61 protein-coding genes, 1 pseudogene and 1 riboswitch (2 of these 63 only partly in view) are annotated in these 54,084 nt (G+C 74.9%); of the genes and pseudogenes, 35 read left to right on the top strand and 27 right to left on the bottom strand.

Annotation, left to right across the window (positions count from 1 at the left end):
- A protein-coding gene (locus tag ACQP6G_RS17605; protein ID WP_429766188.1) for an SDR family NAD(P)-dependent oxidoreductase crosses the window boundary here: on the top strand, positions 1-36 show its end. The gene continues 1,002 nt to the left of window position 1, outside the view; 36 of the gene's 1,038 nt are visible here — the last part of the coding sequence; its start codon lies off the left edge, out of view; the stop codon is at positions 34-36.
- Positions 37-96: 60 nt separating this feature from the next.
- Here the strand turns inward: ACQP6G_RS17605 and ACQP6G_RS17600 are convergent, their stop codons facing one another.
- Entirely contained in the window at positions 97-1,422 is a 1,326-nt protein-coding gene (locus tag ACQP6G_RS17600; RefSeq protein WP_429766186.1) for an MFS transporter, read from the bottom strand.
- An 83-nt stretch (positions 1,423-1,505) separates the two neighbouring features.
- Here ACQP6G_RS17600 and ACQP6G_RS17595 point away from each other — a divergent pair, with 83 nt between their 5' ends.
- Positions 1,506-2,081, top strand: a complete 576-nt coding sequence (locus ACQP6G_RS17595) for an ArsR/SmtB family transcription factor (protein WP_429766184.1) — start codon at positions 1,506-1,508, stop codon at positions 2,079-2,081.
- A gap of 24 nt (positions 2,082-2,105) precedes the next feature.
- Here the strand turns inward: ACQP6G_RS17595 and purN are convergent, their stop codons facing one another.
- The 4 genes from purN to sucC all read right to left on the bottom strand — a co-directional run bounded on the left by purN (position 2,106) and on the right by sucC (position 6,293).
- The gene (gene purN / locus ACQP6G_RS17590; protein ID WP_429766183.1) at positions 2,106-2,762 is read right to left on the bottom strand and encodes a phosphoribosylglycinamide formyltransferase; all 657 of its coding nucleotides are present in this window, start codon (positions 2,760-2,762) and stop codon (positions 2,106-2,108) included.
- Positions 2,763-2,819: 57 nt separating this feature from the next.
- On the bottom strand, positions 2,820-4,073 hold the full coding sequence (locus ACQP6G_RS17585) for a cell division protein PerM (protein WP_429766181.1): 1,254 nt from the start codon (positions 4,071-4,073) through the stop codon (positions 2,820-2,822).
- Positions 4,074-4,189: 116 nt separating this feature from the next.
- Positions 4,190-5,086 carry a succinate--CoA ligase subunit alpha gene (gene sucD / locus ACQP6G_RS17580; protein WP_429766179.1) on the bottom strand — a complete coding sequence of 299 codons (897 nt, stop codon included), beginning with the start codon at positions 5,084-5,086 and terminating at the stop codon, positions 4,190-4,192.
- Between the two features lie 37 nt (positions 5,087-5,123).
- Positions 5,124-6,293: an ADP-forming succinate--CoA ligase subunit beta gene (gene sucC / locus ACQP6G_RS17575; protein ID WP_429766177.1), complete on the bottom strand. Its 1,170-nt coding sequence runs from the start codon at positions 6,291-6,293 to the stop codon at positions 5,124-5,126.
- Positions 6,294-6,515: 222 nt separating this feature from the next.
- Between sucC and ACQP6G_RS17570 the strand changes: the two genes are divergently transcribed.
- Together ACQP6G_RS17570 and ACQP6G_RS17565 are read left to right on the top strand one after the other, a co-directional pair.
- The gene (locus tag ACQP6G_RS17570) at positions 6,516-6,725 is read left to right on the top strand and encodes an RNA polymerase subunit sigma-70 (protein ID WP_429727962.1); all 210 of its coding nucleotides are present in this window, start codon (positions 6,516-6,518) and stop codon (positions 6,723-6,725) included.
- Positions 6,725-7,279: a Clp protease N-terminal domain-containing protein gene (locus ACQP6G_RS17565; protein WP_429766175.1), complete on the top strand. Its 555-nt coding sequence runs from the start codon at positions 6,725-6,727 to the stop codon at positions 7,277-7,279. Before ACQP6G_RS17570 ends, ACQP6G_RS17565 begins: the two co-directional genes overlap by 1 nt.
- Positions 7,280-7,292: 13 nt before the next feature.
- On the opposite strand, the gene ACQP6G_RS17560 is transcribed toward ACQP6G_RS17565, so the two are convergent.
- Together ACQP6G_RS17560 and ACQP6G_RS17555 are read right to left on the bottom strand one after the other, a co-directional pair.
- Positions 7,293-7,895 carry a hypothetical protein gene (locus ACQP6G_RS17560; protein ID WP_429766174.1) on the bottom strand — a complete coding sequence of 201 codons (603 nt, stop codon included), beginning with the start codon at positions 7,893-7,895 and terminating at the stop codon, positions 7,293-7,295.
- Between the two features lie 54 nt (positions 7,896-7,949).
- Positions 7,950-10,658 carry a UvrD-helicase domain-containing protein gene (locus ACQP6G_RS17555; RefSeq protein ID WP_429766172.1) on the bottom strand — a complete coding sequence of 903 codons (2,709 nt, stop codon included), beginning with the start codon at positions 10,656-10,658 and terminating at the stop codon, positions 7,950-7,952.
- Between the two features lie 148 nt (positions 10,659-10,806).
- Between ACQP6G_RS17555 and ACQP6G_RS17550 the strand changes: the two are divergent.
- Together ACQP6G_RS17550 and ACQP6G_RS17545 are read left to right on the top strand one after the other, a co-directional pair.
- Positions 10,807-11,712, top strand: a pseudogene (locus tag ACQP6G_RS17550) (FAD-dependent monooxygenase); the annotation flags it as partial.
- 149 nt (positions 11,713-11,861) lie between these two features.
- The gene (locus ACQP6G_RS17545; protein WP_429766171.1) at positions 11,862-12,239 is read left to right on the top strand and encodes an aromatic-ring hydroxylase C-terminal domain-containing protein; all 378 of its coding nucleotides are present in this window, start codon (positions 11,862-11,864) and stop codon (positions 12,237-12,239) included.
- Here ACQP6G_RS17545 and ACQP6G_RS17540 read toward each other — a convergent pair.
- The gene (locus tag ACQP6G_RS17540) at positions 12,155-12,643 is read right to left on the bottom strand and encodes a GNAT family N-acetyltransferase (protein WP_429766169.1); all 489 of its coding nucleotides are present in this window, start codon (positions 12,641-12,643) and stop codon (positions 12,155-12,157) included. The two genes, ACQP6G_RS17545 and ACQP6G_RS17540, sit on opposite strands and share 85 nt — an antisense overlap.
- Positions 12,644-12,777: 134 nt before the next feature.
- Between ACQP6G_RS17540 and ACQP6G_RS17535 the strand changes: the two genes are divergently transcribed.
- Complete coding sequence (locus ACQP6G_RS17535) at positions 12,778-13,161, top strand: VOC family protein (protein WP_429766167.1); 384 nt, start codon at positions 12,778-12,780, stop codon at positions 13,159-13,161.
- 48 nt (positions 13,162-13,209) lie between these two features.
- Positions 13,210-13,551: a YnfA family protein gene (locus tag ACQP6G_RS17530; RefSeq protein ID WP_429766165.1), complete on the top strand. Its 342-nt coding sequence runs from the start codon at positions 13,210-13,212 to the stop codon at positions 13,549-13,551.
- A 40-nt stretch (positions 13,552-13,591) separates the two neighbouring features.
- On the opposite strand, the gene ACQP6G_RS17525 is transcribed toward ACQP6G_RS17530, so the two are convergent.
- Together ACQP6G_RS17525 and ACQP6G_RS17520 are read right to left on the bottom strand one after the other, a co-directional pair.
- Positions 13,592-14,074, bottom strand: a complete 483-nt coding sequence (locus ACQP6G_RS17525; protein ID WP_429766164.1) for a DUF456 domain-containing protein — start codon at positions 14,072-14,074, stop codon at positions 13,592-13,594.
- A gap of 28 nt (positions 14,075-14,102) precedes the next feature.
- Positions 14,103-14,474 carry a hypothetical protein gene (locus tag ACQP6G_RS17520; protein WP_429766163.1) on the bottom strand — a complete coding sequence of 124 codons (372 nt, stop codon included), beginning with the start codon at positions 14,472-14,474 and terminating at the stop codon, positions 14,103-14,105.
- Positions 14,475-14,878: 404 nt separating this feature from the next.
- Between ACQP6G_RS17520 and ACQP6G_RS17515 the strand changes: the two genes are divergently transcribed.
- Genes ACQP6G_RS17515 through ACQP6G_RS17500 form a run of 4 tightly spaced genes read left to right on the top strand, consistent with a single transcriptional unit; the run spans position 14,879 to position 19,623 of the window.
- Positions 14,879-16,609, top strand: a complete 1,731-nt coding sequence (locus ACQP6G_RS17515) for a nitrite/sulfite reductase (RefSeq protein WP_429766162.1) — start codon at positions 14,879-14,881, stop codon at positions 16,607-16,609.
- A complete protein-coding gene (locus ACQP6G_RS17510) occupies positions 16,606-17,457 on the top strand; it encodes a phosphoadenylyl-sulfate reductase (protein ID WP_429766160.1) in 852 nt (283 codons plus the stop codon). Before ACQP6G_RS17515 ends, ACQP6G_RS17510 begins: the two co-directional genes overlap by 4 nt.
- A complete protein-coding gene (cobA, locus tag ACQP6G_RS17505; protein WP_429766159.1) occupies positions 17,454-18,812 on the top strand; it encodes a uroporphyrinogen-III C-methyltransferase in 1,359 nt (452 codons plus the stop codon). Before ACQP6G_RS17510 ends, cobA begins: the two co-directional genes overlap by 4 nt.
- Before the next feature lie 55 nt (positions 18,813-18,867).
- A complete protein-coding gene (locus ACQP6G_RS17500; RefSeq protein ID WP_429766157.1) occupies positions 18,868-19,623 on the top strand; it encodes a sirohydrochlorin chelatase in 756 nt (251 codons plus the stop codon).
- Here ACQP6G_RS17500 and ACQP6G_RS17495 read toward each other — a convergent pair.
- Both ACQP6G_RS17495 and ACQP6G_RS17490 read right to left on the bottom strand, forming a co-directional pair.
- The gene (locus tag ACQP6G_RS17495) at positions 19,589-20,203 is read right to left on the bottom strand and encodes a LuxR C-terminal-related transcriptional regulator (RefSeq protein ID WP_429766298.1); all 615 of its coding nucleotides are present in this window, start codon (positions 20,201-20,203) and stop codon (positions 19,589-19,591) included. The two genes, ACQP6G_RS17500 and ACQP6G_RS17495, sit on opposite strands and share 35 nt — an antisense overlap.
- A 68-nt stretch (positions 20,204-20,271) precedes the next feature.
- A complete protein-coding gene (locus ACQP6G_RS17490; protein WP_429766156.1) occupies positions 20,272-21,636 on the bottom strand; it encodes a sensor histidine kinase in 1,365 nt (454 codons plus the stop codon).
- A 137-nt stretch (positions 21,637-21,773) separates the two neighbouring features.
- Here ACQP6G_RS17490 and ACQP6G_RS17485 point away from each other — a divergent pair, with 137 nt between their 5' ends.
- Both ACQP6G_RS17485 and ACQP6G_RS17480 read left to right on the top strand, forming a co-directional pair.
- Positions 21,774-23,279 (top strand): PspC domain-containing protein, encoded by a 1,506-nt coding sequence (locus ACQP6G_RS17485; protein WP_429766155.1) that lies wholly within the window; start codon positions 21,774-21,776, stop codon positions 23,277-23,279.
- Positions 23,279-23,896: a hypothetical protein gene (locus ACQP6G_RS17480; protein ID WP_429766154.1), complete on the top strand. Its 618-nt coding sequence runs from the start codon at positions 23,279-23,281 to the stop codon at positions 23,894-23,896. Before ACQP6G_RS17485 ends, ACQP6G_RS17480 begins: the two co-directional genes overlap by 1 nt.
- Before the next feature lie 61 nt (positions 23,897-23,957).
- Here ACQP6G_RS17480 and ACQP6G_RS17475 read toward each other — a convergent pair whose 3' ends face one another.
- Complete coding sequence (locus tag ACQP6G_RS17475; RefSeq protein WP_429766153.1) at positions 23,958-24,659, bottom strand: hypothetical protein; 702 nt, start codon at positions 24,657-24,659, stop codon at positions 23,958-23,960.
- Positions 24,660-24,793: 134 nt separating this feature from the next.
- Between ACQP6G_RS17475 and ACQP6G_RS17470 the strand changes: the two genes are divergently transcribed.
- Both ACQP6G_RS17470 and ACQP6G_RS17465 read left to right on the top strand, forming a co-directional pair.
- On the top strand, positions 24,794-25,966 hold the full coding sequence (locus tag ACQP6G_RS17470) for a glycosyltransferase family 4 protein (protein WP_429766152.1): 1,173 nt from the start codon (positions 24,794-24,796) through the stop codon (positions 25,964-25,966).
- A gap of 125 nt (positions 25,967-26,091) precedes the next feature.
- Positions 26,092-26,652 (top strand): hypothetical protein, encoded by a 561-nt coding sequence (locus tag ACQP6G_RS17465; RefSeq protein WP_429766150.1) that lies wholly within the window; start codon positions 26,092-26,094, stop codon positions 26,650-26,652.
- Positions 26,653-26,787: 135 nt separating this feature from the next.
- Here the strand turns inward: ACQP6G_RS17465 and guaA are convergent, their stop codons facing one another.
- From guaA to thiE, 4 genes are all read right to left on the bottom strand, one after another.
- Positions 26,788-28,395, bottom strand: a complete 1,608-nt coding sequence (gene guaA, locus ACQP6G_RS17460; protein WP_429766148.1) for a glutamine-hydrolyzing GMP synthase — start codon at positions 28,393-28,395, stop codon at positions 26,788-26,790.
- Between the two features lie 50 nt (positions 28,396-28,445).
- Positions 28,446-29,135: an OmpA family protein gene (locus ACQP6G_RS17455; RefSeq protein ID WP_429766147.1), complete on the bottom strand. Its 690-nt coding sequence runs from the start codon at positions 29,133-29,135 to the stop codon at positions 28,446-28,448.
- Complete coding sequence (locus ACQP6G_RS17450) at positions 29,132-29,800, bottom strand: hypothetical protein (RefSeq protein ID WP_429766145.1); 669 nt, start codon at positions 29,798-29,800, stop codon at positions 29,132-29,134. The genes ACQP6G_RS17455 and ACQP6G_RS17450 overlap by 4 nt, the downstream gene beginning before the upstream one ends.
- Positions 29,801-29,943: 143 nt before the next feature.
- Positions 29,944-30,627 (bottom strand): thiamine phosphate synthase, encoded by a 684-nt coding sequence (gene thiE, locus ACQP6G_RS17445; protein WP_429766144.1) that lies wholly within the window; start codon positions 30,625-30,627, stop codon positions 29,944-29,946.
- A 31-nt stretch (positions 30,628-30,658) separates the two neighbouring features.
- Positions 30,659-30,761: riboswitch (TPP riboswitch) on the top strand.
- On the opposite strand from thiE, the gene thiO reads away from it, so the two are divergent.
- From thiO to ACQP6G_RS17430, 3 genes are all read left to right on the top strand, one after another.
- Complete coding sequence (thiO, locus tag ACQP6G_RS17440; protein WP_429766142.1) at positions 30,751-32,004, top strand: glycine oxidase ThiO; 1,254 nt, start codon at positions 30,751-30,753, stop codon at positions 32,002-32,004. Its footprint overlaps the riboswitch before it by 11 nt.
- A complete protein-coding gene (thiS, locus tag ACQP6G_RS17435; RefSeq protein WP_429766141.1) occupies positions 32,001-32,246 on the top strand; it encodes a sulfur carrier protein ThiS in 246 nt (81 codons plus the stop codon). Before thiO ends, thiS begins: the two co-directional genes overlap by 4 nt.
- A 33-nt stretch (positions 32,247-32,279) precedes the next feature.
- Positions 32,280-33,122 (top strand): thiazole synthase, encoded by an 843-nt coding sequence (locus ACQP6G_RS17430; RefSeq protein WP_429766139.1) that lies wholly within the window; start codon positions 32,280-32,282, stop codon positions 33,120-33,122.
- A gap of 113 nt (positions 33,123-33,235) precedes the next feature.
- Here the strand turns inward: ACQP6G_RS17430 and ACQP6G_RS17425 are convergent, their stop codons facing one another.
- The 5 genes from ACQP6G_RS17425 to ACQP6G_RS17405 form a co-directional block, all read right to left on the bottom strand.
- Positions 33,236-34,072, bottom strand: a complete 837-nt coding sequence (locus ACQP6G_RS17425; protein ID WP_429766137.1) for a C40 family peptidase — start codon at positions 34,070-34,072, stop codon at positions 33,236-33,238.
- 451 nt (positions 34,073-34,523) lie between these two features.
- A complete protein-coding gene (locus ACQP6G_RS17420; RefSeq protein ID WP_429766136.1) occupies positions 34,524-35,255 on the bottom strand; it encodes a septum formation family protein in 732 nt (243 codons plus the stop codon).
- A 15-nt stretch (positions 35,256-35,270) separates the two neighbouring features.
- The gene (locus ACQP6G_RS17415) at positions 35,271-36,152 is read right to left on the bottom strand and encodes an exodeoxyribonuclease III (protein ID WP_429766134.1); all 882 of its coding nucleotides are present in this window, start codon (positions 36,150-36,152) and stop codon (positions 35,271-35,273) included.
- Positions 36,153-36,192: 40 nt separating this feature from the next.
- Entirely contained in the window at positions 36,193-36,984 is a 792-nt protein-coding gene (locus ACQP6G_RS17410; protein WP_429766132.1) for a MerR family transcriptional regulator, read from the bottom strand.
- Positions 36,985-37,066: 82 nt separating this feature from the next.
- The gene (locus ACQP6G_RS17405) at positions 37,067-37,588 is read right to left on the bottom strand and encodes a VOC family protein (RefSeq protein WP_429766130.1); all 522 of its coding nucleotides are present in this window, start codon (positions 37,586-37,588) and stop codon (positions 37,067-37,069) included.
- Positions 37,589-37,656: 68 nt separating this feature from the next.
- Between ACQP6G_RS17405 and ACQP6G_RS17400 the strand changes: the two genes are divergently transcribed.
- From ACQP6G_RS17400 to ACQP6G_RS17390, 3 genes are read left to right on the top strand one after another with little or no spacing between them, the layout of a single operon-like run.
- Complete coding sequence (locus ACQP6G_RS17400) at positions 37,657-38,430, top strand: SDR family NAD(P)-dependent oxidoreductase (RefSeq protein WP_429766128.1); 774 nt, start codon at positions 37,657-37,659, stop codon at positions 38,428-38,430.
- A gap of 17 nt (positions 38,431-38,447) precedes the next feature.
- Positions 38,448-39,032: an orotate phosphoribosyltransferase gene (gene pyrE / locus ACQP6G_RS17395; protein ID WP_429766127.1), complete on the top strand. Its 585-nt coding sequence runs from the start codon at positions 38,448-38,450 to the stop codon at positions 39,030-39,032.
- Complete coding sequence (locus ACQP6G_RS17390; protein ID WP_429766125.1) at positions 39,029-39,826, top strand: hypothetical protein; 798 nt, start codon at positions 39,029-39,031, stop codon at positions 39,824-39,826. The genes pyrE and ACQP6G_RS17390 overlap by 4 nt, the downstream gene beginning before the upstream one ends.
- A 10-nt stretch (positions 39,827-39,836) precedes the next feature.
- Here ACQP6G_RS17390 and ACQP6G_RS17385 read toward each other — a convergent pair whose 3' ends face one another.
- On the bottom strand, positions 39,837-40,052 hold the full coding sequence (locus ACQP6G_RS17385) for a hypothetical protein (protein WP_429766124.1): 216 nt from the start codon (positions 40,050-40,052) through the stop codon (positions 39,837-39,839).
- Between the two features lie 64 nt (positions 40,053-40,116).
- Positions 40,117-40,857, bottom strand: a complete 741-nt coding sequence (locus tag ACQP6G_RS17380) for an HAD-IIA family hydrolase (protein WP_429766296.1) — start codon at positions 40,855-40,857, stop codon at positions 40,117-40,119.
- An 88-nt stretch (positions 40,858-40,945) separates the two neighbouring features.
- Between ACQP6G_RS17380 and ACQP6G_RS17375 the strand changes: the two genes are divergently transcribed.
- The 3 genes from ACQP6G_RS17375 to fbaA all read left to right on the top strand — a co-directional run bounded on the left by ACQP6G_RS17375 (position 40,946) and on the right by fbaA (position 43,607).
- A complete protein-coding gene (locus ACQP6G_RS17375) occupies positions 40,946-41,782 on the top strand; it encodes an SDR family oxidoreductase (RefSeq protein ID WP_429766122.1) in 837 nt (278 codons plus the stop codon).
- A complete protein-coding gene (locus tag ACQP6G_RS17370) occupies positions 41,779-42,477 on the top strand; it encodes a TrmH family RNA methyltransferase (protein ID WP_429766121.1) in 699 nt (232 codons plus the stop codon). Before ACQP6G_RS17375 ends, ACQP6G_RS17370 begins: the two co-directional genes overlap by 4 nt.
- Before the next feature lie 110 nt (positions 42,478-42,587).
- Positions 42,588-43,607, top strand: coding sequence for a class II fructose-bisphosphate aldolase (fbaA, locus tag ACQP6G_RS17365; protein ID WP_429766120.1), 1,020 nt, complete (start codon positions 42,588-42,590; stop codon positions 43,605-43,607).
- Between the two features lie 105 nt (positions 43,608-43,712).
- On the opposite strand, the gene ACQP6G_RS17360 is transcribed toward fbaA, so the two are convergent.
- Positions 43,713-44,066 (bottom strand): STAS domain-containing protein, encoded by a 354-nt coding sequence (locus ACQP6G_RS17360; protein ID WP_429766118.1) that lies wholly within the window; start codon positions 44,064-44,066, stop codon positions 43,713-43,715.
- A 180-nt stretch (positions 44,067-44,246) separates the two neighbouring features.
- Here ACQP6G_RS17360 and ACQP6G_RS17355 point away from each other — a divergent pair, with 180 nt between their 5' ends.
- On the top strand, positions 44,247-46,445 hold the full coding sequence (locus ACQP6G_RS17355) for an ATP-binding SpoIIE family protein phosphatase (RefSeq protein ID WP_429766116.1): 2,199 nt from the start codon (positions 44,247-44,249) through the stop codon (positions 46,443-46,445).
- A 49-nt stretch (positions 46,446-46,494) separates the two neighbouring features.
- Here the strand turns inward: ACQP6G_RS17355 and ACQP6G_RS17350 are convergent, their stop codons facing one another.
- Entirely contained in the window at positions 46,495-46,944 is a 450-nt protein-coding gene (locus ACQP6G_RS17350) for a DUF3151 domain-containing protein (RefSeq protein ID WP_429766115.1), read from the bottom strand.
- An 86-nt stretch (positions 46,945-47,030) separates the two neighbouring features.
- Between ACQP6G_RS17350 and ACQP6G_RS17345 the strand changes: the two genes are divergently transcribed.
- From ACQP6G_RS17345 to ACQP6G_RS17315, 7 genes are all read left to right on the top strand, one after another.
- On the top strand, positions 47,031-47,393 hold the full coding sequence (locus tag ACQP6G_RS17345) for an STAS domain-containing protein (RefSeq protein WP_429735554.1): 363 nt from the start codon (positions 47,031-47,033) through the stop codon (positions 47,391-47,393).
- A gap of 121 nt (positions 47,394-47,514) precedes the next feature.
- Complete coding sequence (locus tag ACQP6G_RS17340) at positions 47,515-48,810, top strand: adenylosuccinate synthase (RefSeq protein ID WP_429766113.1); 1,296 nt, start codon at positions 47,515-47,517, stop codon at positions 48,808-48,810.
- Positions 48,807-49,187 (top strand): transporter substrate-binding domain-containing protein, encoded by a 381-nt coding sequence (locus ACQP6G_RS17335; RefSeq protein ID WP_429766111.1) that lies wholly within the window; start codon positions 48,807-48,809, stop codon positions 49,185-49,187. Before ACQP6G_RS17340 ends, ACQP6G_RS17335 begins: the two co-directional genes overlap by 4 nt.
- Entirely contained in the window at positions 49,112-49,531 is a 420-nt protein-coding gene (locus tag ACQP6G_RS17330; RefSeq protein ID WP_429766109.1) for a type 2 periplasmic-binding domain-containing protein, read from the top strand. The genes ACQP6G_RS17335 and ACQP6G_RS17330 overlap by 76 nt, the downstream gene beginning before the upstream one ends.
- 19 nt (positions 49,532-49,550) lie before the next feature.
- The gene (locus ACQP6G_RS17325) at positions 49,551-50,015 is read left to right on the top strand and encodes a PPOX class F420-dependent oxidoreductase (RefSeq protein WP_429766107.1); all 465 of its coding nucleotides are present in this window, start codon (positions 49,551-49,553) and stop codon (positions 50,013-50,015) included.
- An 80-nt stretch (positions 50,016-50,095) separates the two neighbouring features.
- Complete coding sequence (gene purD, locus ACQP6G_RS17320) at positions 50,096-51,376, top strand: phosphoribosylamine--glycine ligase (RefSeq protein ID WP_429766105.1); 1,281 nt, start codon at positions 50,096-50,098, stop codon at positions 51,374-51,376.
- 139 nt (positions 51,377-51,515) lie between these two features.
- Complete coding sequence (locus tag ACQP6G_RS17315; RefSeq protein WP_429766294.1) at positions 51,516-52,430, top strand: phosphoribosylaminoimidazolesuccinocarboxamide synthase; 915 nt, start codon at positions 51,516-51,518, stop codon at positions 52,428-52,430.
- A gap of 22 nt (positions 52,431-52,452) precedes the next feature.
- On the opposite strand, the gene ACQP6G_RS17310 is transcribed toward ACQP6G_RS17315, so the two are convergent.
- Complete coding sequence (locus ACQP6G_RS17310; protein WP_429766103.1) at positions 52,453-53,313, bottom strand: DUF4190 domain-containing protein; 861 nt, start codon at positions 53,311-53,313, stop codon at positions 52,453-52,455.
- A gap of 232 nt (positions 53,314-53,545) precedes the next feature.
- Here ACQP6G_RS17310 and purS point away from each other — a divergent pair, with 232 nt between their 5' ends.
- Positions 53,546-53,833 (top strand): phosphoribosylformylglycinamidine synthase subunit PurS, encoded by a 288-nt coding sequence (gene purS, locus ACQP6G_RS17305; protein ID WP_429766102.1) that lies wholly within the window; start codon positions 53,546-53,548, stop codon positions 53,831-53,833.
- Positions 53,833-54,084: the beginning of a phosphoribosylformylglycinamidine synthase subunit PurQ gene (purQ, locus tag ACQP6G_RS17300; protein ID WP_429766101.1), read on the top strand. 468 nt of this gene lie beyond the right edge of the window; 252 of the gene's 720 nt are visible here — the first part of the coding sequence; it begins with the start codon at positions 53,833-53,835; the stop codon falls past the right edge of the window. The genes purS and purQ overlap by 1 nt, the downstream gene beginning before the upstream one ends.

Here is a 54,084-nt window from a genome sequence, read left to right as displayed (position 1 = left end):
ATCCTCGCGTCGGACGGCGGCTGGTCCGCCGTCTGACCCCGACCCGTCAGAGCCACGCGGATACCGGTACCCACGTGGCCCTGACGGCCCTCGAGGTCACTCGGCGGGCATCGGGAGGACGTCGTCGGCCCAGGTGTCGGGGGTGCCGACCCGCCACAGCGACCGCACCAGGGCCAGCCCGACGACGGTCGCGGCGAGCAGCGCCACCAGCGTCCACAGCACGACGCCGATGCCACCGGCCTCGAGCAGGGTGCCGCCGACCAGCGGGGCGAGCGGCATCGCCGCCACCCCGCTGAGCCCGAGCACGGACGCGAGGCGACCCTGCATCCGGTCGGGGGTGATCGCGGCCGTGTAGCCCGCCATGGCCGAGTTCACCGCGGGGACCAGGAGCATCCCGATCCCGACCAGCACCACGTACGCGACGTAGGTCTGGAGCAGAGCCATGCCCACGAAGGCGAGCACGACCGGGACGAGCGCCAGCACCGTGAGGACGCCGAGGCGCAGCCGCGCGACCAGGGCCGGGGCCGCGAGAGCGCCCAGCAGCATCGAGCCGGCGGCCACGGTGCCGACGACGCCGATGAGGACCGGGGGCGTGCCCGTGCGCGCGAGCTCGAGGTTGATCCCGACGAGCATCCCGTTGACGGCGACGTTCACCGCGACGAACAGGCCGAGGCTCGCCCGGAACAGCGGCACCGCCCAGACGTACCTCAGCCCCTCGCGCAGCGCGGCGAGCGGCCGGGTCGCACGCGCCTCGGTCACGTCGTCGTTCAGCGGGGCGCGCACGAACCACGCGCACAGGGCCGTCGCGGCGTGCCCGACCACCGCGCCCACCAGCGGCAGCGCCGCCGCGACGCCGTAGAGCAGGCCGCCGACCGGGCCGCCGGCGATCCCCGCGACGGCGTCGCGGCCCTGGGCCGTCGCGTAGGCGGTCGGCAGCTGTGCGGTCGGCACCACCGCCCGGAACGCGCCGCTGATCGCCGGGTCGAGGAAGGCCGCCGCGACGGCGGACCCGCACAGGACCGCCGCGAGGTGCCACGCCGTCAGGCCGCCGAGGGCCGCGGCGACGACCGCGGACGCCCACAGCACGGCCGCCACCGAGGCAGCGGCGACGACCAGCCGACGACGGTCCGTCCGGTCCGCGACGACCCCCGCCGGCAGCGTGGCGAGGAGCGCACCGGCCTGGCCCACCGCGGCGATCGTGCCCGCGGCAGCCGCCGAGCCGGTGAGCCCGAGCGCGAGCAGCGGCACGGCGAACCGGGCGACGCTGCCGCCGAGCGACTGGGTCGTGAGGCCGGACATCAGCAGGACGTACGGGCGTCTGCGGCGCAGCGGCGCCGGACCCTCGGCGGCGCCGGCCGCGGTTCCGACGTGGGGCGTCTCACTCGAGGGAAGCGGCTCCGCGGCCGCCGTGGTCTGCGTCATGGGCACGACCGTAATCCCGCAACATCTATTGCGCAATAGTCATTGCGCACTGAATCCTGCGGGATCTTGCTAGGCTCGCGCACGTGCAGGAGACGATGGAGATCACCGAGCCGGAGGCGCTCCGCGCTCTCGCCCACCCCGTGCGGCAGCGGATCCTCATGCAGCTCTCGGTGCTCGAGCACGCCCGCGCCGCCGACCTCGCCGAGGCGATCGGGCAGCCCGCCAACTCGGTGAGCTTCCACCTCCGCGTGCTCGCCAAGGCCGGGATGATCGTCGAGGCGCCCGAGCACGCGCGCGACAAGCGCGACCGGGTCTGGACCAACGTGGCGCAGAGCTACCGCGTGAAGTCGGACTCCCCCGGCGCCGGGGAGGCGATCGTCCGCCCCGCGCTGCAGTGGACCGCCGACGTCTTCGCGCACCACGACGGCGACGACGACGACGCCAAGCGGCAGTTCATGCTCCTGACCATGCTGCTCACGAAGGAGCAGGCCGACCAGATGGCGCTCGAGGTCGCCGAGCTGCTGAGCCGCTGGGCCGACCGGAGCCACCAGGAGGCGCGCGACGAGCCCGGCGTCGCCCGGGAGGTCTACCAGGTACTGAGCGCCTTCGGCCCGCGCGACGACGTCAGCGGCGAGACCGCCCGCGAGCCGACCGTCTGACGTCCCCGCGGTCGACGGCCGTCGTCAGCCGACGAGCGCGCGGCGCCCGTCGACGCGCAGCCCCTCGCGGGCGACGCGACCGACGGTCTCGACGAGCAGCGCACGCTCCGCGACCTTGATCCGCTCGTGCAGGGCGGACTCGTCGTCGCCGTCGAGCACGGGGACGACGGCCTGCGCCAGGATCGGCCCGGTGTCGACGCCGGCGTCGACGACGTGCACGGTGCAGCCGGTGACCTTCACGCCGTAGGCGAGGGCGTCCCGCACGCCGTGCGCGCCGGGGAACGACGGCAGCAGCGCGGGGTGGGTGTTGACGATCCGCCCCGCGAAGCGCTCGACGAACGAGGGCGCGAGGATCCGCATGAACCCGGCGAGCACCACGTAGTCGGGCCGGAAGACGGCGACGGCCTCGGCCACGCCGACGTTCCACGCGGGGCGGTCGTCGAAGTCCTGCGGGGCGACGACGACGGACGCCACGCCGGCGTCGCGGGCCAGGTCGAGCGCCCCGGCACCGGGCTTGTCGGAGACGACGCCGACGACGCGGGCGCCGTAGGCCGGGTCGTCGTGGGCGGCGAGCAGCGCCGCGAGGTTGGAGCCGCCGCCGGAGGCCAGGACCACGAGCCTGGCCTGGGCCGTGCCCTGGGCGGACGTGGACGCGACGGGGTGGCCGGACGGGGTCTGCACGACGTCACCCTACCCGCGCGTCCCCGCCGTCCGTCGCGCCCGGAAGGAGGCCGCGGCCTACTCCCGCCGCAGCCGCGCACCGACCTGCAGGTGCGCGCACGCCAGCACGACCGCCGCCCCGACGCCGACCTCGACGGCCACCATCGCGCCGGTGAGCAGGGGGTCCGCGCCCACGTGCGCCAGGCGTCCGGCACCGACCGCTCCCCCGGCCCAGTGCTGCAGCAGCCCGGTCGTGACGCCCGCGAGCAGCACCACGCCCGCGAGCACCTGGGCCAGGTCGGCCCAGCGGACCCGCTCGGGGTCGAGCCGCCGCCACGCGAACCAGCCCGCGAGCGCGCCGCATGCCACGACGGCGAGCGGGCCGGCGACCGCGGCCGTCGGGCCGGACCAGTCGGGGCCGGGCAGCGCGCCGAGCAGGGGCACGGCCGGCAGCGGGCCCGCCTCGGTCCCGCCCGGGGCGAACACGGTGTCCTGCCCGACGGCGAACCCCGGCCCGGCCAGCCACGACGTCGCCCACAGCACCAGGTTGGGCAGCAGCGCGAGCTGCGCGACGGCGAACACGATGCCGCCGATCCAGCCCGGGTCGAGGCCGGTCACCACGTCCTCCGACGTCGCCCGCCCCGCCACGACCCACACGAGGGTGAGCGCGGCCCCCAGCCCGGTCAGCGCGGCGAGCGCGACCGTGCCCGCCCGCAGGCCGAGCCGCGCGACGTCGGGCACCGCGCGGTCGAGCAGACCGCCGGGGACGACGACCTCGGGCCGGTCCGGCGGGACGAGGATGCCGAGCGCGGCGCCCGCCCCGCCCACGACGGCGCCGCCGAGCGCCGCGAGGCCGAGCCGGGGGGCGGCGGCCGCGAGCCCCTCGCCACCCGCCACACCGGCGGTCGCGGCCGCGAGGGCGACGGTCGCCGCCGCGTAGGTCACGGTCGCCGCGACCCAGGCGGACGGCATGGGCAGCGCAGAGCGCTTGACGGACACGTAGGTCGTGAACACGGCGAGGGCGCCGATGCCGAGCGGCACGAGCGTGATCACGCCGCCGCCCGCGTCGATCGGCACGCCGTGCCCCAGCAGCCACAGCCCCGTGGCGACGCCGACCGCCCCGGTCCAGGCGGAGTCCGGCGACCCGCCGAGCACCCCGACGACCGCGAGCAGCACGACGACCGCTCCGGACAGCACGACGCCCTGCACGGTGGCCCACGCGCCCGAGGTGGCCGCGGCGAAGCGCTCGCCCCCGCGGCCGAGGCGCCGCGCGGGGCCGTCGCCGTCGACGGTCCGGGCGGTGCGGGGTCGGGTGCCGGGTGGTGCGCTCACCGGCCCATCGTCACCCGCGCGCCGGGCAGAACCCGGCAGACACACAGACGGCGCCCGCCCCGGTGGGGGGACGGGCGCCGTCTGTGTGTCGTGCGCGGCGCCGGAGCGCCCTCAGGTCAGAGCGACTTGAGGATCTCGCGCATGAGCTCGGCGGTCTCGGACGGCGTCTTGCCGACCTTCACGCCCACGGCCTCGAGGGCCTCCTTCTTGGCCTGCGCGGTGCCCGCCGAGCCGGAGACGATGGCGCCGGCGTGGCCCATGGTCTTGCCCTCGGGGGCGGTGAAGCCGGCGACGTAGCCGACGACCGGCTTCGTCACGTGCTCCTTGATGTACGCGGCCGCCCGCTCCTCGGCGTCGCCGCCGATCTCGCCGATCATGACGATCGCCTGGGTCTCCGGGTCGTTCTCGAAGGCCTCGAGCGCGTCGATGTGCGTGGTGCCGATGACCGGGTCGCCGCCGATGCCGATGGCGGTCGAGAACCCGAGGTCCTTCAGCTCGTACATCATCTGGTAGGTCAGGGTGCCCGACTTCGACACGAGGCCGATCGGGCCCTTGCCCGTGATGGTGTGCGGCGTGATGCCGGCCAGCGACTCGCCCGGCGTGATGATGCCGGGGCAGTTCGGGCCGATCATGCGGGTCTTCTTGCCCTGGAGGTAGGCGAAGACCTCGGCCGAGTCCTGCACCGGGACGCCCTCGGTGATGACGACGATCAGCGGCATCTCGGCGTCGACGGCCTCGATGGCCGCGTCCTTCGTGAACGCCGGGGGCACGAACAGGACCGACACGTTCGCGCCGGTCTCCGCCATGGCCTCCTTGACGGTGCCGAAGACGGGCAGCGTGACGTCGTTGCCCTCGTGGTCCTTGTGGGTCACGGTGGTGCCGGCCTTGCGGGCGTTCACGCCGCCCACGATCTGCGCGCCGGAGTCGAGCATCAGGGCGGTGTGCTTGGCACCCATCCCGCCGGTGATGCCCTGGACGATGATCTTGCTGTCCTTGTTCAGGTAGATCGACATTGTTCTCGAATCTCTGCTTTCGACGTCGGCGGGGCGCTCAGAGGTGGGCGAGCTCGGCGGCCTTGGCCGCGCCGCCGTCCATGGTCTCGGCCAGGGTGACCAGCGGGTGGTTCGCCTCGCGCAGGATGGCGCGGCCGAGGTCCACGTTGTTGCCGTCGAGGCGCACGACCAGCGGCTTGGTGGCCTCGTCGCCGAGGATCTCCAGCGCGCCGACGATGCCCTTGGCGACCTCGTCGCAGGCGGTGATGCCGCCGAACACGTTGACGAACACGCTCTTGACCTGCGGGTCGTTGAGGATGACGTCGAGGCCGTTGGCCATGACCTGGGCGTTGGCGCCGCCGCCGATGTCGAGGAAGTTCGCCGGCTTCACGCCGCCGTGCTCCTCGCCGGCGTAGGCGACGACGTCGAGGGTGCTCATGACGAGCCCCGCGCCGTTGCCGATGATGCCGACCTCGCCGTCGAGCTTGACGTAGTTGAGGCCGTTCTCCTTGGCCTTGGCCTCCAGCGGGTCCGCCGCGGCCTTGTCCTCGAGCGCCTCGTGGTCCGGGTGACGCACCTCGGAGGCGTTGTCGTCGAGCGAGACCTTGCCGTCGAGGGCGACGATCGAGCCGTCCTCGGTGCGAACCAGCGGGTTCACCTCGACGAGCGTGGCGTCCTCGGCCGTGAAGACCGTCCAGAGCTTCTGGATGACGTCGGCGACCGGGGCCTTGAGGTCCTCGGCGAAGTTCGCGGCGTCGACGATCTCGCGGGCCTTGTCCGCGTCGATACCCACGATCGGGTCGACGGCGACGCGGGCGAGGGCCTCGGGCCGCTCGACGGCGAGCTGCTCGATCTCCATGCCGCCCTCGACGGAGCACATGGCGAGGTAGTTGCGGTTCGCGCGGTCCAGCAGCACGGAGAAGTAGAACTCCTCGGCGATCTTGGCACCCTGCGCGATCATCACGCGGTGGACCGTGTGGCCCTTGATGTCCATCCCGAGGATCTCGCCGGCCTTCTCCTCGGCCTCCGCCGGGGAGTGGGCGAGCTTGACGCCGCCGGCCTTGCCACGGCCACCGGTCTTCACCTGGGCCTTGACGACGACGGTCCCGCCGCCGAGCTTCTCTGCACCCGCGCGAGCCTCTTCGGGCGTCGTCGCGACGACGCCGCCGAGCACGGGCACGCCGTGCTTCTCGAAGATGTCGCGAGCCTGGTATTCGAACAGGTCCACCCTGCTGCGTCCTTCCATCGGTGGTGCCCCTGGGTCGGCAGAGGCCGGCACGAACGGATGTCTCGACATCAAGACATCCCCGAACAGGGTAGTCCGACCCGCACGACGCCGGGAACCGCGGCCCTGCAATCCCCCGCCGCAGGTGACCGATCCCACACGCCGCCGCCCGAGCGCGTCAACCGGGGTTGACAGAGGCGGGAGGCGTCAACCATAGTTGACGGCATGACGGAGAAGACGCTCGTCGGCGCGGCCGCCGGCGACGACCCCACGGAAGGGCTCCGCGCCGTCCGCGCGCTGCGCGACCTGGCGGACCGGCTCGAGACGCTCCAGGTGGAGCGCGCGCGACAGCTCGGCTGGTCGTGGCAGGACGTCGCGGACGCGCTGGGCGTGAGCAAGCAGGCGGTCCACAAGAAGCACGGCAGGAGGATCTGATGTTCGAGAGGTTCACGAAGGACGCCCGCGCCGCGGTGCAGGGCGCCGTGGAGGTCGCGGAGCGCGAACGCTCCGAGTCGATCGACACCCGGCACCTGGTGGTCACGCTCGCCGAGGGGGCAGGACGTGCGCCCGCCGCGCTGGAGGCCTGCGGCGTCCGGCCCGACGACGTCGCCGCGCTCGCCCGCGACGCCGTCCGACGGGGCGAGGTGCTCGACGCCGACGCCCTCTCGGCCGTCGGGATCGATCTCGACGCGGTCAGCCGGCGCGCCGACGAGACCTTCGGCGCGGGAGCGCTCGACCGTGCCGCCCGGCGCAGCACGCGACGGCGCAAGCACTGGCCGTTCACCGCCGACGCCCGCAAGGCGCTCGAGCTCTCGCTGCGCGAGGCGATCCGCCTCGGCGACAAGGGCATCGACGACCGCCACCTGCTCCTCGGCGTCCTGCGTGCCGACTGCCCCGGCGGCCGCCTCCTCGAGTCCGCGCTCCACGACGCCGGCAGCGACGTCGCCACCCTCCGCGCCGCCGCCGAGCAGGAGACCCGCGCAGCCTGACCCGCGCGAGCGCTCACGGCACCGGGTCTGCGCCCCGCGGCTCGGCGGTGGCGGTCAGGTAGGCGCGGCCGCGCGGCGACACGCGGTACCCGACCTCGAGGCTCTCGGTGAGGCCCAGCTCCTTGAGCCGGCGCACGCGGATCTTGAACGGGTCGCGCTCCATGCCCAGGCCCTCGGCGAGGGTGCGCGCGACGACGCCGGGTCGCGCCGCGATCAGCTCCAGGTAGGCGCGGGTCCACGGCTCGGGCGCGGCGCGGTCCATCCGCGCGAGGCGGGCTCGGATCGCGTCCACGGCCGCGGCGTCGAGATCGTCGTCCTCGCGCAGCGCGACCCGCGGGTCCGGGCCCGCCAGACGCAGGCCCACCCGGTACAGCTCGCCCTCGCCCCGGCGCTCGATCCAGGCCCGCGCGGCCGCCCCCGACCGGAACCCGGCGCCGCGGGCGGCGTCGTCGTCGACGTCCTCCGGCCCCACCGGGTCGACGGCCGTCACCTCGACCACGCCGACGCGCGTGCGCATCGTCGACCCCGGCCGCACCCGCACCACGGACCACCGGCGGTAGGTGTGCGAGACCGTCCCGTCGGCGAGCCCGCGCAGCGTCCTGGCGTCGAGCAGCACACCGTCACGATGCCAGCGCACCGCCCCGCCCGCGCGGCGACCCCGCGAGGGCCGTCAGAGCTTGGTGACCGGCGAGTAGCGCAGCAGCAGCCGCTTGGTGCCGTCGGCGCCGAAGTCGATCCGCGCGACGGAGTTCGGGCCGCTGCCCTCCAGCGAGACGACCGTGCCGAGGCCGTACGCGTCGTGCGTCACCTTGTCGCCGACGTCGAGCGACGGCACGTCCGCGTCCTTGCGCGGGGTGGCCGATCCGAAGGTCGCGCCCGTGCCCGCCGTCGTGCCCGCGTCCTTCGGGCGCCCGATCCGGCCCCCGACGCCCTCGGACGGCGACTTCCGCTGCGGCGACCAGGTGCCGCCCGACGAGCCGGCGCGGGCCCCGCCGCGCGCCGACCCTCCCCGTGCCTGACCGCCCCACGCGGACCCGCCGCGGCGCAGGTACTGGGTGGACGACTCGCGCCGCCGCCAGTCCCACAGCTCGTCGGGGACCTCCTCGAGGAACCGGCTGGGCGGGAACTCGTTGGGCGCCCCCCACGCGGAGCGCACCGCCGACCGGGAGATGTACAGCCGCTGCCGGGCGCGCGTGATCCCGACGTACGCCAGCCGCCGCTCCTCGGCGAGCTCGGAGTCGTCGTGCAGCGACCGCATGTGCGGGAACGTGCCGTCCTCCATGCCGGTGAGGAAGACGACGGGGAACTCGAGGCCCTTGGCGGTGTGCAGGGTCATGAGCGTGACGACGCCCTGGTCCTCCTTGGGCTCCTGCTCGGCCTCGCCGTCGGCCACGTCCTCGTCGGGGATCTGGTCGGCGTCCGCCACGAGCGACACGCGCTCGAGGAAGTCGGCCAGGTCGCCCTCCGGGTCCAGCTCGCTGAACTCCGCCGCGACGGCGTGCAGCTCGGCGAGGTTCTCCACGCGCGACGCGTCCTGCGGGTCGTCGGACGCGCGCAGCTCCGCGAGGTAGCCCGAGCGGTCCAGGACGGCGCCGAGGATCGTGGCGGGCGGCTCACCGTCGTCGACGAGGGCGCGCAGCTCGCGCATCATGTCGCGGAACGCCGTGAGCGGCTTGGACGTGCGGGAGGTCATGCCGCCGATCTCGTCGGCGCGCTCGAGCGCGGCCCCGAACGAGATCCGCTCCCGATCGGCGAACGACGCCACCAGCGACTCCGCCTTGTCCCCCAGCCCTCGCTTGGGCACGTTGAGCACGCGGCGCAGGTTCACGTCGTCGTCCGGGTTCGCCAGCGCCCGCAGGTAGGCGACGGCGTCCTTGACCTCGCGGCGCTCGTAGAACCGGGTGCCGCCCACCACCTTGTACGGCAGGCCGACGCGGATCAGCACCTCCTCCAGCGCGCGGGACTGCGCGTTGGTGCGGTAGAACACCGCGACGTCGCCGGGGCGCACCCCGTCCTTGTCGCCGAGGCGGTCGATCTCCTCGGCGACGAACCGCGCCTCGCCGTGCTCGTCGTCGGCCACGTAGCCGACGATCCTCTCCCCCGCGCCGGCGTCGGTCCACAGCCGCTTGGGCTTGCGGTCCGGGTTGCGCGAGATGACGGAGTTCGCGGCCGTGAGGATCGTCTGGGTGGAGCGGTAGTTCTGCTCCAGCAGGATCGTCGTGGCGTCCGGGTAGTCCTCCTCGAACTCCACGATGTTGCGGATCGTGGCGCCGCGGAACGCGTAGATCGACTGGTCGGCGTCGCCGACGACGGTGAGCTCGGCCGGGTCCAGGCCGTCGACGCCGGGCCCGTCCACCGTCGCGCCGGCCAGCTCGCGCACCAGCATGTACTGCGCGTGGTTGGTGTCCTGGTACTCGTCCACCAGGATGTGCCGGAACCGGCGGCGGTAGTGCTCCGCGACGTTCGGGAACGCCTGCAGCAGGTTCACCGTCGTCATGATGATGTCGTCGAAGTCGAGCGCGTTCGCCTGCGCCAGCCGCTGCTGGTAGCGCCGGTAGACGTCCGCCAGCACGGTGTCGAACTCCGGTGCCTGCGCCGGCAGCGAGCCCGACGACGCCGCGCGGGCCGCGCGCTCGCGCCAGCCCTCCTCCGTGGCGTCGGCGCCCGTCCTCTGCGCGTACGCGTCGGGGTCGATCAGCTCGTTCTTGAGGTCGCTGATCTTGTGCGCCAGCGACCGCGCCGGGTACTTCTTCGCGTCGAGGTCGAGCTCGCGCGTCACCAGCGTGATGAGGCGCTGGCTGTCCGCCGCGTCGTAGATGGAGAAGCTGGAGCGCAGGCCGAGCGTCTTGGCCTCCTTGCGGAGGATCCGGACGCACGCGGAGTGGAACGTCGAGACCCACATCCGCCCGCCCGCCGGGCCCACCAGGTGCTCGACGCGCTCGCGCATCTCCGCCGCGGCCTTGTTGGTGAACGTGATCGCGAGGATCTCCCCCGCCCGGGCCCGGCCGGTGGCCAGCAGGTAGGCGATGCGGTGCGTGAGCACGCGCGTCTTGCCCGACCCGGCGCCCGCGACGATGAGCAGGGGCGAGCCCGCGTGCTCGACGGCGGCCCGCTGCTGCGGGTTCAGCCCCTCCAGCAGGGCCTCCGGGTCCAGGTGCGAGAACGCCCCGCGCGAGCGCGGCCGACCCTCGCCCGACCCGCCGTCGTGGGCGCCGTCGTGGGCCTCGGCCGCGGCGTCGCGCACCCAGGCGGGCGCGCCCGACGCCGGGTCGGCGGCGTCGTCGTCCCAGCGCGGGGCGGTGGACGGCAGGCGTGCCGTGTCGTCCTTCGCGGCATGGTCGAACCCGGGCAGGGACAGGCTGTCGAACAGGGAGGTCATCGTGGACCAAGCCTAGGCTCCGCGGCCGACACCCGAGAACGGGCGCGCCCTGCCCGCCGCTCACCATAGAACCGCGCGGGGGGCTTGCCGCAAGGCCCCCGTCGCGCCCGAGACTGACCCGTCAGGCGAGCGACGCAGGGGGTTCACGATGCACGACGTGGCGGTGATCGGCGGCGGCCCGACGGGGCTCATGCTGGCGGGCGAGCTGCGCCTCGCGGGGGCGGACGTCGTCGTCCTCGAGCGACGCGACTCGCAGGACCTCGTCGGCTCGCGCGGCGGCGGGATCCACGCCCGCACGATCGAGCTGCTCGACCAGCGCGGCATCGCCGACCGGTTCCTCGCCGAGGGGACCACGATCACCGCGGTGACGTTCGGCGGCACGCGCCTCTCCCTGGCGGGCCTGCCCACGCGCCACCCGTACACGCTGGCGCTGTTCCAGAACCGCATCGAGCGGCTGCTCCTCGCGTGGGCCCAGGAGGTGGGCGTCCCGGTCCGGCGCGGCGTCGAGGTCGAGGGCGTGGTGCAGGACGACGACGGCGTCGACGTGCTGCTCCGTGCGGGCGACCCGGTGCGGGCGCGATACGTCGTGGGCGCCGACGGCGGTCGCAGCGTCGTGCGGAGGGCCGCCGGCATCGACCTCGTCGGTCCGGACGCGACCCGCACCACCCTCATCGCCGACGTCCAGGTGGACGGGGACCTGCAGCGCACCGGGACCGTCGACGAGCGCGGCCCGCACGGCCTCCACCGGACGGACGACGGCACCGTGCGCGTGGTGCTGACCGAGGCGGCGCCGTCGACCGACGAGCCCACCCTCGACGACCTGCGGCGGGGCCTGGTCGAGGTGTTCGGCACGGACTTCGGCGTGCGCGACCCCACGTGGCTGTCGAGGTTCACCGACGCCACCCGCCAGGCCGCGTCGTACCGCGCGGGCCGCGTGCTGCTCGCGGGCGACGCGGCACACGTGCACTCCCCGACGGGCGGGCAGGGTATCGGGCTCGGCCTCCAGGACGCCGTGAACCTCGGCTGGAAGCTCGGCCAGGTGGTCCGTGGGGTGTCGGACGACGCGCTCCTCGACTCGTATCACGCGGAGCGGCACCCCGCGGGCGCCCGCGCGCTCGGCTACACGATGGCGCAGTCCCTGTTCCAGCGCGCCGACCCGCGGCCTACGACCTCGGCGAGGGACACCCGCTGCTGGGGCGGCGGGTGCCGGACCTGGACCTGGCGGGGATCGCTCCGGCAGCCCGGGTGTTCGAGCTGCTGCACCCGGCCCGGCCCGTGCTCCTGGAGCTCGGCGGCCCGCCGCTCGACGTCGGCGCGTGGGCCGACCGGGTCCGGCACGTCCGGGCCACGACCACCGGCCCGTGGGTGCTGCCGTTGCTCGGCGAGGTGCCCGCGCCGAGCGGCGTCCTGGTGCGCCCGGACGGCCATGTCGCCTGGGTCGGCGAGGGCGCGACGGACGGGCTCGCCGAGGCGATGTCCGCCTGGTGCGGGCGGCCCTACCGACGCAGCCGCATCGGCGTGTGCGGGATGTCGTCCTCCAGGTACTCGGGCCCGTCGGGGGCGAAACCGAACCGCCCGTAGAAGCCGGTCAGCGGCGACTGCGCGCCGAGGACGACGTCGGCCTCCGGTGCGGCGGCGGTGGCGACCTCCACCGCGGCGCGCATGAGCACGCCCGACGCCCCCGAGCCGCGCACGTCCGGGTGGCACACGACGCGGCCGATGCGCTGCACGTCGCCGTCGTCGAGCACCCGCGCCGTCGCGACGACGCGGCCGCCCCCGTCGCCGTCGAGCAGGACGACGTGCCGCGCCGTGGGCTCGGCGTCCCGGCCGTCCAGGTCGGGGTACGCGCACTCCTGCTCGACGACGAACACGTCCTGCCGCAGCCGCCACGCCGCGTACGCGGTCCGCGCGTCCAGCTCGTCGAGCGTCGCGACGCGCACCGTCCACCGGTCGTCGTGCCGCTGCCGGGCGTCCTGCTGGGTCATGGTTCCTCCGAGCTGCCGTGCCTGCCGCCCGACACCCTAAGCCGCGCGCCGATGAGATCCGCCCCCGGCGGCCGTCCCACCCGTACCGCACCCGGCGCGACCGGCGCCGGGTCGTCGCCCGAGGAGGAACCACCGTGGCCGCAGCACGATTCACCGGGGTCCACACCGTCGCGGTCCCCGTCCGCGACCAGGACGCCGCGCTCGCCTTCTACACCGGGCCGCTGGGGTTCGAGGTCCGCTTCGACGCCGAGCTGCAGCCCGGCTTCCGGTGGGTCGACGTCGCCGCGCCGGGCGTCGCGACGTCGCTCGCGCTGGTGCGGGCGGGCGACGCGCTGCCCGCCGGCGTCGACACCGGGATCCGCCTCGTCACGCCGGACGCCCGGGCCGCCCACGAGGCCCTGACCGACGCGGGGGCCGACGTCGGGGACCTCCTGCTGTGGGAGCAGGCGCCGCCGATGTTCGAGTTCCGGGACCCGGACGGCAACACGCTGTACGTCACCGAGAGCTCGGCAGCCTGACCGGCGCGGGCTCGCGGCGGGGCCCGTCGGCGCGCGAGACTCCTGCGCATGACCGTGCTGCGCTCGATCCTGCTCTTCCTCGCCGCCGCCGTCTTCGAGATCGGGGGCGCCTGGCTCGTGTGGCAGGGGGTGCGCGAGCACCGCGGCTGGATCTGGATCGGCGCGGGCGTCGTCGCCCTCGGCGCGTACGGCTTCTTCGCGAGCCTGCAGCCGGACGCGAGCTTCGGCCGCATCCTCGCCGCGTACGGCGGGGTCTTCGTGGCCGGGTCGCTCGTCTGGGGCATGGTCGTCGACGGGTTCCGGCCCGACCGCTGGGACGTCACCGGTGCGCTGCTCTGCCTCGCCGGCGTCGCGGTGATCATGTACGCCCCACGTCACGGCGTCGCGTGAGCCGCCACGCCGGGTCGCGGCACGGGAGTCGCGCGCCGGCTCAGGTGAGGACGAGCCCGACCACCCACGCGAGAGTGGCCACGACGCCGCCCGCGAGCTGCACGCCGATCGTGATGAGCGTGGCCTTGAGCGCCGCGCGCGTGGCGGTCCAGGCGACGGCCGCGTCGCGCCGTCGGGCCAGCTCCACGAGGAAGACGGCCCCGGCGAAGAAGAGGAAGAGCCCGACCACGGGCACCACGAAGAACCCGACCACCCCCGCGACGCCCGCCAGCGCGAGCGTGCCCCAGGGCACGTCGGCCCGGCGCATGTGACGCCCCGCGAGCAGCCACTGACCGGTCTCGGCGGCCACGACCGCCAGGGCGGCGACGGCGAAGCACACCCACGCCGTCGTGCCGCCGGTGACCCACGCCCACACGAGGATGCTCCCCAGCACGAGCACGTTGCCGGGGAGCACCTGGACGACGATGCCGACCAGGCCGACGGCGATCGCCAGCCCGACCAGCACCTCCCCCAGGACGCTCATCGCGACCGACCCGGGGCCACGTGGACGGTCACCAGAAGACTGCGACCAGGATGTTGACCAGCGTCAGGGCGCCTATCGAGTGCTTGAGGCCGGGGGCCACGGCACCCGTGCCGTTGTCGCCCTTCGAGCCCTGCCGCTTGGCGACGAACGCGAGCACGGCGATGATCAGCGCGATCACGAGCTTGACGCCGATCTTGGCCATGCTGGGGCCTCCGTCGGCCCACAGGTCGCCCATCTCGGCGATGCCGACCATGAGGATGCCGGCGACGAGGGCGGTCGCGGCGCCGTGGAAGACCCCGCGGTAGAGGCCGGGGCTCTTGATCGACGCGATGTAGCCACCGAGGACGATCGCCCAGCCCACGAAGTGGAGCGCGACGAAGACGTGGTAGAGGAACTCCATGCGGGCAGCCTAGCCGCGCGCGGAGCGGGATCTGACACCGGTGTCCGCAACCGGTCACACATCACACCCGGACAGACCTCCGCAAGCCGGCCCCGCATCGTCCCACCATGTGGTCCCACCATGTGGACGTCGTCTCGCGCGCCGGCGCCCGGAGCGGTTACGGTCATCCCCATGACCACGGCCGCGCACCGCCTCCTCGTGACGACTCGTCACGAGATGCCGGCGTGCGCGCGTCGCAGCATGCGCAGCTGTCTGTGCTGCTGTCGCTGATCGCGCCCTACCTCAGCCCCGCCGCGGACCCGCGGCTCCTGAGCACCGGCGCGCGCCGTCGGTCCTCGGCCCACCCCCGCTGAGTCGCTCGTCGTCGCGCGTCCCGCCCCCGAGGACCCGAGGAACTCCCCCAGATGACGACGCAGACCACCGCACCCGCCCCGACCAGCGACGACGCCCCCGCCCGCGTCCGCCCCCCGCGCGCGACGCGGCCGAACGGGCAGTGGAAGGTCGACGGCACCGATCCCCTCAACCACAACGAGGTCTTCAAGCAGGAGGCGGCACCGCTCGGCGTCCGCGAGCGCATCGAGTCGACCTATGCGCGCGAGGGCTTCGACTCGATCACCGACGACGACCTGCACGGCCGCTTCCGCTGGTGGGGCCTGTACACGCAGCGCAAGCCCGGGATCGACGGCGGCCGCACCGCGACGCTCGAGCCGCACGAGCTCGAGGACCGGTACTTCATGCTCCGCGTCCGCTCGGACGGCCAGCCCCTGTCGCCCGCCGCCCTGCGGGTGCTCGGCGGCATCTCGGCCGACTTCGGGCGCGGCTCTGCCGACATCACCGACCGGCAGAACATCCAGTACCACTGGATCGAGATCGAGAGCATGCCGGAGATCTGGCGCCGCCTCGACACCGTGGGCCTGGAGACCACCACGGCCTGCGGCGACTCCCCCCGCGGCTTCCTCGGCAGCCCGGTGGCGGGCATCGCGGCCGACGAGATCATCGACCCCACCCCCGTGATCCTCGAGATCAAGCGCCGCTACATCGGCGACCCGGAGCTGGCCAACCTGCCCCGCAAGTTCAAGACGGCGATCACCGGCCACCCGAGCCTCGACGTGGTGCACGAGATCAACGACATCTCGCTGGTCGGCGTCGTGCACCCCGAGCTCGGCCCCGGCTACGACCTGTGGGTGGGCGGCGCGCTGTCCACCACGCCGCGGCTCGGCGAGCGGCTCGGCGTCTTCGTCACCGAGGAGCAGGCGCCCGACGTCTGGCACGGCGTCATCCGCATCTTCCGCGACTACGGCTACCGGCGGCTGCGCAACAAGGCCCGCCTGAAGTTCCTCCTCGCCGACTGGGGCACGGAGAAGTTCCGCGAGGTGCTGGAGAGCGAGTACCTCGGGTACGCGCTGCCCGACGGCCCGGCCCCCGCGCCGGCCACCCGGCCCGGCGACCACGTCGGCGTGCACGAGCAGAAGGACGGCCGGTTCTACGTGGGCGCGGCCCCCGTCGTCGGGCGGGTCGGCGGCAACACCCTCACCGGGCTGGCCGACCTCATCGAGCGGGTCGGCGCGGACTCCGCCCGGCTCACCGCGCACCAGAAGGTCGTGATCCTGGGCGTGCCCGCCGACCGCGTCGACGAGCTGCTGGACGGGCTGGAGCCCCTCGGCCTCACCGCCCGACCGAGCCTGTTCCGCCGCTCGACGATCGCCTGCACCGGCATCGAGTTCTGCAAGCTCGCCATCGTCGACACCAAGGACACGGCGGCGCGCGTGATCGGCGAGCTCGAGGACCGGCTGGGCGACGTCACCGGGCGTCTCGACCGGCCCATCGAGCTCAACGTCAACGGCTGCCCCAACTCCTGCGCCCGCATCCAGACCGCCGACATCGGGCTGAAGGGCCAGATCATCACGGTCGACGGCGAGCAGATGCCCGGCTTCCAGGTGCACCTGGGCGGCGGCCTGGTCGGCGAGGGGCGCGACGCCGGCGGGCTGGGCCGCACGGTGCGCGGCCTCAAGGTGCCGGCGTCGGAGGTCGGCGACTACGTGGAGCGCGTCGTACGGCGGTACGACGCCGAGCACGACGGCGGCGAGACGTTCGCCCAGTGGGCGCACCGGGCCGACGAGGAGGCCTTGCGGTGACCGCCGTCGAGATCGCCTCCCCGGTGACGCTGCTCGCGTCCCCGGCCGGCGGCGGCCGGCTCGCCGAGGTGCGGGCCCGGGCGGCGGCGCGCGAGGAGTCGCGCCAGGCCAGGCAGCGCGCGCGTGCGTCCCGGCACCGGCGCTCGGTCGAGGAGCTGCGCCACGTCGTCGAGCGCGGTCAGGCGCAGCTGCACGCCGACGGCGACCGCCCCGAGGCCACGGCCGTGGAGGTCGTCGCCTGGGCGGTGCGCGAGTTCGGCCCGTACCTCGCGGTCGCGTCGTCGATGCAGGACCTCGTGCTCGCCCACCTGGTCTCCCGGCAGCTCCCGTTCGTCGACGTGCTGTTCGGCGACACCGGCTACCACTTCGCGGAGACGCTCGGCACGCGCGGCGCCGTCGAGATCGAGATGGACGTGGACGTGGTCGACGTCCGCCCCGCGCTCACCGTCGCCGAGCAGGACGCGCAGCACGGCCCCCGCCTGCACGACCGGGACCCCGAGGCCTGCTGCGCCATGCGTAAGGTGGCTCCCATGCGGCAGGCCCTGCAGGGCTACGAGGCCTGGGCGACCGGCGTCCGCCGCGGCGAGACCGCGGCCCGCGCGAACGCGCCCCTGGTCTCGTTCGACGAGCGCAACGGCGTCGTGAAGATCAACCCCCTCGCGGCCTGGACCGACGAGGAGGTCCAGGAGTACGCCCGGACGCACGGCGTGGTGGTGAACCCGCTGCTCAGCGACGGGTACCCGTCCGTGGGCTGCGAGCCCTGCACCCAGCGGGTCGAGGCCGGGCAGGACGCCCGCGCCGGTCGCTGGGCCGGCCGGGACAAGGACGAGTGCGGGCTGCACGTATGAGCCGCCGCAGCACGTCCTCGAACGGGTCGCGCTCCGCCCGCCCCGCCCCGCCGCACGACACGTACCCGCTGGGCCTGCGGGTCGGTGGCCGCCTCGTCATCGTCGTGGGCGGCGGCCCCGTGGCGCTGCGCCGCGTGCGCGGACTGCTCGCCGCGGGGGCCCGCGTGCGCGTGATCGCGCCCGACGTCGTGCCCGAGCTCGCCTCGCTCGTCTCCGCGGGCGCGATCGAACGGATCACCCGCGGGTACTGCGACGGCGACCTCGACGGCGCGTGGCTGGTGCACACCGCCACCGGCGACCCCGACGTGGACGCCCGCGTGGCCGGCGACGCCGAGCTGCTGCGGACCTTCTGCGTCACCGCGGGCGACGCCGAGCTCGGCTCCGCGTGGGTGCCCGCCGTGGCGCGCACCCCCGTGACGGACGCCGCCGGCCGGCCCGCGGGCGACCTCGCCGTGGCCGTCACCGCGGGGCGCGACCCGCGCCGCGCCGTGCGGGTGCGCGACGCCGTCGTGGCCGGGCTCGACGACGGCAGCCTGCCGTTGCGTGCCGTGCGCCCCGCGGGCGACGACGACGGCCGCGCGACGCGCCCGGGCCGCGTCGCGCTCGTGGGCGGCGGCCCCGGGGACGCGGGCCTCATCACCGTGCACGGGCGGCGGCTGCTCGCCGCGGCGCACGTCGTCGTCGTCGACCGCCTGGCACCGCGCTCCCTGCTGGCCGGGCTGGCCGACGACGTCGAGGTGGTCGACGTCGGCAAGACGTCCGGGCACCATCCCGTGCCGCAGGAGGAGATCACCGCGCTGCTGGTGCGGCACGCGCTCGCCGGACGCGACGTGGTGCGCCTCAAGGGCGGAGACCCGTACGTCTTCGGCCGCGGCGGCGAGGAGCTGGACGCCTGCCGCGCCGCCGGGATCGAGGTGGAGGTCGTGCCCGGCGTGACGTCGGCCGTCTCCGTGCCGGCGGCGGCCGGCATCCCGGTCACGCACCGGGGTCTCGCCCGCGGGTTCAGCGTGCTCACCGGGCACGACGACGTCGGCCAGGTCCCGGGCGGTACCGACCACACGCTCGTGCTGCTCATGGGCGTCACCCGGCTCGCGGACACCGCCCGCGCCCTCGTCGCGGCGGGACGTCCGGCGGACACGCCCGTCGCCGTCGTGGAGGACGGGTTCGGCGCCCGTCAGCGCACCACCGTCGGCACCCTCGCCGACATCGCCGACCGGGCGCGTGCCGTGGGCGTGCAGGCGCCGGCCGTGACCGTCGTGGGCGACGTCGTGCGACGCAGCCCGGCGTGGACGGGGCCGGCGTCCTCCCACGGCTCCGCTCACACTGTCGCAGCGCCGGCGGTGAGGTCGTCGTGACGACCGTTCACGCGGGCGCAACGTCGCAGGACGCCGCCCGCCCTAGGGTCGCGGCATGACCGTCCCAGCGCTCCTCGCCGTCTCGCACGGGACGGCGTCCGCGACCGGAGCCGGCGCCGTCGCGACCCTCGTCGAGGCCGTGGCCGCCCGCCTCCCCGGCGTCCCCGTGCACGCCGGCTTCGTCGACGTGCAGCAGCCCGACGTCCCGACCTGCCTGACCGGGCTGCGTGGCCTCCGGGCGCCGAGCGTCGTGGTGCCGCTGCTGCTGTCGGCGGGGTACCACGTGCACGTCGACCTGCGCGACGACGTCGACGCCGCCGTCGCGGGCGGCGACGACGTCACGCTCGGCGGGGCGCTCGGGCCCGACGACCGCCTGGTCGACGTGCTCGAGCAGCGCCTCGCCGAGGCAGGCCTGCGCGACGACGACACCGTGGTCCTGGCCGCCGCCGGGTCGAGCGACGCGCGCGCCGTCGCCGACTGCGAGACCACGGCCGCCCGCCTGGCCGGGCGCCTGGGCCGCCCGGTCGCCGTCGGGTACATCGCGAACGCCACCCCGCGCGTGCACGAGGTGGTCGACGCCGCCCGGGCCCAGCACCCGGGCCGTCGCGTCGTCGTCGCGTCCTACCTGCTCGCGCCGGGGTTCTTCGCCGACCTCGCCGCGCGGGCGGGCGGGGACGTCACGACCGCACCGCTCCTGGTCGCCCACGAGGACGCGCCCGCCGAGCTCGTGGACGTCGTCGTCGAGCGCTACCGCGCCGCTGGTCGAGCCGACCCGCTCACAGCAGCCGGCGCGCCGCGGCCCACCGCGTGAGCTCGTAGCGGCTGGAGAGCTGCAGCTTGCGCAGCACGGCGGACACGTGGGTCTCGACCGTCTTGATGGAGATGAACAGCTCGCTCGCCACCTCGCGGTAGGAGTAGCCGCGCGCGATGAGCCGCATGACCTCCTGCTCCCGCTTGGACAGGCGGTCCAGCTCGTCGTCAGCGACGGCGACGTCGCCCGCGGAGGTGCCGAACGCGTCGAGGACGAAGCCCGCGAGCCGCGGCGAGAAGACGGCGTCCCCGCCGGCCACGCGGACCACGGCGCCCGAGAGGTCGGACGCCGAGATGTTCTTGGTGACGTAGCCGCGCGCCCCGGCGCGGATGACGGCCACGACGTCCTCCGCGGCGTCGGAGACGGACAGCGCGAGGAACTTCGTCTCGCCGAGCAGGTCCGCGCAGCGCCGTACCACCTCCGCCCCGCCGCCGCCGTTGCCTCCCGGCAGGTGCACGTCGAGCAGCACGACGGGCGGGCGGTGCTCGTGCACCACGGCCACGGCCTGGTCGACGTCCGCCGCCTCGCCCACCACCTGCACCCGGCCGTCCAGGCTGGCGCGCACGCCGGTGCGGAACATGTGGTGGTCGTCGACGAGCACGACGGGGACCGGCCCCGTCGGCTGCGGCGTCGCGTCGGTGGGAGTGGTCACGTGCGTGCTCCTTCGTCGGCAGTGCTCGGGTCGTTCTCGTCGGTGGGCCCGGCGGCGGTGGGGCCGGCGGCGGTGGGGCCGGCGGCGGTGGGGCCGGCGGCAGGCTCCGCCGCCGGCGCGGCCGACCCGTCGCGCGGCATGCGCAGCCGCACCTCGGTGCCCCAGCCGGGCCGGCTGGTGACGTCGGCGGTGCCGCCGCGCCGGTGCACGCGCCCGAGGATGGACTCCCGCACCCCGAACCGGTCCGGCGCGATGTCGTCCATCTCGAACCCGTCGCCGCGGTCGCGGACGAACACCTCCACGGCGGCGTCGGTCACCTCGAGGTAGACCGTCACCGGCGGGCGGCCGTGCACGACGGCGTTCACGAGCGCCTCGCGCGACGCCTGCAGCAGGGCCGAGGTCTCCTCCGTGGGGACGCAGTCGCCCACCATCACCGACTCGACCTCGACGGCGCGGCCGTCCTCGACCTCCGCGACGAGGGCGCGCAGCTCCGCCGCGAGCGACGTGCCCGGTGCGGTGCGGTCGGTGTACAGCCACTCGCGCAGCTCCCGCTCCTGGGCGCGGGCCATACGGGCCACCGCCTCCGGGTCGTCGGCACGCGAGCGGATGAGGGCGAGGGTCTGCAGGACGGAGTCGTGCAGGTGGGCGGCGATGTCGGCGCGCTCCGCCTCGCGCGCACGGGCGGCGCGCTCGTCGCCCAGCTCGCGCACCAGCCGCAGCCACCAGGGCGCCAGCATGAGCGCCGCGCCCGCGAGGACGGCGAGCGACGCCACGGCCGCCTGCAGCAGCACGGGCACGGGGGCGTCCTGGCCGATGAGCAGCAGCACCCCCACCATGACGAGGACGACGCCACCCACGAGCCGCAGCACGAGCGTCGAGCGGCGGGTACCCGAGCCTGCGTCCCCGGCGCGGCCGCGCTGCGCGGCGTCGAGCTGGCTCCACGCCAGGGCCAGGCCGCCCACGGCGACGAGCGCCGGGAGCACCCACGACGCCCCGACGTCCCACCCCGCGCGGATCGCGACCAGGACGAAGGCGCCCGCGATGAGCGCCGCCCCGATGAGGACGTCCCGCACGGGCAGGGCCGCGACCGGCCCCCGCAGGCGCAGCCGCGGCGCGAGCCGTTGCATGGACGTGGGCGTGGTGTCGGCGGCCTGCCGCGGGTCGCCCGACGGCACGGTCACCCACCAGAACACGTACGCCACCGCGCCCGCGCCCGCCACCAGCGTGAGCAGGAGGAGGGCGAGGCGCACCACGAGGACCGGGAGGCCCAGGTGCGCGGCGAGGCCCGCGGCGACGCCGGCGAGCACCCGCCCCTGAGGGGGCCGGCGCAGCGGGAGGCGCGGGGGTCGCTCGGTGGTCATGCTCCCGATCCTGGCACGTCAGGGGCGCCCCGGGGCGCGGGATCCCGAGGTTTCAGGGTGGCTCGACCCGTCGATTCAGGGTCGCGTCAGGGCAGCACCCGATGCCGCGCGGGCTCCCCGATCGCCAGGATGGAGCCATGAGCACCGACGACCTCCCCCAGCCGCCCGGGCCGCAGCCCGGACCCGGCGGCGCCGCCGCCGCGGGCGGCACCCCTCCGCGCCGCTCCGGCGACGGCTTCTTCGACTCCATCCGCCGCATGGGCGTCACCCGGTCCGACAACCGGTGGGTCGGCGGCGTCGCCGGCGGCGTGGCCGAGCGCTTCGGCCTGGACCCGCTGCTGGTGCGCGGCCTGCTGATCCTCAGCTTCTTCCTCACCGGCGCGGGCATCGTCATCTACGCGATCGCGTGGGCGCTGCTCCCGGAGCGGGACGGCCGCATCCACCTGCAGCAGGCGTTCCGCGGGGACTTCGACGTCGCGCTCCTCGGGGCGGTCGTCGCCCTGATCGTCGGCTTCGCCTGGGGCGACGGCCTGAGCTGGTGGGGCTTCGGGATCGAGTGGATCGGCGCCCTCCTGTGGGTGGCCGTCTGGGTCGGGATCGTCTGGCTGGTCGTCAAGCTGATCCGCGACCGCCGCCCGCGGAACGGCGGCCCCGGCGCCCCGCCCGCGCCGCCGTACCCCGCGGCTCCCCCGTACCCGGCCGCGCCCGCGCCGGGCACGACCGACGACCCCACCACGGGCGGGCCGTCGTCCACGGGCTCCTTCACCCCGGCGCCGCCGGCGCCCTACCTGACGACGCCGCCGGCGCCGCAGCCGCCGACCGAGCCCTCCAGCCCCTCCGGCTCCTGGGCCGCGGCGCCCGCCGCGCCGGCCGGCGCCTGGGCCTCCGCGCCCGCCGCTCCCCCGGCGGCCCCGGTCGTCGCACCGCGCCCGCCGCGGCCCCCGCGTCCCGTGCGGCGCGGTCCCGGCGCCGCCGCGGTCGGCATCGTCCTCGGGCTCGTGCTGCTCGGTGGCGCGCTGCTCCTCGTCGCGGACCGCACCGGGAACCTCGACCTGCCCCTCGGGCCCACCTGGCTGGGCGCGTCGATCGTGGTCCTCGGGCTCGGGCTCGTCGTGACCGGCCTGCGCGGCCGGCGTGGCGGCGGCCTGACGTTCCTCGCGATCCTCGCGCTGATCGCCGGCGTCCTCACCTGGCCCTTCGCCGGGGACCGCAGCTCCTGGGAGTTCTGGGACGCCGCGCCGCAGCAGTCCGGCGCGGCCGCGGTCGTCAGCGACGGCACCCTGCACCCGACGACGACCGCCGAGGCCGAGGAGGGCGTGCACGTGCGCTTCGGCGACGCCACGGTCGACCTCACCGACCTCGACCTGTCCGACGTCCCGCTGGACGACCCCGTCGTCGTCCCCGTCACGATCTCCGCCGGCAACGCGACCGTCCTGATTCCCGACGGCACGGCCGTGGAGGCCGACGTCGAGGTCATCGCGGGCAACGCCGAGTGGTTCGTGGACGGCCAGGACCGCTCCGTCAACACCTACACCAACGGTCCCGTGCGGTTCACCAACGAGGAGGCTCGCCAGGCCGATGGCGCCCGCCTGCTGCTCGACGTCGGCGTGCGCGCCGGCAACCTGACCATCGAGGAGTCCTGATGAGCGACGACAAGTCCACCACGCCCGGCCCCGAGCCGGACGAGACCCAGGCCCTGCCGGCCGCGGACGAGACGCAGGCCCTGCCTGCGGCCGACGACACCCGGGCGCTGCGCGCGGCCGACGAGACCCAGGCCTACCCCGCCTCGGGCGACACCCGCGCGTTCCCGGTGGCGGGGCCGGACGACCCGCTGTCGATCTTCGACCAGCCGGAGCGGCCCGCGGAACCCGCCGTCACCGAGCACGGGCCCACCCAGCCGGCGGCGACCGCGCCGGAGACGCCCGCCCCCGGCTACGGCGCCGCCGCGCCCGAGCCGACGCTCGAGCCGGCCTCGTCGGGGTGGGCCTCGTCCGAGCCGGCGGAGGCGGCGCCCGCGCCCCCGGTGGCGCCCGTCCCCGTGGACGAGCCGCCGGCCAGCACCGGCCCGCGGGCGAGCACGATCGTGTGGGGCTTCCTCGTCGTCGCCTTCGGCGTGGGCCTGGTGGCCAACGCCGCGGGCGCGCACATCGACGTCGAGCTGGCCGCGATCGTGCTGCTCGCCGCGGCGGGCGCCCTGCTGGTGATCGGCTCCGTGGTGAGCGCGGTGCGCCGCCGACGCCGCGCGACGACCACCCGCTGACGCGCACGACGACGCGGCGGTGACCTTAGGGTCACCGCCGCGTCGTCGTGCGGGTCGGGCCTCAGGCCGACGGCGAGCCGCTGCCCCCCGCCGGCGGCGCGGCCGGCGGGTTCTCCGGCGGCGTCGAGGGGGACGCAGACGGCGGCGTCGAGGGAGGCGCCGACGTCCCGGCGGAGGGCGCCTCGGGAGCCGTGCGCGTGCTCGGCCGCTCGGGCGGCGCGGCGGGCGTCGTCGGGGCCGACGGCCGGTCGGGCTCGACCGGGTCGGCGCGGTGCGCGGCGTGCGACAGCCCGCCCTCGGACGTGAGCGAGGGCGAGTCGATCACCACCTGCGGCCCGCCGGCGAGCTTGCGTAGCGCGCTCCCGAGCAGGATGAACACGATGCCCAGGCCGATGACGAGGGCGCAGACACCGAACGCCACCACCGACGTGAACAGCGACGCGCGCAGGAACGACGCGTCCATCACGCTGTCGCGGACGGGGTCGTCCTGGTCGAGCTGGGCATAGGTCTTCCCGTCGGCCATCTCGGTGGCGTGCTTGTCGATCACCTCCGCCTGCGCGTACGCGGTGAACGGTCCGGCGACGTGCTGGCCCGCGAACATGTTGGCGTCCTCGGAGACGGTGATCTCCTCGGCGGAGAGGGTCTGGGAGACGACCACCCAGACGCCCACGCCGAGCACGATCATGACGATGCCCGCGATGACGGTGATCATCCCGATCCCGCGGACGCCCTTGGTCGGATGAACGGTGACAGTGCTCGACATGTCGCACCTCTCCTCAGGTGTGTGCCGTGGCGCGTGCGCCAGAGGTCCCGCTCCTCGCACGGTAGCGCCAACGCACGCCCTCGGCTCGGCGAAGCCGCAGGTGGCCGCGCCGCTGCCGATGGCAGGATGAGCCGGTGCGCATCGTCCACGTCTCCGACTCCTACCTGCCGCTGCTCGGCGGCATCGAGACCCAGGTGGCCCGGCTCGCGCGCCGGCAGGCGGAGGCCGGGCACGACGTCGAGGTCATCACCACGACGCCGGCCGCCCCCGGCGACCACGGCCTGACGACGTCGACCGACGGCGACGGCGTCGTCGTGCACCGCGTCGCCGCCCGCGTGCCGGGGGGCTTCCCCGTCCACCCGCGCTCGACGGCGCACGTGCTGGCGCGGCTGCGCGAGCTCGAGGGGGACGGGCGGCGCCCGGACGCCGTGCACCTGCACATGGGCGTGCTCGCCCCGACGGTCGAGCTGGCGCTCCGCCCGGTGACCCGGCTCGGGCTGCCGGCGCTGCTCACCGTGCACAGCGTGTGGGGCGGCTGGGATCGCGCGTTCGGCGCGCTCGACCGCGTGACCCGGTGGTCGTCGTGGCCGGTCCAGTGGTCCGCGGTGAGCGAGCTGACCGCCGCTCCCCTGCGCCGTGTCGTCGGGCGACGACTCGCGCCCGACGCGGCGGCGGGTCGCGTGTCGGTGCTGGGCAACGGCATCGACGTCGACGCCTGGCGGCTGCCGCGCGTCGAGCGGGGCGAGCGGGCGGAAGGGCGCGAGGTGCACGTCGTGTCCGCCACCCGGTTCGCGCCGCGCAAGCGGGTGCTGCCGATGCTGGAGGCGATCGCCGCCGCGATGGAGAAGGCCCCCGGGCGCCTGGTCGCGACCATCGGCGGCGACGGCCCGCAGCTCGCCGACGCCCGCCGCTGGGTGCGCGAGCACGGGCTGGCCGACACGGTGCGGCTCGTCGGCCGCCTCACCCCGACCGAGCTCAAGCGCCTCTACGTGCGCGCCGACGTCTTCGTCGCCCCCGCGGTGCAGGACGCGTTCGGCATCGCGGCGCTCGAGGCCCAGGCCGCCGGACTCGCCGTCGTCAGCCGGTCGCAGTCGGGGGTCGCGGAGCGCCTGGTCGACGGGCGCGACGCCCTCCTCGTGGACGACGACGCGGCGATGGCCGGCGCCCTCGTCCGCCTCGCCGACGACCCCGCCCTGCTCGACGCGATCATCGCCCACAACCGCTCCGCCGAGCTCGCGACGTCGTGGCCGCGCGTGCTCGCCGACGTCGACCGCGCGTACGAGCGCGCCGCATCGCTCGTCCGCTGACCGAGGCGGCGTCACCGCAGGTCACGGGCACGTCGTTGCTCGGGCGTATCAAGATCGCCCGCTCCGCGCTCCCCCCACACCGTGACCGGCGACGAGGGGATCGCCGGCAGACGTGAGGAGCGAAGATGACCATCACGACGCAACGACGCAACGTCCGCGCCCGGCTCGCCGCCGTCGTCGGCGGGCTCGCCGCGATCACCGCGCTGGGGGTCGCGGGTCCGACCGCGACGGCCGCGCCCGCGGACGACCTGGCGCCGGTCCAGGTGCAGCGCGTGGACAGCGACGCACCGGTCATGGTCGAGGACCTGAAGATCTCGGCCACGGCTGCCAGCACCACCTACTACTGCGCCGTCCTCGACGGGACCTTCGGCTGCAAGAACGCGAAGCCGGGGACCGGGCTGGTCGTCGCACGGCTGTACCAGAACAAGGACTACGGCGGCTTCCAGGTCGTCGTGTTCAACCCGAAGTACAAGGTCGGCTGCACGTCGGGCACCGGGGACAACGAGGGCGGCGCCAACCTCGGCACCGCGCTGTCCAACCGGATCAGCTCCGTCAAGACCTACAACGGCTGCGACGTGCGCCTCTACAACGGCAACAACAAGACGGGGGCGTACACCGGGTTCATCGACAAGGACAGCTACCTCGGCAGCTTCAACGACCGGGCGAACTCGTTCCGCATCTCCTGACACATCCACCGACGGGAGACAGCTCCCGCCGCTACCTGCGGGCGTGGTGCGCGGCGGTGTCGTTCGTGAGAGCCGAGCGAGGAACGAGCGAATCATTCGAACGAACGACACCGCCGCGCACCACGCCCGCCTCCCTCATTCCCACTCGATCGTGCCCGGCGGCTTGCTCGTCACGTCGAGCACCACGCGGTTGACCTCGCTCACCTCGTTGGTGATGCGGGTGGAGATGACGGACAGCACGTCGTAGGGCAGGCGCGTCCAGTCGGCCGTCATGGCGTCCTCGGAGGACACGGGGCGCAGCACGATCGGGTGGCCGTAGGTGCGACCATCGCCCTGCACGCCGACGGAGCGGACGTCGGCCAGCAGCACGACGGGGCACTGCCAGATCTCGTCGTCCAGGCCGGCCTTGGTGAGCTCGGCGCGCGCGATGGCGTCCGCCTGGCGCAGCGTCTCGAGGCGCTCCGCCGTCACCTCGCCGACGATGCGGATGCCGAGGCCCGGGCCCGGGAAAGGCTGGCGGGAGACGATCTCCTCCGGCACCCCGAGCTCGCGGCCGACCGCGCGGACCTCGTCCTTGAACAGGGTGCGCAGCGGCTCGACCAGCTCGAACTGCAGGTCGTCGGGCAGGCCACCCACGTTGTGGTGGCTCTTGATGTTGGCCGCGCCCTCGCCCCCACCGGACTCGACGACGTCCGGGTAGAGCGTGCCCTGCACGAGGAACTTGACCTCCTCGCCGTGGGCGCCCGCCTCGGCGACGATGTCGCGCTGGGCGTCCTCGAAGACGCGGATGAACTCGCGGCCGATGATCTTGCGCTTCGTCTCGGGGTCGCTCACGCCCGCGAGGGCGGTGAGGAACCGCTCCTTCTCGTCGCGGATGATCAGCTTCACGCCCGTGGACGCGACGAAGTCGCGCTCGATCTGCTCGACCTCGCCCTCGCGCAGCAGGCCGTGGTCCACGTGCACGCAGGTGAGCTGGTCGCCGACGGCGCGCTGCACCAGCGCGGCGGCGACGGCGGAGTCCACGCCGCCGGACAGGGCGCAGATGACGCGCGCGTCGCCGACCTGCGCGCGGATCGCGGCGACCTGGTCGGCGATGACGTTGCCGGCCGTCCAGTCGGGCGCGAGCCCCGCGCCCTCGTAGAGGAACTTCTCCAGCACGGCCTGACCGTGCGCGGAGTGCTTGACCTCGGGGTGCCACTGCACGCCGTACAGGCGGCGACCGGTGTCCTCGATCGCCGCGACGGGCGAGCCGGACGACGTCGCGAGCACCGTGAAGCCCTCGGGCGCCGCGTGCACGGAGTCGCCGTGGCTCATCCAGGTGGTCTGGTGGTCGGGGGTGCCCGCCAGCAGCACGCCGGCCTCGCACACCTCGACCTCGGTGCCGCCGTACTCCCGCTGCCCCGTCTGGGCGACGGTGCCGCCCAGCGCCTGCGCCATCGCCTGGAAGCCGTAGCAGATGCCGAGCACCGGCACGCCGGCCTCGAACAGCGCCGGGTCCACGAACGGCGCGCCGGTGGCGTACACCGACGACGGGCCGCCCGACAGGATGATGGCCGCCGGGTTCTTGGCGAGCATCTGCTCGGTGGTGAACGTGTGCGGCACGATCTCGGAGTAGACGCGGGCCTCGCGCACCCGGCGCGCGATGAGCTGCGCGTACTGGGCGCCGAAGTCGACGACGAGGACCGGTCGCGGCGAGGGCGCCAGGTCGGCGGTGGTGGGGGTGTCGGTGGCGGGAGACGTCACCGAGCCATCGTAGCCGCCGGACGGTACCGCTCCCGGGCCCGTCCCACGGGTCACGCGGTGGGGTAGGTCACCTCGACGCGGCGGTTGAGCGCCCGCCCCGCGGGGTTGTCCTGGCCGTCCACCTCGTTGTCCGCGACCGGGTCCGCCTCGCCGTGGCCCTCCACCTTCAGCGTGAGGTCCGGCCGCTCCGCCGCGAGCACGTCGGCGACCGCGTTCGCGCGCTGCCGGGAGAGCGTGAGGTTCTTCGCGTCCGTTCCGATCGAGTCGGTGTACCCGTCCACGCGCACCGTCGCGTCCTGCGGGATGTCCGCCGCCAGCCTCGCGACCGCCTTCGCCGCCTCCGGCGTCAGCGTCGCCCTGCCGAAGTCGAACAGCAGGTCGGACGTGAGCGTGACGACCGTGTCGTCCTTCTTCTCCTGCCTCTGCTCCAGAGTGATGGTGGAGTCCGCGGCGTCCAAGGCGAACGTCGAGTCGCCCGCGCGCAGGTCGACCGTGGCGTCCGTGCGCATCGCGTCGGTGGTCTCCGCGGCCTCGACGGTCGCGTCCTGCTCCGCGAGCGCTGCCCGCGCCTCCTGCATCAGCTCCGGGTCGGCCGTCGGAGCGGCGCCCGACGACGGGCTCGGCGACGCGCTCGGCTCGGTCCCCGCCACGGCCGGGCCGGCAGCACCCGGGGCGAGCAGCGCGGCGAGCAGCGCGGCGAGCGCCGCGACCACCGTCCCCCGCGGCCGTCGAGCCGTCACTTCGCGGCGCCGTCGACGTAGGTGACCGTCACGTCCGTGAACAGCGGCAGCCCCTCGGCGGGCAGGACGTCCACCGTCGCGGGCTCCCCCTCCGGCGCGGGCAGCACGGCGGACACCTCGATGGTGCCGTGGTTGGGGAACTTGAAGGCGTGCTTCTCGAGAGGGGACACGAGCATGGACTCACGGCACTTGATCTGCGCGACCGCCGCCTTCGTCGAGTCGTCGGTGTCCTCCTGCCAGGCGCCCTCGGTGCAGAACGGCCGGTACGCCTTGAGACCCGCCCGGTCCGTCACGGTCGTGCTGGGTTCCACGCTCATGTCGTACCAGCTCGCCCCCGCGTCGGCGGGCGACGCGTCGTCGTCCCAGCGCAGCGCCCAGCGCACCGTCGTCGTGCCGCCGGCCACCTCGACCGCCCGCAGCGACACGGTCACCTCGCCGCCGAGGGCCGCGTCCGAGCCGTGCGGCGTCGCGATCTTCTGCTCCGCCATCACCTGGTCGGCGACGGACGCCGTGCCAGGATCCGCGGCCGCCTCGGCCTCCGGGGTGGCCGATGCGGCCGCTCCAGACGTCCCGCCCTCCTCCTCGGCGCCCCCGCCGGTGCACCCGGACAGGACGAGCAGGGCGCCGGCGAGCAGCAGGGCGGACGTGCGGGCACGAGGGGACATCGACTTCTCCAGGGCTCGGGGGGCGCGACTCGCCCCGGCGCGAGGCGGGGCGAGCTCACTGTGGCACACGCCACCCCCGCCGGGTATCACCCGCGAGGGGGAGCACTCCCCATCCCGGGGGCGTGCCCGGATGGGCCGGCGGGTCAGCCCAGCCGCTCGCGCAGCTCGCGGGCGGCGCGCTCGGGGTCGGGCGCCTGCGTGATCGCCCGCACGACGACGACGCGCGACGCTCCGGCGTCGAGCACGGCGTCCAGGCGCTCGCCGTCGACGCCGCCGATGGCGAACCACGGCGTCGTCGGGCGGGTCGCCGCCACCTCGCGCAGCAGGTCGAGCCCGACGGCCGCGCGGCCGGGCTTGGTGGGCGTGGCCCACAGCGGGCCGACGCAGAAGTAGTCGACGTCCGGGTCGGCCTCCGCCGCGGCGGCCTGGTCCGCGGAGTGCGTGGACCGGCCGAGCACCGGCGCCGGCCCCAGCAGCGACCGCACGGCGGGCACCGGTAGGTCGCGCTGCCCCATGTGCACCACGGGCGTCCCGGTGAGCTGCGCGACGTCGGCCCGGTCGTTCACCGCCCAGAGCGCGCCGTGCTCCGCGGCGACGCGGGCGACCACCTCCTGCAGCTCGAGCTCGCGCGCGACGTCGAGCGTCTTGTCCCGCAGCTGCACGACGTCGACGCCGCCCGCGAGCGCTGCGTGGAGGAAGTCCTCCAGGTCGCCGCGCTCCTCGCGGGCGTCGGTGCACAGGTACAGGCGGGCGTCGGCGAGGCGGGCGCGGGGCGGGTCGGGAGCGGTCTCCGGGGCGGCACCGTGGTCGGGCGCGGTCGTGGTCACGCCGGTCAGGGTAACCACGGCCCGGGTTACAGTGGCCGCGCACGGGAGCCCCGCTCGGGGCTGAGAGGGCGTAGGAGCCGACCGTCGAACCTGATCTGGGTCATGCCAGCGAAGGGAGCGCACATGCCCACGCCCAGCAGTCCGTCCGACGCCCTGTCCGGCACCCTGTCCGACACCCTGTCCGACACCCTGTCCGACATGGTCGTCGTGGGCGGCGGGATCGTCGGCCTCTCCGTGGCCTGGCGCGCCGCAGCGAGCGGTCTGTCCGTCACCGTGCTCGACCCGTCGCCCGGCGAGGGCGCCACCCGCGCCGCGGCGGGGATGCTCGCGGCTGTCAGCGAGTCCGACTTCGGCGAGCGGGAGCTCGCCCGCATCAACGTCGCCTCGGCCGCGCTCTGGCCCGACTTCGCCGCCCGCCTGGCCGCGGCGACCGGGCGCGACGTCCCCCTGCTGCGCGCCGGGTCACTCGCCGTCGCGTACGACGCCGACGACCTCGCCCTGCTGCGCCGGGTCCTGGCGCTGCACCGGGAGTGGGGCCTCGCCTCCGCCGAGGTCTCCGTGGCCGACGCGCGGCGGCGCGAGCCGTACCTCGGGCCGCGGCTCGCCGGGGCGGCCGTCGTCGAGGGCGACCTCGCCGTGGACCCGCGAGGGGCGCACGCGGCGCTCGTCCAGGCGCTCGGCGGCGCCCTCGTGCGCCGCGCGGCGGCGCGGCTCGAGCGCGACGGCGCGGGCCGCGTCGTCGCGGTGCACGACGACGCGGGCGCGCGCCACGCCGCGGGCGCGGTCGTCGTCGCGACCGGCGCGGTCGCGACGGCGTCGCTGCTCGACGGCGTGCCCGACGTGCGTGTCCCGGTGCGGCCGGTGAAAGGCGCCACGCTGCGCCTGGACGCCGGCCCGGGCCTCGCGCTCGAGCACGTGGTGCGGGGCACCGTGCAGGGGCGGCCGGTGTACGTCGTGCCGCGGGGTCCCGGTACCGGCGCGGGGCCCGGCACCGGGCCGAGCCACCGGGAGATCGTCGTCGGCGCCACCAGCGAGGAGCGCCCCGACGACCGCCGCGCCGAGGCGGGCGGCGTGTTCGCGCTGCTGCGTGACGCCCGCGCGCTCGTGCCCGGCATCGACGAGGCCGCGCTGGTCGACGTCACGCCGCGCGCCCGCCCGGCCACCCCCGACAACCTGCCGCTCGTCGGCGCGACCGCGGTGCCCGGCCTGCTCGCCGCCGTCGGGCACGGGCGCAACGGGGTGCTGCTCGCCCCGCTCACGGCCGACGCGGTCGTGGCCGTGCTGACCGGAGCGCCTCCCCCCGACCCGGCGCTGTCCGCCGCCGACCCGCGCCGCTTCGCGCCCGCCGCCCGTCTTCCCGAAGGAGCCGCCCGATGACCGCCGCCCCCGCCACCCGCACTGCCGTCGTGAACGGCGAGGCCTACCCGCTCGACGGGCCGCACGGCGACGGCGTCGAGGCCGTCGTCGCGGCCCTCGTGCCCGCGTTCGTCGCCGACGGCTCCGTGCAGGGCATCGCCGTCGCCGTGAACGACGCCGTCGTCCCCCGCGGCCTGTGGGCCGGCACCCGGATCGCTCCCGGCGACCGGGTCGAGATCGTCACCGCCGTCCAGGGCGGCTGACCACGAAGCCTGACCACGAAGCACGGAGGAAGCATGACCAGCACGCACGCCGCGGCCACGTCCCGCCCGCTCGCGCACCCGCTCGTCGACCCCCTGGTGGTCGCCGGCACGGAGATCGGCTCGCGCCTCGTCATGGGCACGGGCGGCGCGTCGAACCTCATGACGCTCGAGGACGCGCTGGTCGCGTCGGGCACCGGGCTCACCACGGTGGCGATGCGCCGCGTCGCGGTGCGCCCGGGCGGCGCGGGCGCCGAGGACGGCGGCATCTGGGGGCTGCTGGAGCGGCTCGGCATCCGCGCCCTGCCCAACACGGCGGGCTGCTTCTCGGTCGCCGAGGCCGTGCTCACCGCCCAGCTCGCGCGCGAGGCGTGCGGCACCGACTGGGTCAAGCTCGAGGTCGTCGCCGACGACGTCACCCTGCTGCCCGACCCGATCGGCCTCGTCGAGGCGGCCGACCGGCTCGTGCGCGACGGGTTCGTCGTCCTGCCGTACACGAACGACGACCCGATCCTCGCGCGCCGGCTGGAGGACGTCGGGTGCGCCGCCGTCATGCCGCTCGGCGCCCCCATCGGCACCGGGCTGGGCGTGCTCAACCCGCGCAACATCGAGGCGATCGCGAGTGCCGCACGCGTGCCCGTCGTCCTCGACGCCGGGGTGGGCACGGCGTCCGACGCCGCCCTCGCGATGGAGCTCGGCTGCGACGGCGTGCTGCTCGCGACCGCCGTCACGCGCGCCGCCGACCCGGTCCGCATGGCGCACGCCATGCGCCTCGCCGTCGAGTCCGGCCGCCTCGCCGCCGGGGCCGGCCGCATCCCGCGCCGCGAGGGCGCGCTGGCCAGCTCCTCCCCCGACGGCCGCCTCGACCTCGCCCTCTGAACCCTGCCGAGATAGAGAAGGCTCCTCGCCGAGATAGAGAGGGCACGGACCGTAGCCGGCTACGGTCCGTGCCCTCTCTATCTCGGCGGGTCGCCTCTCTATCTCGGCGGGAGTCAGACCGCCTTGCTGCTGACCCGGATGAACGTCGGGTTCGACTGCCAGATGCTGCGCTTGACGACGCCGACGCGCGGGTTGCCGGCGTCGATCTGCTTGCCGTCGCCGATGTAGATGGCGACGTGGCCGGGCGACCAGATCAGGTCGCCGGGCTTGGCGTTCTTGCGCGAGACCTTCGTGCCGACGTGCTTCTGCGCGGACGACGTGCGCGGCAGCTTCTTGCCGATCGCCTTCTTGTACACGTAGGAGGTGAAGCCCGAGCAGTCGAACGAGCTCGGACCGGTGGCGCCGGAGACGTAGCGGGCGCCGACCTTCGTCTTCGCGATCGCCACGACAGGAGAGCCGGGCTTCTTCGCGGTGGTCGTCACGGTGCGGCTGGACTTCGCGAGCAGCCTCGAGCCGCTCGGGTCCACCACCACGCGGACCTTGTTCTTGCCGACCTTGTGCATGGGCCAGCTCGGGTTGAACGTCGCCTTGCCGTGCCGGATCGTCTTGGTCGACTTGACCTTGCCGTTGATGACGAGCTTCGCCTTCCCGGCGATCGTCTTGCCGGCACGCTTGGCGGTGACGGTGTACACGGGGCGCTTGGACTTCCCCGAACCCTTGATCAGCGTCGTCTTGGTGGCCTTGAGGCTGACGGACGGCCGGGGCTTCGACGACGTCGAGGCCGCCTGGACCGCCGTGGCGGCCGGGGCCGCCGAGGCGTGGGGGGCGACGGCGACAAGACCGCCGCCGGTGAGGGCGCCGGCGACGGCGAGGGCGATGATCGCCCGGCGGGGCCGGCGAGCGGCCACGGCGGCGGTGCCGGGGCGCGCGGGGGCAGGGGACATGGACATGGGGCGTGACCTCCAGCCTGCGAGATGAGCTGTCGGGTGAGGCCGAGATCGTTGGCCCGCCACCAAGGTGGCTGAACCCCAAGGCCGGGAGCGTCCGGGCGGTGTGCCCGGGCGGCCGGCCGGAAGTGGGTCTCCCGCTGCTGCCGTGAGTTTCGTGGTCACCGGGACGCCGGCAGCACTCGGCTGCGTCCCGGTCGGCCGGCACCCGTTGCTAGGTGCGGTCGAGGGACGCTAACCCTGAGGACCCGTCGAGGTCACGTTCCGATAACAGGTCCGGCGTGTCGGTGGCGCGGTGGTCGACAGGCATCGGCGCTGGACGAGTCCGGTCAACCCAGGCCGAACCGGACGCGGTGCCGTGATACCAGATGTGACGAAGGTCACTGTAAGAACCCACCCGTGGGGGGATATCAGAGACGTCGACCGGTCCGTGCGTCCGACCACGGTCGCAGGCTCAGCGCAGCAGGTCGGCCGTCCCCGGCGCGGCGGAGACCGCGACGCACAGCCCCGTGCGGTCGCCGGCCGCCCAGCCGTCCTCGGACGGGGTGAGGACGACGAAGGTCGGCCCCTCGTCCTCGCGGCCCGCGGCACCCAGCAGCCCGGGCCCGCAGTCCGCGGAGGCCTTGCGCACCAGCGCGTCGTGACCGGGCCACACCGCGCCGGCCGCGGAGTCCGTGCGCCCCACCACCTGCGCCCCGTGCTCGCTCGCGCACGGCACGACGGTCACCCGGCCGACGTCGCCGGGAGGCAGCTCCCGCAGGCACGACCCGAGCACGAGCTGCGCCGCGTTCACCTCGCGCGCCCCGGTCACCGCGGCCGGCACGGGGGCGGTCGCCCGGGCGTGCGCCGTCGCGACCCCGATCGCCACGGCGCCGCCGACGACCGCGAGCGCCACCACCGCCACGGCCGCACGACCCGCGACGCGGCGCGCCCGAACCCTGCCGGCGACCCCCGCCCGGGGCGTACCCGGCACGGCGTCGCCGGGCGCGGGCGCGGCGTCGTCGTCGCCGGTGCCCGGCAGGCCCAGGCCGGTGAGGCCGTCCGCCGGCAGCGCGCCCGCCGGCGTCGGCGCGGCGAAGACGGGCTCCGCGGGCGGCGGGGCGGAACCGGGTGCGGGCTCGTCCGCCGGGTGCTGCCGGTGCGGGGCGCGCCGGTCCGGGTCGTGCTGGTGCTGCTCCTCGGTCACGACGGGCTCCGCGCGTCAGGCCGGGTCGGCCAGGTCGAGGATCACCGGGACGTGGTCGCTGGCGCCCTTGCCCTTGCGCTCGTCACGGTCGATGACGACGCCGGTGACGCGCTCGCGCACGGCGGGGGAGGCGTAGGCGAAGTCGATGCGCAGGCCCTTGTTCCGGGGGAACGCGAGCTGCTGGTAGTCCCAGTACGTGTAGGTGTGCTCCGCGGGCAGGTGCTCGCGCGTCACCTCGGTGTACCCGGCGGTCGCGAACGCCGTGAACGCCTCCCGCTCGGCGGGGGTCACGTGGGTGTGGCCCTCGAACGCGGCCGCGTCGTAGACGTCCGTGTCGAGCGGGATGACGTTCCAGTCGCCGACCAGCGCGACCTGTGTGCGCGGGTCGTCGGCGAGCCAGCCTGCCGCGGCGTCGCGCAGCGCACCCAGCCACGCCAGCTTGTACGCGTAGTGGGGGTCGCCGATCGCGCGGCCGTGCGGCACGTACAGCGACCACACGCGGACGCCGCCGCAGGTGGCCCCCAGGGCGCGCGCCTCGACCGGCGGCGGCACGTCGAGCAGCGTCGTCGGCGCCTCGTCGGGCGTCACGTCGGGCGCCTCGGCCGGCGCGTCGTCGGGCACGGTGGCGGGAGCCTTGGCGAACCCGGGCTGCCCGGGGAACGACGTCTCGACGTCCGCGATCCCGACCCGCGACGCGATGGCGACGCCGTTCCACGCCGAGTGCCCGGTGTGCGCCACCTGGTAGCCCGCGGCCTCGAACGCCGCGTGGGGGAACTGCTCGTCGCGGGACTTGGTCTCCTGGATGGCGAGCACGTCGGTGCCCGAGCGCTCCAGGAAGGCGATCACCCGGTCGACGCGGGCACGGACGGAGTTGACGTTCCAGGTCGCGAGGCGCACGGGCGCCAGGCTACCGGCGGAGGCCGACGGCACCGGGCGGTCATCCCCACGTCGCGGTGTCGGGGTCGACGCCGTGGGCGCGGGCGGCCGCGTCGATCACCTCGCTCAGCCACGCCGTCAGGCCCGGGTGGCGCGCGTCGTGGTTCGCGGTGAACTCGGGGTCGGCGGCGTACATGCGCCCGATGACGACGTGCATGGCGGGCGTGACGTCGAAGTAGGCGCCGAGGGACGCGCGGTGGCGCTCGGCCAGCGCGTCGGCCGCGGCGCTGCCGGGCCGCACGCCGCGGCCCAGGGCGTCGGCGAGGGAGTCGAGGACGGCCTCGGCCTCCGCGGCGACCGCCCGCCACTCCTCGCGGGTGCGCTCGGCCGCCCGCTCGGCGAACTGGGCCCACTGGTCGGTGTCGCCCCAGAGCTCGCGGGCGCCGGCCGCCCACGACGGCTGCCAGTCGTCGCCGAACAGGGCGACCTGCTCCTCGGGCGTCAGCAGGACGCCGCGCTCGCGCGCCTCGACCAGCCGGTCGAGGGCGTCGGCCGCGCGCTCCAGCCGGCGCAGCCGCTCGCGCACGAGGTCGCGCTGGCGGCGCAGGGACGCGTCGGCACCCTCGGGGGAGTCGAGCAGCGCCCCGATCTCGTCGAGCGGCACGCCGAGGTCGCGGTACAGGACGACGCGGTGCACGCGCGCCAGGTCGGACGCCGTGTACAGGCGGTAGCCGGCGGCCGTGCGCGCCGAGGGGCGCACCAGGCCGACGGCGTCCCAGTGGTGCAGGGTCCGGACGGTGACGCCCGCGGCCCGCGCCGCGGCGCCGACGGTGAGGTCGGGTCGGGAGGCCACATCGTCCAGTCTGCCCGGTGACGTCGCGGTGCGTCGTCGTCCTGGTGCAGGACGACGACGGACCGCGACGTCACGGGCGCCTTCACGCCTCGGCACCGAAGCCGAGCCGGTCCTGGACGTGCGCCGCCTCCGGGCTCGCCGGGTCCCACGGGCGGGCGGCGGTCATGACGACGCGCGTCCGCTCGGGGGTCACGACCTCCAGGTCGACGGTGCCCCACGGCTGCAGGCGCGGGCCCGTCGTGGAACCGGGAAAGACCTCCTCGCAGGCGACGGCGACGGAGTCGATCTCGCTCAGCACGCAGGAGAAGCTCACGCTCAACCGCCCAGGCCCGGGACGGGACGCGGCGGACTGCGGCGCCGGCACGAGGAGTACGTCCTGAAACGCCCAGCGGCGCAGGTGGGTGATCGTGCCCGGGGCGGTGAAGAAGTCGAAGAAGCCGAGGCCGCGCACCCAGAAGTCGGTGGACGCCTCGAGGTCGTCCGTCGGGACGGTGACGAACATCGGCATGCCGTAGATGCCACGGAACTGCTCCGGCGGCTGCACGCCAGGGCCGGGCCGCGGCACGGGGCTGATGCTGAACGCAGGGACGGTGGTGTCGGTCATGCGGCCAGCGTGGAGCCTCACGTCGCGTGAGGGTCAACCTCACGGCGTCCGCCCTCTAGGCTGCCCCCATGGGTACCGCGCTCGTCACCGGCGCCACCGCCGGCCTCGGCCTGGAGTTCGTCTGGCAGCTCGCCACCGCGCGACACGACGTGGTCGTCGTCGCGCGCGACGCCGACCGCCTGGAGCAGGTCGCCGCGCAGGTGCGTGCGGCCGCCGGCGTGCGGGTGGAGGTGCTGCCCGCAGACCTGTCCGTGCCGGAGGACCTGGAGCGGGTCGCCGCCCGGCTCGCCGTCACCGGCGACGAGGAGGGCGACGACCGGCGCCCGGTGGGTCTGCTGGTCAACAACGCCGGGTTCGCGACGGCGCAGCCGTTCGTCGGTGGTGACCTCGCCGTCGAGGTGTCCGCCCTGGACGTCATGGTCCGGGCGGTGCTCGTGCTGTCGCACGCGGCCGCCGGGCAGATGACGAGCCGCGGGCGCGGCGCCATCCTCAACGTCGGGTCGATCGCCGCGCTGACCGCCGGCGGCACCTACGCCGCGGCGAAGGCTTACGTACGGTCGTTCACGGAAGGGCTGGCCGTCGAGCTCAAGGGCACCGGCGTCACGGCCACGGTGCTGAGCCCCGGGTTCGTGCGCACCGAGTTCCACGACCGGGCGGGCGTGGACATGTCCTCGATCCCGGACGCCGGCTGGCTCGACGCCCCGACCGTGGTCTCCGAGGCGCTCGCGGACGTGCGGCGCGGTGTCGTCATCTCGACGCCGTCGGTCCGCTACAAGGCGGCCGCGGCGCTGCTGCGCCTGGCCCCGCGCACGGCCGTCCGCGCCGTGGGCAAGTACCGCTGACCCGTACCCTGGTGCCCGTGACGACCACCGACACCGCCTTCGGCCCCACGCCCCGCGAGCAGCTGCGCGACCTCATCACCGAGCTCGCCGTCGTGCACGGCAAGGTGACGCTGTCCTCCGGCAAGGAGGCCGACTACTACGTCGACCTGCGCCGGATCACGCTGCACCACCGCGCGGCCCCGCTCGTGGGCCACGTGCTGCTCGACCACCTCGAGGAGGTCGGCCTCGGCACGGCGGAGGTGGACGCCGTCGGCGGCCTCACGCTCGGCGCCGACCCGATCGCGGACGCGCTGCTGCACGCCGCGGCGTCGCGCGGGCAGGACCTCGACGCGTTTGTGGTCCGCAAGGCGGCCAAGGCGCACGGCATGCAGCGGCAGATCGAGGGCCCCGAGGTCGCGGGCCGCAAGGTCGTCGTCCTCGAGGACACGACGACGACCGGCGGGTCGCCCATCACGGCCATCGAGGCGCTGCGCGCCGCGGGCGCCGAGGTGCTCGGCTGCGCCACGATCGTCGACCGCGCCACCGGCGCCGGCGACAAGATCGAGGCCCTCGGCGTGCCCTACCACTACCTCTACGACCTGGCGGACCTGGGCCTCGCGTGAGCCGCCCGGCCGCGCGGCGGCCGAGCCTCGCGATCCTCGCCGTCCCGATGGCCGTCGTCGTCGCGGCGGCGGCGCTGGCCGGCTTCGGCGTGATCGACCTGTGGGTGGCGTCCGTGCTCGTGCCCGTCGCGGCGGTCGTCGCCGGGCTGGGGTACGTGCGCGCCCAGCGCCGGTTCGTCATGAGGCGCGGCGCGGACGTCGACCGGCTCGTCGCCGGTGGGCGGTGGGCGGCGTACGGCGGGACCGGGCAGCCCGAGGTACCGCGTGGCGTGCAGTCGTTCCCGAAGCGCGAGCCCCTCGACAGCGACGTCGGGCACACCGTCGGCGAGGTGCTGCGCTCGCGGATCGACGGTCGCGACGTGTGGACGCTCGAACTGGGCGTGCAGCGCCGCTCCGGCGGCACGTTCACGGAGACCGGGGCGCGCGAGTCCGGTCCGGTGATCCTTGCCGACCCGTACCACCTCGTGCTCACGCGCCTCGACCGCGCGCACGGGACGGTGGAGGTGGGCGCCGCGGGCGTCGCCGACGCACTGCGGGCCGGCGTCGAGGTCGGCGTGCCGGACTTCGACCGCGCGTTCCGCGTGACCACCGAGAGCGAACGCACCGCCCGCGCGTGGCTCGGCGACGGCGGCGGCGCGGCCCTCGCCCGCCAGGGAAAGGATGCCCTGCGCGGCGGTCGGCTGCGGCTCGACGGCGACACGTTGCTCTGGTGGCGCCAGGGTCATCAGGACCTGGACGCGCTGGACGACGTCTCGCGCCTCGTCGCGAGGGCCGCGGCGTTCGTGCCGCGCTGAGCGGCGTCCGTCAGCCGCGGCGGCGGCCGAGCAGGAACCCGCCGCCCAGCCCGACCAGCAGAGCACCCAGCCCGAACAGCACCCACATCAGCACGAGCCTCGACGACCCGGGCACGAACATCGTGTCGGACCGGGGGGCGTAGGCGAACCAGCCGAACGACGCGTAGCCGACAGGGCGGGTCAGTACCCAGAGGATCATGCCGGCGCCGACCGCGATCGCGAGCACGGCCGTCCAGGTACCACGTCGCGTCCGGGCGCTCGGCGGCCTGCCTTCGCCGGGAGCGTCGTCGTCAGACACGGTCGATCAGGTCGGCGATCGAGTCGACCACGTGCGACGGGCGGAACGGGTAGGTGTCCACCTCGGCGGCGGTCGTGGAGCCCGTCATGACGAGGAACGTCTCCAGGCCCGCTTCGATGCCGGCGACGACGTCGGTGTCCATGCGGTCGCCGATCATCGCCGTCACCTCGGAGTGGGCGTCGATCCGGTTGAGCGCGGAGCGGAACATCATCGGGTTCGGCTTGCCCACGTAGTACGGCGAGCGGCCGGTGGCGGCCTGGATCATCGCGGCGACGGCGCCGGTGGCGGGCAGGGGGCCCTCGGCGGACGGGCCGGTGGTGTCCGGGTTGGTGGCGATGAAGCGGGCGCCGTCGCGCACGAGGCGGATCGCCTTGGTGATGGCCGTGAACGAGTAGGTGCGCGTCTCGCCCAGCACCACGTAGTCCGGGTTCGACTCGGTGAGCGTGTACCCCGCCTCGTACAGGGCGGTGGTGAGGCCGGCCTCGCCGATCACGTACGCCGACCCGTTGGGGATCTGGTCCGTGAGGAACTGCGCGGTGGCCAGCGCGGACGTCCAGATCGCCTCCTCCGGGACGTCGATGCCCGACGTCGCGAGGCGGGCGCGCAGGTCGCGCGGCGTGAAGATCGAGTTGTTCGTGAGGACGAGGAAGGGGCGCTCCGCGTCGCGCAGGGCGCGGATGAACTCCGGCGCCCCGGGGATGGCCTGGCCCTCGTGCACGAGGACGCCGTCCATGTCGGTCAGCCAGCACTCGATCCGTCGTTCGCTCACGCCGCTCACCCTAGTGGGCGGGGCGGCCCGGCGCGTGCGCCAGGATGGGCGCATGACGACGATCGCGGTGGTGGGCGGCACCGGTCAGGCCGGGCGCGCCGTGGTGCGGGAGGCCGCAGCGCGGGGCCACGAGGTGCGGGTGGTCTCGCGCCGGCGTCCCGCGGACCTCGAGCCCGGTGCGACGCACCACGCGGTGGACCTCCTCGACGACGACGAGGCGCGGGTCGCGGGCGCGCTCGCCGCGGCGTTCGACGGCGTGCAGGCCGTGGTCGGCACCAGCAACGGGATGACGCCCGCCGCCCAGGCCGTCTTCACCGCGGGTGCGCGGCGGGTCGCGGACGCCGCGGGGCGCGCGGGCGTGGGTCGCGTCGTCGTGCTCTCGATCGCCGCGGTCGACCGCAGCGACTACGGGTACTACCGGGCGCACGCGGAGCAGGAGCGCGTCTACGCCACCGGGGCGGTGCCGGCGACGGTCGTGCGGGCCACCCAGTTCCACGGGTTCCTCGACCTCTTCTTCGGCCGCGACAGCCGCCTCGGGGCCTGGTCGCGGCTCGGGCTCCTGCCGTATCCGCGCGGCTGCCGCTTCCAGACGATCGACCTGCGTGACGTCGCCCGCGCGCTCGTCGACGCGGCCGAGGGTGCCGACCCGCTCGGGGTCGCGCCCAGCACGGGCCCGTCCGGCGCGCCGACCGCCACCGTCGGCGGGCCGCAGGTGCTCGACGCGCGCGCGATGGCCGGCTCCTGGCGCCGGGCGCACGGCTCCCGCCGGCTGCCGGTCGCCGTGCCGCTGCCCGGCCCGCTCGGGGAGTTCTTCCGCGCCGGGCACAACCTCGTGCCCGACGCCGCGTCGGGCACGATCACGTACGACGAGTGGCTGGCCGGGCGGTGACCGGGACCGAGCGCGAGCCCGAGCGCGAGGTCGGCGTCGGCCCGTGGCCGGGCGGCCCGGACGCGTGGCCCCGCCTCGCGGACGGTGGTGCGCCGGACCCGCGCTACGACCCCGAGCTGCTGGCGCACGGCGACCGCCGCAACGTCGTCGACCGGTACCGGTACTGGACCGTCGAGGCCGTCGTCGCCGACCTCGACGCGCGTCGCCCTGCGGGCCGGGAGCTGCACGTCGCCATCGAGAACTGGGCGCACGACCTCAACATCGGGTCCGTGGTGCGCACGGCCAACGCGTTCAACGCGGCCGGGGTGCACGTCGTCGGGCGGCGGCGGTGGAACCGGCGCGGCGCGATGGTCACCGACCGTTACCTGCACACCCACCACCACCCGGACGCGGCGGCGCTCGCCGCGTGGGCGGCCTCGGGGGACGGCGGGGCCGGCCTGCCGGTGATCGGGATCGACAACGTGCCCGGCTCGGTGCCGCTGGAGGCCTCCGACCTGCCCGCGCGCTGCGTGCTGCTGTTCGGCCAGGAGTCCACGGGCCTGACGCCGGAGGCGCAGGCGGTGTGCGCCCACGTCCTGCACATCACCCAGCACGGCTCCACGCGGTCCCTCAACGCGGGGGCCGCGGGCGCCGTCGCGATGCACGCCTGGGCGTCGCGCTGGCTCGCGCCGTCTCACGGAGCCGACGGCATGTGACTCCCATGACCCGGACGTGAGAAAATCCGGTTGCATGCGGGTCGCACGGCGCCCGTCGCGACGAAGCATCCCGCTGCATCCTCGTACGCCCCGTCATTGGAGTACCGCAGATGCCTATCGCAACCCCCGAGGTCTACGCCGAGATGATCGACCGGGCGAAGGCCGGCAAGTTCGCCTACCCCGCCGTCAACATCACCTCGTCGCAGACCGTGACCGCCGCTCTCCAGGGCTTCGCCGAGGCCGAGTCGGACGGCATCATCCAGGTCTCCGTGGGCGGCGCCGAGTACGCGTCGGGCTCCACCGTGAAGGACCGCGTCGTCGGCTCGCTGGCCCTCGCGGCCTACGCCACCGAGGTCGCGAAGAACTACTCGGTGAACATCGCGATCCACACCGACCACTGCGTCAAGAAGAACCTCGACTCCTGGGTGCGCCCGCTGCTCGCCCTCGAGGCGGAGCAGGTGAAGGCCGGCAAGAACCCGACCTTCCAGTCGCACATGTTCGACGGCTCGGACATCCCCCTGGACGAGAACCTCGTCATCGCCGCCGAGCTGCTCGAGCTCTCGCAGGCCGCGCGCACCATCCTCGAGATCGAGGTCGGCGTCGTGGGTGGCGAGGAGGACGGCCACGAGGCCGAGATCAACGAAAAGCTCTACACGACGGCCGAGGACGGCCTCGCCACCGTGCGCGCCCTCGGCGCCGGCGAGAAGGGTCGCTACCTCACGGCCCTCACCTTCGGCAACGTGCACGGCGTGTACAAGCCGGGTGCCGTCAAGCTCCGCCCGTCGATCCTCGCGGACATCCAGAAGGCCGTCGGCTCGGAGATCGGCAAGGAGAACCCGTTCGACCTCGTGTTCCACGGCGGTTCGGGCTCCACGGCCGAGGAGATCTCCGAGGCGGTCGACAACGGTGTCATCAAGATGAACATCGACACCGACACGCAGTACGCGTTCTCGCGCCCTGTCGCGGACCACTTCTTCCGCAACTACGACGGCGTCCTCAAGGTGGACGGCGAGGTCGGCAACAAGAAGGCCTACGACCCGCGCGCCTGGGGCAAGCAGGCCGAGGCCGGCATGGCCGCCCGCATCGTCGAGGCCGCGCAGCAGCTGCGCTCCGCCGGCCACAAGATGTGACCCTCCCCGCGAGATAGAGAAGCTCCTCGCCGAGATAGAGAAGCCCGGGCGATGCCGCAATCTTGCGGCATCGCCCGGGCTTCTCTATCTCGGCGAGGAGCTTCTCTATCTCGCGGTCGGGGACTCCAGGTCGAAGCCGGGGTCGACGTCGACGATCTCCAGCAGCTCGCCGATCCGCGTGACCTCGAGGAGGAACCGGACGGTGGGCGGGGCGCGCAGCACCCGGACACGGTGCGGGCTGCGCGACGCGAGGCGTGCGAGGAACGCCACACCCGAGGAATCCATGAAGGTGACGTGATGGGCGTCGATCTCGACGGGGAGGCCGGAGCCCTCGGCGTCGGAGATGGCCTCGCCCAGCTCGGCTCCGATGTCGGCGTCGATCTCGCCGGACAGCACGACACGGGCGCGCGACGCGCCCACGATGACGTGCACGCTCGCGGGGTCTCCCAGCTCAGGCACCGCGTCTGCCTCCCTCACGTCCGCACGCCGCAGATCACGGGGGGTCGTGTTCGATCCGTCGTGCACGGTGCTCCTTCCACGCGCGGGGCGTTCACCTCGAGTCTCGGCGGACACCAATCTACGGTTGAATGACCAGCAAGAACACCAACCAGGGCGGGGAATCTCGGCAGTGGAGGCATTATGACCGAATCATCCGGTCCTGTGCCGCCCCTCCCGGACGGATTTCTCGACGGGGCGATCGCGGCCGCCGTCATCCCCGCGTTCGTCACCGGCGCCTGGGAGGACGGGATGCCCGTCCTGTGGATCAACGACGCCTTCGCACGGGAGTCCGGGATCGGCGTCAACGACCTCGCCGTCCTGGGCAGGCACCCGCTCCTGGAGCTCGTGGACGACGACGCGGAGCGCGAGCGCAGCCAGGGCGACCTGCGCGCCGGGCGGCCCACCACCCGCATGGTGAGCGGGCGGCTCGTGGACGGCCGCGCCACCTGGTGGCAGATCACGATGTCGCCGGTGCCGGGCGGACGGGGGCCGGCCGAGCACTGGTTCGGCACCGCCACGGACGTGTCGACGCACGTCGAGCGGCAGGCCAACCAGCTCGCCTCCCTCGAGGTGGAGCGCCGCGAGCGCGCGGACCTCGACCTCATCGCCCAGACCACGGAGCTGCTCGGCGACCTCGAGTACCCGTACGCGCTGCGCGACATCGCCGACCTGCTGCGCGCGCTCGTCCCCTGGGCCGGCTTCTACGTCAACGACGACGGGCTCGTCTTCGCCGACGGCGTGGACGTCGCGTCGCCGCCGAGCGGCCGCGGTCGCCGGCACGCCCGGTACGTGCCCGAGCTGCCCGACGACGCCTCCGGGGAACGGCCGGACCCGCCCGCCGACGGCGAGGCCCGCGAGCCGGTGCGGGACGAGGTGCAGGACCTGCTCGAGGGGGTCGTCGAGGGACCGGTGATGCTCCGTCTGGGGGCGGGCTTCCCGGCGCACTCCGCCTCCGGGTGGCTGCGCCGCGACCTGCTGCGTCGCGTGGTCGAGGAGACCGGGGCGCTGCCGCGCGCCGTCGTCGTGCACGCGGTGGCGGGGCGCCGCCGCGTGCTGGGGTTGCTCGCCACCTGGCACGGCGTGGGGGTGGCGCCCGACGGCACGGTCACCGAGGAGGTCCGGCCCGGTCCGGGCGAGCCGCAGCACGTGCACACCGTGATCGAGGTGGTGGCGCGCCGGGCGGGCACCGCCATCGACAACGCGCGCCTGTACGCGCGCGAGCACCGGCTCGCCGAGGCGCTGCAGCGCGCCATGCTGCCCGAGCAGGCCGACGTGTCCGGGCTCGACGTGTGGACCTACTACGCGCCCAACGCCGAGCACGCCCAGGTGGGCGGCGACTGGTACGACGTGCTGCAGATCAACGAGGGCACCGTCGGGTTGGTGGTCGGCGACGTCGTCGGGCACGACGTCGAGGCCGCGGCGGCCATGGGGCAGCTGCGGTCCGTGGTGCGGTCGTACGCGTTCGAGCTCGCCACGCCCGGGATCGTCGTGGACCGGGTGGACCAGCTCGTCACGGGGATGCGCATCCCGCGGTCGGCATCGATGGTCTACGCCACCCTCAAGCACCAGCAGGACGGCGACGCGTGGACCGTGCAGTACACGCGCGCCGGCCACCTGCCGCCCCTGCTGCTGCGCGACGGCAAGGTCACCCAGCTCGCGGGCGGCGCCGGCTCCCTGGTCGGCTTCGGGTCGAAGCCGCGCACCACCGGGCAGGCCGAGCTGCGCCGCGGCGACGTGCTCCTCTTCTACACCGACGGCCTGATCGAGCGCCGCGACCGGTCGCTCAAGGTCGGGCTCGACGCCCTCGTCGAGACGTCGGCCCGCATCACCGCCCGCGACGCCGCCGGGGTGGGGGAGGAGCTGCTGTCCCGGCTCGCCGACGCGCCCGAGGACGACGTCGCGCTCGTCGTCGTGCGCGTGCCCGACCCGGTCGCCGACGCGCAGGTCCAGCCGCTCAGCCCGCGGTCGCGGCGGTGGCTGCTGCCCAGCGAGCCGGCGTCCATCGGCCGGGCCCGGCACGCCGTGCTGCGCACCTGCCAGGCCTGGGGCCTGCCGGAGTCCGCGTCGGCGGAGCTGGTCGTCTCCGAGCTCGTCGCCAACGGCGTGCTGCACGGCTGGGGCAACATCGCGCTGCGCCTCTTCGACACCGGCGACGGGCTGCGGATCGAGGTGGAGGACTCCAACCCCGCGCCGCCCGTCACCACCGACGGCCACCCCAACCGCGTGGGCGGGTTCGGGATGCAGATCGTCGAGCGGCTCGCCGACTGGGGCTGGCGGCCCGCCGGCTCCGGCAAGCTCGTGTGGGCCAAGCTGCACGCGAACGCCGTCGCGCCCGGCTGACCTCGTCCGTCGGTCGAGCCTGTTCGAGACCGTGCGTGTCTCGAACAGCTCAACCCACGAGCGCGCGGACCTCTTCCGGCGAGGTGCCGGAGTCGCGCAGGAACTGCGCGCAGCGCTCCGCCTCGTCGGCCTCGCCGATCTGCGCGGCCGCCTCGGACAGCGCGGCGAGCGCGCGCAGGAACCCCTGGTTGGGCTCGTGGTCGGCGGGGATCGGGCCCTGGCCGCGCCAGCCCGCTCGACGCAGGGCGTCGAGGCCGCGGTGGTAGCCGGTGCGCGCGTACGCGTACGCCGTCACGGACCGGGCGGCGGTGGGCGCGTCGCCCGCGGCGTCGAGCGTGGCCTCGGCGAGCACGGCCCAGGCGAGGGACGACGCGGGGTGGTCGGCGGCCAGCCGGGCCGGGTCCTCCCCGGTGTCCAGGCCGTCGCGCACCTCGGGGTGGTCGTCGGGCAGGCGGGTCGGGGGCGGGCCGGCGAGCAGGTCGTCCACAGGGGAGGTCATGACGCCCATTCTGGCCCGACTCCCGCCCGCTCCACAGATCGACGCCTCGGGCGCCGCGCGGGGCCGGTCGCGGGTACGCTCGCTCCATGATCGAGATCGCGACGTCTTCGACGACGACGACGCTCGTGATCGCCGGTGACCTCGACCTCGCGGAACGTGACCAGTTCCCGGAGATCGCCACCCGGGTGGTCGGGCTGCGGCGCCAGCTGCTGGTGATCGACATGTGCCGCGTCACGTTCATGGACTCGACCGGGGCCGCCTTCCTCATCTCCCTCGCGGACGCCGGGCGCAAGCGCGGCGGTGCCACCGTGCTGCGCGGCGCGGACGAGCGCGACCTGTTCGTGCTGGAGGTGTGCGGGGCCCTCGACCTGTTCCGCATCGACCGCGACCACCGCTGCGAGTCGGCGCCCGCGCCGTCCACCCCCGCGACGCACCACCCGGCCGGCTGAGCGCGCCGGACCGACGGGCAGGTCACGGGCGGGTAAACTCGGGCGCGGCCCGGACCAGGAGGCCCGCCTCCTCAGGTGACGTGGGTGAACACGCCGGGCCTCGTCGACGCGAGGAGATTTCATGCCAGCCGTGGTGCTCGTCGGTGCCCAGTGGGGCGATGAGGGCAAGGGGAAGGCCACGGACCTGCTCGGGTCCCGGGTCGACTACGTCGTGAAGTTCAACGGCGGCAACAACGCGGGGCACACCGTCGTCATCGGCGACGAGAAGTACGCCCTGCACCTGCTGCCCTCCGGCATCCTGTCGCCCGGCGTCGTCCCCGTCATCGGCAACGGCGTGGTGGTCGACATCGACGTGCTGTTCGAGGAGCTGGACGACCTCATCGCGCGGGGCGTGGACGTCTCCCGCCTGCTGGTCTCGAGCCAGGCGCACGTCATCGCCGGCTACCACCGCACGCTCGACAAGGTCACCGAGCGCTTCCTCGGCAAGCGCCGCATCGGCACCACGGGCCGCGGCATCGGGCCGGCGTACGCGGACAAGATCAACCGGGTCGGCATCCGCATCGGCGACCTGTTCGACCCCAAGATCCTGCGGGAGAAGGTCGAGGGCTCCCTCGACCAGAAGAACCACCTGCTGGTGAAGGTCTACAACCGCCGCGCCGTGGAGATCGACGAGACCGTCGACGAGCTGCTGGCGCACGCCGAGCGTCTCAAGCCGATGGTCGCGAACACGCCGCTCGTGCTCAACCAGGCGCTCGACGCGGGCAAGAACGTGCTGTTCGAGGCCGGCCAGGCCACCATGCTCGACATCGACCACGGCACCTACCCGTTCGTCACGTCGTCGAGCGCGACCGCCGGCGGCGCGGTGACCGGCTCGGGCATCGGGCCCACCCGCGTGGACTCCGTCATCGGCGTCATCAAGGCGTACACGACGCGCGTCGGCGAGGGCCCGTTCCCCACCGAGCTGTTCGACGACATGGGCGAGTACCTGCTCAAGACGGGCGGTGAGTACGGCGTCACGACCGGCCGCGCGCGCCGCTGCGGCTGGTACGACTCCGTCATCGCGCGCTACGCGTCGCGCATCAACGGCCTCACGGACCTCGTGGTGACGAAGCTGGACGTGCTCACGGGCCTGGAGAAGGTGCCGGTCTGCGTGGCCTACGACGTGGACGGCACCCGCTACGACGAGATGCCCGACGACCAGTCCGCGTTCCACCACGCGAAGCCGATCTACGAGGAGATGCCGGGCTGGTGGGAGGACATCTCGCACGCCCGCACCATCGAGGACCTGCCGGCCAACGCGCAGGCGTACCTCGCCCGGCTCGAGGAGCTGTCCGGCTGCCGCATCTCCGCGGTGGGCGTCGGCCCGCGGCGTGACGAGATCATCCCGGTGCACGACCTGATCCACGCCCGGGCATGACGGCGACGGGCCAGGTCGTCGACGCGCTCGCCCCCACGGGCGTGCTGCGCGCGGTCGTCAACCTCGGCAACCCGGTGCTGGCGCAGGGCACGCGCCAGCACCCGTCCGGGGTGACCGTCGACCTCGCCCGCGAGCTGGCCCGGCGCCTCGGCGTCGAGGGAGTGCTGGAGTGCGTCGACGCGGCGCGGCACTCGTTCGCGGCGGTCGCCGACGGCCGGGCCGACGTCGGCTTCCTCGCTGTGGAGCCGGAGCGCGCCGAGCAGGTCGCGTTTACCGCGCCGTACGTGCTGATCGAGGGGGCGTGTTCGCCGTGCCGGAGGGCTCGCGCGTCCGCGCGGCCGAGGACGTCGACCGACCGGGCGTGCGCGTCGGGGTGAAGCAGGGCTCGGCGTACGACCTGTACCTCACGCGCACGCTCCGGCGCGCGGAGGTGGTGCGCGGGGCCGACGGCACCGTCGCCTTCGAGGAGCACGGCCTGGAGGTGGCGGCCGGCATCCGGCAGCCGCTGACCCGGTACGTCGCCGAGCACCCCGGGCTGCGCGTGGTCGAGCCGCGGTTCACCGAGATCCGGCAGGCCGTCGCCACCGGCCGCGACCGCGACCCCGTCGCCGTCGCGTGGCTGCGCGACGTCGTCGCCGAGCTGACCGCCGACGGCTTCGTCGCGGAGTCGCTCGCCCGGTCGGGGCAGGACGCCACCGTGCCCGGGGGAACAACGGCCTGACCTGGCGGGTTGTCCCGGCATGACGACGTCGGGAACGACCGAGACGGACGACCAGCGCGCCCTGCTCGCCCTTGTGGCGGACGGCAACAAGGGTGTCCTCACGACCCTGCGGCGCGCGGGCCGCCCCCAGCTGTCCAACGTGCTCTACGCGTGGGACGAGGAGACGCGGACGGCGCGCGTGTCCGTGACCGCGGACCGCGCCAAGACCCGCAACGCCGCGCGCGACCCCCGCGTCTCGCTGCACGTGAGCGCCCCGGACTTCTGGAGCTATGCCGTCCTCGACGGCACGGCGGAGCTGAGCGACGTGGCGACCGACGCCCACGACGCCGCCGCGGACGAGCTCGTCGAGACGTTCCGCGTCGCCGCCCGCCAGGAGCATCCCGACTGGGAGGAGTTCCGGCAGGCGATGGTGGCAGACCGTCGCCAGGTGCTGCGCCTGCGCGTCGACCGCGTCTACGGGATGGCCCGCCTGCCGCAGCCCTGAGCGGCCCGGCGCGGCTCGCGGGCACGGCGTCCGCGGACGCCACGGCACCCCCGTCGCGGGGGTCGTTAGCATGGTCGCCCGTGAAGATCCTTGTCGTCGGGACCGGCGCCCGCGAGCACGCCATCGTCCACGCCCTCGCGTCGGAGGAGACCGCGCACGAGCTGCACGCCGCGCCGGGCAACCCCGGCATGTCCGCGCAGGCCGCGCTGCACCCGGTGGACCCGAACGACGGCCGGGCCGTCGCCGCCCTCGCCCGGACGCTCGGCGTCGACCTGGTCGTCGTCGGGCCCGAGGCTCCCCTCGTGGCCGGGGTGGCCGACGCGGTCCGCGAGGCCGGGACCCCCGTCTTCGGGCCGTCGGCCGAGGCGGCCCGGCTCGAGGGGTCGAAGGCGTTCGCGAAGGACGTCATGGCCGCCGCGAACGTGCCGACCGCGATGGCGCACGTGTGCACCACCGTCGAGCAGGTCGCCGACGCGCTCGACGCCTTCGGCGCCCCCTACGTCGTCAAGGACGACGGGCTCGCCGCCGGCAAGGGCGTCGTCGTGACGTCGGACCGGGACGCCGCCCTCGCGCACGCCCGCGAGGCGCTCCAGGCCCGCGGCGACGACGGCACCGTGGTGGTCGAGGAGTACCTCGACGGCCCGGAGGTCTCGCTGTTCTGCCTGTGCGACGGCGCCACGGTCGTGCCGATGGTCCCCGCGCAGGACTTCAAGCGGGTGGGCGACGACGACGCCGGCCCCAACACGGGCGGCATGGGCGCGTACACGCCGCTCGACTGGGCGCCGTCGGGCCTCGTGGCCGAGGTGGTCGACCGGATCGCGCAGCCCACCGCGGACGAGATGGCCCGCCGCGGCACCCCGTTCTCCGGCGTCCTCTACGTGGGGCTGGCGCTGACCTCCCGCGGCACCCGCGTGGTGGAGTTCAACGCCCGCTTCGGCGACCCGGAGATCCAGGCCGTGCTCGCGCGGCTGCGCACCCCGCTGTCGGGCGTGCTGCTCGCCGCCGCCACCGGCCGCCTCGACGGCATCGAGCCGCTGCGCTGGTCGGACGACGCCGTGGTGAACGTCGTCGTCGCCTCCCAGGGCTACCCCGAGTCGCCGCGCAAGGGCGACCCGATCACCGGCATCGCCGACGCCGAGGCGCTGGACGACGTGCACGTGCTGCACGCCGGCACCGCCGTCGTCGACGGCGCGCTGGTGTCCGCCGGGGGACGCGTGCTGTCCGTCGTCGGCCGGGGCGCGGACCTCGCGGCCGCCCGGGCGGCGTCCTACGCCGGGGTCGAGAAGATCGCGCTGGACGGCTCCCACCACCGCAGCGACATCGCGCTGAAGGCCGAGCGCGGCGAGGTCGCCGTCCCCTGACGGCTGCCTCCCGACGTCGTGCGAGACGCTCGACGCCGCCCCGCGGCGCGGTGAGAGACTGTGCGTCGTGACCGAGACGCACGATGTCGACCAGCCCGGTGCCGACCAGAACGACGCATTCACCGGGGGACCGCTCGACCTGCCGGGGTGGCGGCACGTCTACTCCGGCAAGGTCCGCGACCTGTACGAGCCGGACCTGCCGGCGCTGGGCGGCGTGCACCCGCTGGGCGACGTCGTCCTCGTCGTCGCGTCCGACCGCCTCTCGGCGCACGACCACGTGCTCACCCCCGGCATCCCGGACAAGGGCGTGGTGCTCACGCAGCTCAGCCTGTGGTGGTTCGAGCAGCTCGCGGACGTCGTGGACAACCACGTCGTGTCCACCGAGGCGAGCGCCGAGCCGGGCGACGGCCTCGTGCCCGACGTCGTCGCCGGCCGCGCGATGATCTGCCGCCGGCTCGAGATGTTCCCCGTCGAGTGCGTCGCGCGCGGCTACCTCACCGGCTCCGGCCTGGCCGAGTACCGCGCGTCCGGCGAGGTCACGGGCATCCCGCTGCCGGCCGGCCTGGTCGACGGCTCGCGCCTGCCGGAGCCGATCTTCACCCCCGCCACCAAGGCCGAGGTGGGGGAGCACGACGCGAACGTGCCGTTCGAGGAGGTGGCGCGCCGGATCGGCGACGACGCCGCCACGCGCCTGCGGGACCTCACGCTCGCCGTCTACGCCCGCGCCGAGGAGATCGCGCGCGAGCGCGGCGTGATCCTCGCGGACACCAAGCTGGAGTTCGGCGTCGACCCGGCGACCGGGGCGACCGTGCTCGGCGACGAGGTGCTCACGCCCGACTCGTCGCGGTTCTGGCCCGCCGACGAGTGGGAGCCGGGCCGCTCGCAGCCGAGCTTCGACAAGCAGATCGTGCGCGACTGGCTGACGTCCCCCGCCTCCGGCTGGGACCGCGCGTCCGACGTGCCGCCGCCCGTGCTGCCGTCCGAGGTCGTCGAGCGCACCCGCGACCGCTACCTCGAGGCGTACGAGCGGCTGACGGGGGCGCCCCTGCGCTGAGGCGCCCCCGCGGGTCGGCGGGTCAGAGGCCGGAGCCCTGGACGCTGGCCTCCAGCGGCGAGCCGTCCGGGTTCTGCGCCCAGCACATGAGGCGCCGGTCGCCGAACGTCCACGACGCCTCGGTGGGGTAGAGGTACATCATGTCGAGGCCGGACGCGTCGTAGTCCGTGCCGACGTAGTCGGCGAACTCCTCGAAGCAGAAGTCCTCGGTGGTGGCGACGACGGAGTCCTCGCCCGGGTACTCGGCGTCCGTCAGCTCGTCGACGCCCACCAGCTCCGCCCCGTGCGGCGACGTGCAGTCGACCGCGACGATGCCGGTGAGGTCGGTGGCGTCGGCCGGCAGCTCGAAGCAGTCGCCCAGGTTCAGGTTCGCCCCGGTGCGTTCGGCGTACGACTCCTCGAAGCCCTGGCTGAACCCCTCCTGGAACTCGTCGTTCGTCGCCGCCAGGACGACCAGCCCGACGACCAGGAGCCAGCCGAGGATCCCGAGTGCGCCGAGCACGACGCCGGCGATCGCCAGGCCACGGCCGCTCTGTCCCGTACGCCGGGTGCGCCGCATCCCCGCGATGCCGAGGCCCAGCGCGACGGGGCTGATGCCGAGGATGCCGGTGATCAGCGCGGCGATCGAGAGCCCGTCCGTCCCCGGCGCGGGCTGCCCGTACGGGGACGGCGCGCCGTAGGGCGCGGGCTGCGCGTACGGGGTCGGCCGGCCGCCGTACGGGCCCTGCTGGTCGTACGGCGACCCCGGGGCGGGCGAGCCGGGCTGGGCGTACGGCGCCGGCGGCTCGGTCGGGGCGGGCTCCGGCGAGGGCGTCGCGCCGGCGTCGGGCGTGGCGTACGGGTCGGGCGTGCCGCCGGAGGGCGGAGGGGTGGGTGCGGACATGCTTCCTCGGGGTCGGTGCGATGGTGGATGACGCGGCATCGACGGCGCCGTCGTCCGGCTGCGCCCCGCGGCGTCAGAAGGCTAGCGCGCGGGCGGTAGACTCGTCGCGGAATCCCGCCGTCGTGCTCCCGCCCCCACGCGCGCGCCTCCGCGGCGCCGCCCGTGCCGGGATCCCGGAGCGGCGGCCGCTGGACCACCCGGCCAGCTACCGGTCACGATCCAAGGAGCACCCGTGGGACGCGTCGTCGTCGAGGTCATGCCCAAGCCCGAGATCCTGGACCCCCAGGGCAAGGCCGTCGTGGGGGCACTGCCCCGCCTCGGCTTCACCCAGTTCAGCGGGGTGCGCCAGGGCAAGCGGTTCGAGCTCGAGGTGGACGGCGACGTCACGCCCGAGGTGCTCGCCGCCGCCCAGCAGGCCGCCGAGACGCTGCTGTCCAACCCCGTCATCGAGGACGTCGTGCGCGTGGCGGACGCCGCGACGGACGCCGCTGGGACGATCACGTCCGAGGGCGTGGCCTGATGTCGGCCGCCACCCTCGCCTCCGCGCGGATCGGCGTCATCACCTTCCCCGGCACGCTCGACGACCGGGACGCCTTCCGCGCGGTGCGGCTCGCGGGCGGGGAGCCCGTGTCGCTGTGGCACGCCGACGGCGACCTCCAGGGTGTCGACGCCGTCGTCCTGCCCGGCGGGTTCTCGTACGGCGACTACCTGCGCGCCGGCGCCATCTCGCGCTTCGCGCCCGCCATGGACGCCGTGGTGGACGCCGCCAAG

It is taken from the genome of Isoptericola nanjingensis, from assembly GCF_050311635.1.
In the GTDB taxonomy this organism is placed as follows: Bacteria; Actinomycetota; Actinomycetes; order Actinomycetales; family Cellulomonadaceae; genus Isoptericola; species Isoptericola nanjingensis.
The sequence above is the reverse complement of the archived record's forward strand: the minus strand, read 5'-3'. Positions and strand labels throughout refer to the sequence as shown.

Coding starts and splice junctions, on each gene's coding strand:
- ACQP6G_RS17600 (WP_429766186.1), bottom strand. CDS start 1,422: ATGACGCAGACCACGGCGGCCGCGGAGCCGCTTCCCTCGAGTGAGACG.
- sucD (WP_429766179.1), bottom strand. CDS start 5,086: ATGTCGATCTACCTGAACAAGGACAGCAAGATCATCGTCCAGGGCATC.
- ACQP6G_RS17570 (WP_429727962.1), top strand. CDS start 6,516: ATGACGGAGAAGACGCTCGTCGGCGCGGCCGCCGGCGACGACCCCACG.
- ACQP6G_RS17565 (WP_429766175.1), top strand. CDS start 6,725: ATGTTCGAGAGGTTCACGAAGGACGCCCGCGCCGCGGTGCAGGGCGCC.
- ACQP6G_RS17555 (WP_429766172.1), bottom strand. CDS start 10,658: ATGACCTCCCTGTTCGACAGCCTGTCCCTGCCCGGGTTCGACCATGCC.
- ACQP6G_RS17540 (WP_429766169.1), bottom strand. CDS start 12,643: ATGACCCAGCAGGACGCCCGGCAGCGGCACGACGACCGGTGGACGGTG.
- ACQP6G_RS17530 (WP_429766165.1), top strand. CDS start 13,210: ATGACCGTGCTGCGCTCGATCCTGCTCTTCCTCGCCGCCGCCGTCTTC.
- ACQP6G_RS17525 (WP_429766164.1), bottom strand. CDS start 14,074: ATGAGCGTCCTGGGGGAGGTGCTGGTCGGGCTGGCGATCGCCGTCGGC.
- ACQP6G_RS17520 (WP_429766163.1), bottom strand. CDS start 14,474: ATGGAGTTCCTCTACCACGTCTTCGTCGCGCTCCACTTCGTGGGCTGG.
- ACQP6G_RS17515 (WP_429766162.1), top strand. CDS start 14,879: ATGACGACGCAGACCACCGCACCCGCCCCGACCAGCGACGACGCCCCC.
- cobA (WP_429766159.1), top strand. CDS start 17,454: ATGAGCCGCCGCAGCACGTCCTCGAACGGGTCGCGCTCCGCCCGCCCC.
- ACQP6G_RS17500 (WP_429766157.1), top strand. CDS start 18,868: ATGACCGTCCCAGCGCTCCTCGCCGTCTCGCACGGGACGGCGTCCGCG.
- ACQP6G_RS17495 (WP_429766298.1), bottom strand. CDS start 20,203: ATGTTCCGCACCGGCGTGCGCGCCAGCCTGGACGGCCGGGTGCAGGTG.
- ACQP6G_RS17490 (WP_429766156.1), bottom strand. CDS start 21,636: ATGACCACCGAGCGACCCCCGCGCCTCCCGCTGCGCCGGCCCCCTCAG.
- ACQP6G_RS17485 (WP_429766155.1), top strand. CDS start 21,774: ATGAGCACCGACGACCTCCCCCAGCCGCCCGGGCCGCAGCCCGGACCC.
- ACQP6G_RS17480 (WP_429766154.1), top strand. CDS start 23,279: ATGAGCGACGACAAGTCCACCACGCCCGGCCCCGAGCCGGACGAGACC.
- ACQP6G_RS17475 (WP_429766153.1), bottom strand. CDS start 24,659: ATGTCGAGCACTGTCACCGTTCATCCGACCAAGGGCGTCCGCGGGATC.
- ACQP6G_RS17465 (WP_429766150.1), top strand. CDS start 26,092: ATGACCATCACGACGCAACGACGCAACGTCCGCGCCCGGCTCGCCGCC.
- ACQP6G_RS17450 (WP_429766145.1), bottom strand. CDS start 29,800: ATGTCCCCTCGTGCCCGCACGTCCGCCCTGCTGCTCGCCGGCGCCCTG.
- thiO (WP_429766142.1), top strand. CDS start 30,751: ATGCCCACGCCCAGCAGTCCGTCCGACGCCCTGTCCGGCACCCTGTCC.
- thiS (WP_429766141.1), top strand. CDS start 32,001: ATGACCGCCGCCCCCGCCACCCGCACTGCCGTCGTGAACGGCGAGGCC.
- ACQP6G_RS17430 (WP_429766139.1), top strand. CDS start 32,280: ATGACCAGCACGCACGCCGCGGCCACGTCCCGCCCGCTCGCGCACCCG.
- ACQP6G_RS17425 (WP_429766137.1), bottom strand. CDS start 34,072: ATGTCCATGTCCCCTGCCCCCGCGCGCCCCGGCACCGCCGCCGTGGCC.
- ACQP6G_RS17405 (WP_429766130.1), bottom strand. CDS start 37,588: ATGACCGACACCACCGTCCCTGCGTTCAGCATCAGCCCCGTGCCGCGG.
- ACQP6G_RS17400 (WP_429766128.1), top strand. CDS start 37,657: ATGGGTACCGCGCTCGTCACCGGCGCCACCGCCGGCCTCGGCCTGGAG.
- ACQP6G_RS17380 (WP_429766296.1), bottom strand. CDS start 40,857: ATGGACGGCGTCCTCGTGCACGAGGGCCAGGCCATCCCCGGGGCGCCG.
- ACQP6G_RS17375 (WP_429766122.1), top strand. CDS start 40,946: ATGACGACGATCGCGGTGGTGGGCGGCACCGGTCAGGCCGGGCGCGCC.
- fbaA (WP_429766120.1), top strand. CDS start 42,588: ATGCCTATCGCAACCCCCGAGGTCTACGCCGAGATGATCGACCGGGCG.
- ACQP6G_RS17355 (WP_429766116.1), top strand. CDS start 44,247: ATGACCGAATCATCCGGTCCTGTGCCGCCCCTCCCGGACGGATTTCTC.
- ACQP6G_RS17350 (WP_429766115.1), bottom strand. CDS start 46,944: ATGACCTCCCCTGTGGACGACCTGCTCGCCGGCCCGCCCCCGACCCGC.
- ACQP6G_RS17345 (WP_429735554.1), top strand. CDS start 47,031: ATGATCGAGATCGCGACGTCTTCGACGACGACGACGCTCGTGATCGCC.
- ACQP6G_RS17340 (WP_429766113.1), top strand. CDS start 47,515: ATGCCAGCCGTGGTGCTCGTCGGTGCCCAGTGGGGCGATGAGGGCAAG.
- ACQP6G_RS17335 (WP_429766111.1), top strand. CDS start 48,807: ATGACGGCGACGGGCCAGGTCGTCGACGCGCTCGCCCCCACGGGCGTG.
- ACQP6G_RS17325 (WP_429766107.1), top strand. CDS start 49,551: ATGACGACGTCGGGAACGACCGAGACGGACGACCAGCGCGCCCTGCTC.
- ACQP6G_RS17310 (WP_429766103.1), bottom strand. CDS start 53,313: ATGTCCGCACCCACCCCTCCGCCCTCCGGCGGCACGCCCGACCCGTAC.